Origin of the sequence: Bradyrhizobium sp. S3.3.6, from assembly GCF_040546905.1 — a bacterium.
GTDB lineage: Bacteria > Pseudomonadota > Alphaproteobacteria > Rhizobiales > Xanthobacteraceae > Bradyrhizobium > Bradyrhizobium cytisi.
In genome coordinates, this window is record NZ_JBEPOT010000007.1 from 346029 (window position 1) to 403412 (window position 57384).

The 57384-nt window shown below is 61.9% G+C and carries 49 protein-coding genes, 1 other RNA gene and 7 pseudogenes (1 of these 57 cut by a window edge); 31 read left to right on the forward strand and 26 right to left on the reverse strand.

Features of this window, described 5'->3' with window-relative positions:
• The 5 genes and pseudogenes from ABID59_RS22270 to ABID59_RS22290 form a co-directional block, all read right to left on the reverse strand.
• Window positions 1–49, reverse strand: partial view of a cbb3-type cytochrome oxidase subunit 3 gene (locus tag ABID59_RS22270; protein WP_148752192.1) — the 5' portion only. It extends 116 nt beyond the left edge of the window; only the first 49 of its 165 coding nucleotides appear in the window; it begins with the start codon at window positions 47–49; its stop codon lies beyond the left edge, outside the window.
• A 13-nt stretch (window positions 50–62) separates the two neighbouring features.
• On the reverse strand, window positions 63–797 hold the full coding sequence (gene ccoO, locus ABID59_RS22275; RefSeq protein ID WP_354084757.1) for a cytochrome-c oxidase, cbb3-type subunit II: 735 nt from the start codon (window positions 795–797) through the stop codon (window positions 63–65).
• Between the two features lie 10 nt (window positions 798–807).
• Window positions 808–2457, reverse strand: coding sequence for a cytochrome-c oxidase, cbb3-type subunit I (gene ccoN / locus ABID59_RS22280; RefSeq protein WP_354084758.1), 1650 nt, complete (start codon window positions 2455–2457; stop codon window positions 808–810).
• 211 nt (window positions 2458–2668) lie between these two features.
• Window positions 2669–3094, reverse strand: a complete 426-nt coding sequence (locus ABID59_RS22285) for a CBS domain-containing protein (RefSeq protein ID WP_354084759.1) — start codon at window positions 3092–3094, stop codon at window positions 2669–2671.
• 66 nt (window positions 3095–3160) lie between these two features.
• Window positions 3161–3348: pseudogene (locus ABID59_RS22290) on the reverse strand (putative universal stress family protein); the annotation flags it as partial.
• Between the two features lie 263 nt (window positions 3349–3611).
• Between ABID59_RS22290 and fixL the strand changes: the two are divergent.
• The 5 genes and pseudogenes from fixL (at window position 3612) to ABID59_RS22315 (ending at window position 8488) form a co-directional block, all read left to right on the forward strand.
• Window positions 3612–5129, forward strand: a complete 1518-nt coding sequence (fixL, locus tag ABID59_RS22295) for a sensor protein FixL (protein WP_354084760.1) — start codon at window positions 3612–3614, stop codon at window positions 5127–5129.
• 3 nt (window positions 5130–5132) lie between these two features.
• Window positions 5133–5750, forward strand: coding sequence for a response regulator FixJ (fixJ, locus tag ABID59_RS22300; RefSeq protein WP_354084761.1), 618 nt, complete (start codon window positions 5133–5135; stop codon window positions 5748–5750).
• A gap of 44 nt (window positions 5751–5794) precedes the next feature.
• Complete coding sequence (locus ABID59_RS22305; protein ID WP_354084762.1) at window positions 5795–6250, forward strand: response regulator; 456 nt, start codon at window positions 5795–5797, stop codon at window positions 6248–6250.
• 70 nt (window positions 6251–6320) lie between these two features.
• On the forward strand, window positions 6321–7019 hold the full coding sequence (locus ABID59_RS22310; RefSeq protein WP_354084763.1) for a helix-turn-helix domain-containing protein: 699 nt from the start codon (window positions 6321–6323) through the stop codon (window positions 7017–7019).
• A 186-nt stretch (window positions 7020–7205) separates the two neighbouring features.
• Window positions 7206–8488: pseudogene (locus ABID59_RS22315) on the forward strand (NAD(P)/FAD-dependent oxidoreductase).
• 452 nt (window positions 8489–8940) lie between these two features.
• Here the strand turns inward: ABID59_RS22315 and ABID59_RS22320 are convergent.
• The 3 genes and pseudogenes from ABID59_RS22320 to ABID59_RS22330 form a co-directional block, all read right to left on the reverse strand.
• Window positions 8941–9342, reverse strand: coding sequence for a hypothetical protein (locus ABID59_RS22320; protein ID WP_354084764.1), 402 nt, complete (start codon window positions 9340–9342; stop codon window positions 8941–8943).
• A gap of 16 nt (window positions 9343–9358) precedes the next feature.
• The gene (locus ABID59_RS22325) at window positions 9359–9559 is read right to left on the reverse strand and encodes a hypothetical protein (RefSeq protein WP_354084765.1); all 201 of its coding nucleotides are present in this window, start codon (window positions 9557–9559) and stop codon (window positions 9359–9361) included.
• A 140-nt stretch (window positions 9560–9699) separates the two neighbouring features.
• Window positions 9700–9999: pseudogene (locus ABID59_RS22330) on the reverse strand (DinB/UmuC family translesion DNA polymerase); the annotation flags it as partial.
• A 747-nt stretch (window positions 10000–10746) separates the two neighbouring features.
• On the opposite strand from ABID59_RS22330, the gene ABID59_RS22335 reads away from it, so the two are divergent.
• A complete protein-coding gene (locus ABID59_RS22335; protein ID WP_502916821.1) occupies window positions 10747–11028 on the forward strand; it encodes an AAA family ATPase in 282 nt (93 codons plus the stop codon).
• 191 nt (window positions 11029–11219) lie between these two features.
• On the opposite strand, the gene ABID59_RS22340 is transcribed toward ABID59_RS22335, so the two are convergent.
• Window positions 11220–12338, reverse strand: coding sequence for a GSU2403 family nucleotidyltransferase fold protein (locus ABID59_RS22340; RefSeq protein WP_354084767.1), 1119 nt, complete (start codon window positions 12336–12338; stop codon window positions 11220–11222).
• Window positions 12339–12790: 452 nt separating this feature from the next.
• Here ABID59_RS22340 and ABID59_RS22345 point away from each other — a divergent pair, with 452 nt between their 5' ends.
• The 6 genes from ABID59_RS22345 to ABID59_RS22370 are packed head-to-tail and all read left to right on the forward strand — an operon-like array spanning window position 12791 to window position 17923.
• Window positions 12791–13687, forward strand: a complete 897-nt coding sequence (locus ABID59_RS22345) for a BrxR family helix-turn-helix transcriptional regulator (RefSeq protein WP_354084768.1) — start codon at window positions 12791–12793, stop codon at window positions 13685–13687.
• A 35-nt stretch (window positions 13688–13722) separates the two neighbouring features.
• Window positions 13723–13974 (forward strand): multiubiquitin domain-containing protein, encoded by a 252-nt coding sequence (locus ABID59_RS22350; RefSeq protein ID WP_354084769.1) that lies wholly within the window; start codon window positions 13723–13725, stop codon window positions 13972–13974.
• Window positions 13974–14372, forward strand: a complete 399-nt coding sequence (locus ABID59_RS22355) for an E2/UBC family protein (protein WP_354084770.1) — start codon at window positions 13974–13976, stop codon at window positions 14370–14372. The genes ABID59_RS22350 and ABID59_RS22355 overlap by 1 nt, the downstream gene beginning before the upstream one ends.
• Window positions 14369–15700, forward strand: a complete 1332-nt coding sequence (locus tag ABID59_RS22360) for a HesA/MoeB/ThiF family protein (RefSeq protein ID WP_354084771.1) — start codon at window positions 14369–14371, stop codon at window positions 15698–15700. The genes ABID59_RS22355 and ABID59_RS22360 overlap by 4 nt, the downstream gene beginning before the upstream one ends.
• A 1-nt stretch (window position 15701) precedes the next feature.
• Window positions 15702–17405, forward strand: coding sequence for a hypothetical protein (locus ABID59_RS22365; RefSeq protein ID WP_354084772.1), 1704 nt, complete (start codon window positions 15702–15704; stop codon window positions 17403–17405).
• A 2-nt stretch (window positions 17406–17407) separates the two neighbouring features.
• Complete coding sequence (locus tag ABID59_RS22370; protein WP_354084773.1) at window positions 17408–17923, forward strand: ubiquitination-like system serine protease family protein; 516 nt, start codon at window positions 17408–17410, stop codon at window positions 17921–17923.
• Window positions 17924–18885: 962 nt separating this feature from the next.
• On the opposite strand, the pseudogene ABID59_RS22375 reads toward ABID59_RS22370, so the two are convergent.
• A pseudogene (locus ABID59_RS22375) lies at window positions 18886–19050 on the reverse strand (IS3 family transposase); the annotation flags it as partial.
• A 443-nt stretch (window positions 19051–19493) separates the two neighbouring features.
• On the opposite strand from ABID59_RS22375, the gene ABID59_RS22380 reads away from it, so the two are divergent.
• A complete protein-coding gene (locus ABID59_RS22380) occupies window positions 19494–20984 on the forward strand; it encodes a S10 family peptidase (RefSeq protein WP_502916822.1) in 1491 nt (496 codons plus the stop codon).
• Window positions 20985–21463: 479 nt separating this feature from the next.
• Here the strand turns inward: ABID59_RS22380 and ABID59_RS22385 are convergent.
• Window positions 21464–21748: pseudogene (locus ABID59_RS22385) on the reverse strand (tyrosine-type recombinase/integrase); the annotation flags it as partial.
• A 438-nt stretch (window positions 21749–22186) separates the two neighbouring features.
• On the opposite strand from ABID59_RS22385, the gene ABID59_RS22390 reads away from it, so the two are divergent.
• From ABID59_RS22390 to tnpC, 4 genes and pseudogenes are all read left to right on the forward strand, one after another.
• Window positions 22187–22687 carry a hypothetical protein gene (locus ABID59_RS22390; RefSeq protein WP_354084775.1) on the forward strand — a complete coding sequence of 167 codons (501 nt, stop codon included), beginning with the start codon at window positions 22187–22189 and terminating at the stop codon, window positions 22685–22687.
• 188 nt (window positions 22688–22875) lie between these two features.
• Window positions 22876–23112 carry a hypothetical protein gene (locus ABID59_RS22395; RefSeq protein ID WP_354084776.1) on the forward strand — a complete coding sequence of 79 codons (237 nt, stop codon included), beginning with the start codon at window positions 22876–22878 and terminating at the stop codon, window positions 23110–23112.
• A gap of 42 nt (window positions 23113–23154) precedes the next feature.
• Window positions 23155–24135 carry a tetratricopeptide repeat protein gene (locus ABID59_RS22400; RefSeq protein WP_354084777.1) on the forward strand — a complete coding sequence of 327 codons (981 nt, stop codon included), beginning with the start codon at window positions 23155–23157 and terminating at the stop codon, window positions 24133–24135.
• Window positions 24135–25480, forward strand: a pseudogene (tnpC, locus tag ABID59_RS22405) (IS66 family transposase); the annotation flags it as partial. The gene ABID59_RS22400 and the pseudogene tnpC, both read left to right, overlap by 1 nt.
• A 536-nt stretch (window positions 25481–26016) precedes the next feature.
• Here the strand turns inward: tnpC and ybgC are convergent.
• Window positions 26017–26460, reverse strand: coding sequence for a tol-pal system-associated acyl-CoA thioesterase (gene ybgC, locus ABID59_RS22410; protein ID WP_354084778.1), 444 nt, complete (start codon window positions 26458–26460; stop codon window positions 26017–26019).
• 1029 nt (window positions 26461–27489) lie between these two features.
• Between ybgC and ABID59_RS22415 the strand changes: the two genes are divergently transcribed.
• Complete coding sequence (locus tag ABID59_RS22415; RefSeq protein WP_354084779.1) at window positions 27490–29193, forward strand: recombinase family protein; 1704 nt, start codon at window positions 27490–27492, stop codon at window positions 29191–29193.
• Here the strand turns inward: ABID59_RS22415 and ABID59_RS22420 are convergent.
• From ABID59_RS22420 to ABID59_RS22450, 6 genes and pseudogenes are all read right to left on the reverse strand, one after another.
• Window positions 29172–29252: pseudogene (locus ABID59_RS22420) on the reverse strand (acyl-CoA thioester hydrolase); the annotation flags it as partial. The gene ABID59_RS22415 and the pseudogene ABID59_RS22420 overlap by 22 nt on opposite strands.
• 223 nt (window positions 29253–29475) lie before the next feature.
• Window positions 29476–30393: a metallophosphoesterase gene (locus ABID59_RS22430; protein ID WP_354032351.1), complete on the reverse strand. Its 918-nt coding sequence runs from the start codon at window positions 30391–30393 to the stop codon at window positions 29476–29478.
• A 129-nt stretch (window positions 30394–30522) separates the two neighbouring features.
• Window positions 30523–31557: a Holliday junction branch migration DNA helicase RuvB gene (gene ruvB / locus ABID59_RS22435; RefSeq protein ID WP_354084819.1), complete on the reverse strand. Its 1035-nt coding sequence runs from the start codon at window positions 31555–31557 to the stop codon at window positions 30523–30525.
• Window positions 31558–31577: 20 nt separating this feature from the next.
• The gene (gene ruvA / locus ABID59_RS22440; protein WP_148756432.1) at window positions 31578–32195 is read right to left on the reverse strand and encodes a Holliday junction branch migration protein RuvA; all 618 of its coding nucleotides are present in this window, start codon (window positions 32193–32195) and stop codon (window positions 31578–31580) included.
• The gene (gene ruvC / locus ABID59_RS22445) at window positions 32192–32719 is read right to left on the reverse strand and encodes a crossover junction endodeoxyribonuclease RuvC (RefSeq protein ID WP_354084781.1); all 528 of its coding nucleotides are present in this window, start codon (window positions 32717–32719) and stop codon (window positions 32192–32194) included. Before ruvC ends, ruvA begins: the two co-directional genes overlap by 4 nt.
• A 98-nt stretch (window positions 32720–32817) precedes the next feature.
• Window positions 32818–33564 (reverse strand): YebC/PmpR family DNA-binding transcriptional regulator, encoded by a 747-nt coding sequence (locus ABID59_RS22450; protein ID WP_354032354.1) that lies wholly within the window; start codon window positions 33562–33564, stop codon window positions 32818–32820.
• 208 nt (window positions 33565–33772) lie between these two features.
• Here ABID59_RS22450 and ABID59_RS22455 point away from each other — a divergent pair, with 208 nt between their 5' ends.
• From ABID59_RS22455 to ABID59_RS22475, 5 genes are all read left to right on the forward strand, one after another.
• Complete coding sequence (locus tag ABID59_RS22455) at window positions 33773–35515, forward strand: methyl-accepting chemotaxis protein (protein WP_354084782.1); 1743 nt, start codon at window positions 33773–33775, stop codon at window positions 35513–35515.
• Window positions 35516–35622: 107 nt separating this feature from the next.
• Window positions 35623–37047 (forward strand): methyl-accepting chemotaxis protein, encoded by a 1425-nt coding sequence (locus tag ABID59_RS22460; RefSeq protein ID WP_354084783.1) that lies wholly within the window; start codon window positions 35623–35625, stop codon window positions 37045–37047.
• 564 nt (window positions 37048–37611) lie between these two features.
• A complete protein-coding gene (locus tag ABID59_RS22465; protein ID WP_354084784.1) occupies window positions 37612–38076 on the forward strand; it encodes a (2Fe-2S)-binding protein in 465 nt (154 codons plus the stop codon).
• Window positions 38077–38084: 8 nt separating this feature from the next.
• Window positions 38085–40259 carry a xanthine dehydrogenase family protein molybdopterin-binding subunit gene (locus ABID59_RS22470; protein ID WP_354084785.1) on the forward strand — a complete coding sequence of 725 codons (2175 nt, stop codon included), beginning with the start codon at window positions 38085–38087 and terminating at the stop codon, window positions 40257–40259.
• On the forward strand, window positions 40256–41599 hold the full coding sequence (locus ABID59_RS22475) for a c-type cytochrome (protein WP_354084786.1): 1344 nt from the start codon (window positions 40256–40258) through the stop codon (window positions 41597–41599). Before ABID59_RS22470 ends, ABID59_RS22475 begins: the two co-directional genes overlap by 4 nt.
• Window positions 41600–41987: 388 nt before the next feature.
• Here the strand turns inward: ABID59_RS22475 and ABID59_RS22480 are convergent, their stop codons facing one another.
• The 8 genes from ABID59_RS22480 to ABID59_RS22515 all read right to left on the reverse strand — a co-directional run bounded on the left by ABID59_RS22480 (window position 41988) and on the right by ABID59_RS22515 (window position 47062).
• Complete coding sequence (locus ABID59_RS22480) at window positions 41988–42566, reverse strand: hypothetical protein (protein ID WP_354084787.1); 579 nt, start codon at window positions 42564–42566, stop codon at window positions 41988–41990.
• Between the two features lie 411 nt (window positions 42567–42977).
• Window positions 42978–43433: a type II toxin-antitoxin system VapC family toxin gene (locus tag ABID59_RS22485; RefSeq protein ID WP_354084788.1), complete on the reverse strand. Its 456-nt coding sequence runs from the start codon at window positions 43431–43433 to the stop codon at window positions 42978–42980.
• Window position 43434: 1 nt separating this feature from the next.
• The gene (locus ABID59_RS22490; RefSeq protein WP_354084789.1) at window positions 43435–44181 is read right to left on the reverse strand and encodes an OB-fold nucleic acid binding domain-containing protein; all 747 of its coding nucleotides are present in this window, start codon (window positions 44179–44181) and stop codon (window positions 43435–43437) included.
• A gap of 261 nt (window positions 44182–44442) precedes the next feature.
• Window positions 44443–45267: a TIGR00282 family metallophosphoesterase gene (locus ABID59_RS22495; RefSeq protein WP_354084790.1), complete on the reverse strand. Its 825-nt coding sequence runs from the start codon at window positions 45265–45267 to the stop codon at window positions 44443–44445.
• Window positions 45245–45841 carry a 5-formyltetrahydrofolate cyclo-ligase gene (locus tag ABID59_RS22500; protein ID WP_354084791.1) on the reverse strand — a complete coding sequence of 199 codons (597 nt, stop codon included), beginning with the start codon at window positions 45839–45841 and terminating at the stop codon, window positions 45245–45247. Before ABID59_RS22500 ends, ABID59_RS22495 begins: the two co-directional genes overlap by 23 nt.
• A 192-nt stretch (window positions 45842–46033) precedes the next feature.
• Window positions 46034–46194, reverse strand: a non-coding RNA gene (gene ssrS, locus ABID59_RS22505) — 6S RNA.
• A 167-nt stretch (window positions 46195–46361) separates the two neighbouring features.
• On the reverse strand, window positions 46362–46745 hold the full coding sequence (locus ABID59_RS22510; RefSeq protein ID WP_148756420.1) for a cell division protein ZapA: 384 nt from the start codon (window positions 46743–46745) through the stop codon (window positions 46362–46364).
• On the reverse strand, window positions 46742–47062 hold the full coding sequence (locus ABID59_RS22515) for a DUF4164 domain-containing protein (protein ID WP_187435489.1): 321 nt from the start codon (window positions 47060–47062) through the stop codon (window positions 46742–46744). Before ABID59_RS22515 ends, ABID59_RS22510 begins: the two co-directional genes overlap by 4 nt.
• 289 nt (window positions 47063–47351) lie before the next feature.
• On the opposite strand from ABID59_RS22515, the gene tkt reads away from it, so the two are divergent.
• The 8 genes from tkt to ABID59_RS22555 all read left to right on the forward strand — a co-directional run bounded on the left by tkt (window position 47352) and on the right by ABID59_RS22555 (window position 57057).
• Window positions 47352–49346 (forward strand): transketolase, encoded by a 1995-nt coding sequence (gene tkt, locus ABID59_RS22520; RefSeq protein ID WP_354084820.1) that lies wholly within the window; start codon window positions 47352–47354, stop codon window positions 49344–49346.
• Window positions 49347–49515: 169 nt separating this feature from the next.
• Entirely contained in the window at window positions 49516–50523 is a 1008-nt protein-coding gene (gene gap, locus ABID59_RS22525; RefSeq protein ID WP_354084792.1) for a type I glyceraldehyde-3-phosphate dehydrogenase, read from the forward strand.
• Between the two features lie 172 nt (window positions 50524–50695).
• On the forward strand, window positions 50696–51892 hold the full coding sequence (locus ABID59_RS22530) for a phosphoglycerate kinase (protein WP_354084793.1): 1197 nt from the start codon (window positions 50696–50698) through the stop codon (window positions 51890–51892).
• A gap of 62 nt (window positions 51893–51954) precedes the next feature.
• A complete protein-coding gene (fba, locus tag ABID59_RS22535; protein ID WP_354084794.1) occupies window positions 51955–53022 on the forward strand; it encodes a class II fructose-bisphosphate aldolase in 1068 nt (355 codons plus the stop codon).
• A 309-nt stretch (window positions 53023–53331) separates the two neighbouring features.
• On the forward strand, window positions 53332–54357 hold the full coding sequence (locus tag ABID59_RS22540; protein WP_354084795.1) for a class I fructose-bisphosphate aldolase: 1026 nt from the start codon (window positions 53332–53334) through the stop codon (window positions 54355–54357).
• Between the two features lie 3 nt (window positions 54358–54360).
• Window positions 54361–55029, forward strand: a complete 669-nt coding sequence (locus ABID59_RS22545; protein WP_354032367.1) for a thiamine phosphate synthase — start codon at window positions 54361–54363, stop codon at window positions 55027–55029.
• A 9-nt stretch (window positions 55030–55038) separates the two neighbouring features.
• Window positions 55039–56145 (forward strand): tetratricopeptide repeat protein, encoded by a 1107-nt coding sequence (locus tag ABID59_RS22550; RefSeq protein ID WP_354084796.1) that lies wholly within the window; start codon window positions 55039–55041, stop codon window positions 56143–56145.
• A gap of 120 nt (window positions 56146–56265) precedes the next feature.
• The gene (locus ABID59_RS22555) at window positions 56266–57057 is read left to right on the forward strand and encodes an inositol monophosphatase family protein (protein ID WP_148756412.1); all 792 of its coding nucleotides are present in this window, start codon (window positions 56266–56268) and stop codon (window positions 57055–57057) included.
• Window positions 57058–57384 lie beyond the last annotated feature (327 nt).

Sequence of the window (57384 nt, forward strand, 5' to 3'; positions counted from 1 at the left end):
TGGTCACGAGACCGGACGCGAGATTGTCGAGTGTCAGGATGGCTTTCATCGTTGATGCCTTCTCAGCGAAGATTGGCTTTCTCGTTGTAGATCTTGAAGTCGACCAGCGTGCCGAGCATCTGCAAGTACGCGATCAGCGCGTCCATCTCGGTCGGGGTGCCGGTCTTGCCGTCGAAATTGCGCACGACGGCCTTGGCGTAGCGCTTGGTGAAAGCGTCGGAGCCGGCGTTGTCAGGATCGGCCTGGGCCTTCAGGTCGGCGCTTGCGCTGGCGATCTGGTCGTCGGTGTAGGGCACGCCAACCGTCTTCAGCGTGCGCATGTGGTCGGCGATCGTATCAGGATCGACTTCGGTCTGGCTGAGGAACGGATAGCCCGGCATCACCGACTGCGGCACGATCGCGCGCGGGTTGGTCAGGTGGGTGACGTGCCAGTCGTCGGAATATTTGGCGCCGACGCGGGCAAGATCGGGGCCGGTGCGCTTCGAGCCCCACTGGAACGGGTGGTCGTACATGCTCTCGGCGGCGAGCGAGAAATGGCCGTAGCGCTCGACCTCGTCGCGCAAGGGGCGGATCATCTGCGAGTGGCAGAGATAGCAGCCCTCGCGGACATAGACGTTGCGGCCGGCGAGCTCCAGCGGAGTGTAGGGCCTGACGCCGTCGACCGCCTCGATCGTGCTCTTGAGGTAGAACAGCGGCGTGATCTCGACGAGACCGCCGATCGCGATCACCAGCAGGATGCCGACGATCAGGATGATCGAGTTCTTTTCGAAGATTTGGTGGCGTGTCCAGAACGACATGGAAAACTCCTCATTCCGCCGGCTGAAGAGCGACGGGCATCTGGACTTCCGCCTCGCCGACGCGAACGGTCATCCAGAGATTGTAGGCCATGATCAGCGCGCCGATCAGGAACAGCCCGCCGCCGGCGGCGCGGATGATGTAGAAGGGATGCATCGCCTCGACGCTCTCGATGAAGGAATATTCGAGGAAGCCGAGCGAGGTGTAGGCGCGCCACATCAGTCCCTGGAGGATGCCGGACACCCACATCGCCGAAATGTAGAGAACGATGCCGAGGGTCGCGATCCAGAAGTGCCAGTTGACGAGCTTCAGACTGTAGAGGCCCTTGCGATTCCACACCCACGGCACCAGGCAGTAGAGCGCGCCGAAGGAGACGAAGCCGACCCAGCCGAGCGCGCCGGAATGCACGTGGCCGATGGTCCAGTCGGTGTAGTGGCTGAGCGAGTTCACCACCTTGATCGACATCATCGGGCCTTCGAAGGTCGACATGCCGTAGAAGGCGACGGAGACCACCAGCATGCGCAGCACGGGATCGGTGCGCAGCTTGTCCCAGGCGCCCGACAGCGTCATCAGGCCGTTGATCATGCCGCCCCAGGAGGGCATCCACAGCATGATCGAGAAGGTCATGCCCAGCGTCTGCGTCCAGTCCGGCAGCGCCGTGTAATGCAGATGGTGCGGGCCGGCCCAGATGTAGAGGAAGATCAGCGCCCAGAAGTGGATGATCGACAGCCGGTAGGAATAGATCGGCCGCTCCGCGCGCTTCGGGATGAAGTAGTACATGATGGCGAGGAAGCCGGCGGTCAGGAAGAAGCCGACCGCGTTGTGGCCGTACCACCACTGGAACATGGCGTCCTGGATGCCACCCCACGCGACGTACGACTTCGAGCCGAACACCGAGACAGGAAGCGCGGAATTGTTCCCGAGATGCAGCACCGCAATCGTCACGATGAAGGCGAGATAGAACCAATTCGCGACGAAGATATGCGGTTCCTTGCGCTTGATGACCGTGCCCAGGAAGACGAGCAGATAGGTCACCCAGACGATGGTGAGCCAGAGATCGGCGTACCATTCCGGCTCGGCATATTCCTTGGACTGGGTGACGCCGAGCAGATAGCCCGTGCCGGCGATGAGGATGAAGTAGTTGTAGCCGAGCACGACGAACCAGGGCGCGAGATCGCCGGCAAGTCGCGCGCGGCAGGACTTCTGCACGACGTAGAAGGACGTCGCGATCAGAACGTTGCCGCCGAAGGCGAAGATCACGGCGGAGGTGTGCAGCGGCCGCAGCCGGCCGAAGCTGGTCCAGGGCAGATCGAAATTCAGCGCGGGCCAGGCCAGCTGCGAGGCGATGATGAGCCCGACCATGAAGCCCGCGATGCCCCAGAACATCGCCATGACGGAGGAGAACTTGATCGGGCCCATATTGTAGTTCGGACGGCCGTTGATCTCCGCGGGCGGCAGCGCCGCCGGGCGATCGAGATAGCGGTTGATGATGAAGAACACCGCGGCCAGGCTCGCCGCTGCACTCAGCCCGGCGTGGAAGGCGAAGGGCGCGTCCAGCGCCTTGGCCGAGGCGATCAGGCACAGGAAGGCGGAGACCGCAAAGACGAGCGCCAGGCCGCTTTCGCCTGTTGTCATGGTTTTGGAGATAGATGGCTGGCTCATGCGGATTCTCTTTCGAAAGAAACACGGCGCCAGAAACCACATTCGACCTCGCGGGGACTTGATTGAAATCAAGGTCAGTGAATTTCTGTTGATGTGAAGCAGCCGCTGGCCGGAGAGCGATATCAACCGCTCGCGCTCCGCGCAGCGCGCGCGGTAACCACCGCTTGCGTGAAATCACGGAGCTCAAGTCGACGGATTTGCGGACGGCCTGTCAGTTGCGCGCGGTCGCCTTGAGTGCGGCGATGACATCCTCACGGGCGATGATTCCGACCAGCTTCTGGCGGCTGTTGAGCACGATGACGCTCCTGATGCGGTGCTCAACCATGATCTGGAGCACGCGCGTCAGCCGCGTGTCGGGACTGACATAGATGAACTCCGGCGCCATGACGTCGCCGACCTTGCGGCTCATCAGGTCGTGATAGCGCGGCAGCATCTGGCTCGGCGCGAAGGCGAAACACTTCAAGATATCGAACTTTGTGATGATGCCGACAACCTGCCCGTCATCCTCGACCGGATAGGAGTTGAAGTCGTCCTGTTCGAACATCTCGCTGAGTTCGAGCAGGTCGAGATCGCGCTTCACCATCCGGACGTCGCGCGTCATGTAGCCGTCGACGGTCTGCTCAAGAAACTTGTACACGGCGCGTCCTCCTCGTTCATCTGGGTTCGCCGGCCGTCAGTGCGACAGCAACACGCAGCGGGCGGATTACGTCACCAGGTACTGCATGACGCCGCTGAGGATCAGCTCGCGGAAGCGCGAATGACCGTAGGCGCCGGCGACGATCAGGCCGGCACCGACGTCATCGGCGATCTTCTCCAATTGCACGGCGGCGGTTTCGTTCTCCTGACTTCCGCGACGCGCGTGCTAGCAGCGATGCCGTGGCGGGCGAGCCAGAAGACGGCCGTTTTTGGGCTGATCGAGCGCCAGGCTGACCATCCTGTCGCATATGTCATCGGGAGCCTCCGGGCAGCGAGATGCGGTGGAATCTAGCCGCGCCGACGCAAGGCGGGATGAGGTAGATCAAATTTCGTCGCGCCAGCTGGAAGAAATCCGCCAATAAAATCAGACATCCGAACTTGCCTCCGGCCCGGCCTTGGGCGAAATTGCAGCCATCTTCACGGCACGGAACCCGCCGCAGGAGAATGGGAGCAATAGCTTGTCGCCGAGCCGCGTCACGCATCCACAAGACGACGCTCGCGGCGAGCATTTCCGGGTCCGGATCGAAGGGTTCGGCGTCGGCACCTGGGATCTCGACCTCAACACGCGGGAGCTGGACTGGTCGGAAACCGCCGGTAACTTGCTCGGCGTCGCGCGGGGCCAGCCGGGGAGCTACGACCTGTTTATGTCCCGCCTCGAGCCCGGGGACCGCGAGCGGGTCGAGACGGCGATCAAGCGCGTCTCCGAGCGGGGCGGCGGGTTCGACCTGTCTTTCCGGGTCGTAGGCGAATCAGAGAGTGGGCAATGGATCCGCGCCCGGGCGGGAGTCATTCGCGATGAAGCCGGCGCCGCCCGTCATCTCAGCGGTATCTTTCTGGACATCGACGAGGAGAAGCAGGTCGAGGAGGCGCTGCGCACCCGCGAGACTCACCTCCGCTCGATCCTCCACACCATTCCCGATGCGATGATCGTCATCGGCGGCAACAGCATCATCCAGCTGTTCAGCACGGCCGCGGAGCGGCTGTTCGGCTGGTCCGAGCACGAGGCGATCGGACAGAACGTCAGCATTTTGATGCCGGAGCCCGACCGCGCCCGCCATGACAGCTACATCGCCCGCTATCGCTCCACCCACGATCCGCACATCATCGGCATCGGTCGCATCGTCACCGGCAGACGCCGCGACGGGACCACCTTCCCGATGCACCTGTCGATCGGCGAGATGCAGTCGGGCGGCGAGCCTTATTTCACCGGCTTCGTCCGCGACCTCACCGAGCATCAGCAGACCCAGGCGCGGCTCCAGGAATTGCAGTCCGAGCTCGTCCATGTCTCGCGGCTGAGCGCGATGGGCGAGATGGCGTCCGCGCTCGCGCATGAGCTGAACCAACCGCTGGCGGCGATCAGCAATTACATGAAGGGCTCGCGGCGACTGCTCGCCGGCAGTACCGATCCGAACACGCCGAAGATCGAGAGCGCGCTGGATCGCGCCTCGGAGCAGGCTGTGCGTGCAGGCCAGATCATCCGGCGCTTGCGCGACTTCGTTTCCCGCGGCGAGTCCGAAAAGCGTGTCGAAACCCTGTCCAAACTGATCGAGGAAGCCGGCGCGCTGGGGCTAGCCGGCGCACGCGAGCAGAACGTGCAGCTCCGTTTCAGCCTCGATCCGGACGCCGATCTCGTCCTTGCCGACCGCGTGCAGATCCAGCAGGTGCTGGTCAACCTGTTCCGCAACGCGCTGGAAGCGATGGCGCAGTCGTCACGGCGTGAGCTAGCCGTCACCAACGCCCGCGTCAGCGACGACATGATCGAGGTGGAGGTGTCCGACACCGGCTCCGGCTTTCAGGACGACGTCATTCCAAATCTGTTCCAGACCTTCTTCACCACCAAAGAGACCGGCATGGGCGTCGGACTGTCGATCAGCCGCTCGATCATCGAGGCTCACGGCGGCCGCATGGTGGCCGAAAGCAACGCATCGGGCGGCGCGACATTCCGCTTCACCCTCCCGGCAGCCGATGAGACCTGATTCATGACGACCAAGGGACATGTCTACGTCATCGACGACGACGAGGCGATGCGGGACTCGCTGAACTTCCTGCTGGACTCCTCAGGCTTTGGCGTCACGCTGTTCGACAACGCGCTAAGTTTCCTCGACGCCCTGCCCGGCCTCGCCTTCGGCTGCGTCGTCTCGGACATCCGCATGCCGGGCCTCGACGGAATCGAGCTTCTCAAGCGCACGAAGGCGCAGAACAGTCCGTTTCCGATCCTGATCATGACTGGTCACGGCGACGTGCCGCTCGCAGTCGAGGCGATGAAGCTTGGTGCGGTCGACTTTCTCGAGAAGCCATTCGAGGACGACCGCCTCGTCACCATGATCGATGCCGCTATCCGCCAGGCAGAGCCGGCGGCCAAGAGCGAAGCCATCGCCCAGGATGTCGCCGCCCGCGTCACCTCCTTGAGCCCGCGCGAACGGCAGGTCATGGAGGGGCTGATCGCAGGCCTCTCCAACAAGTTGATCGCCCGCGAATACGATATCAGCCCGCGCACGATCGAGGTGTACCGGGCCAATGTGATGACCAAGATGCAGGCCAACAGCCTCTCGGAGCTGGTGCGGCTGGCGATGCGCGCCGGCCTGATCAAGGATTGAGACAGGTCAAAGCCCTTGCGCTGGCCCTGTGCTAGCCAATCAGCATGATCGAGATCGGCTCGCACCATCAGCGGCTCCCAATGGCGTCATCGGCGAAGCTCACCGTCTATGTTGTCGATGACGATGCCGCCGTGCTGGGCTCCCTGCGGTTCCTGTTGGAAACTGACGGTTTTGCTGTACGGACCTTCAGGAATGCCACGGCGCTGCTCAATGCGACGAGCCCGCCCCGCGCAGACTGTTATGTCATCGACTATAAGATGCCTGACATCAATGGCATCGAGCTGGCCGGGCGGCTGCGCCAATCCGACGTCGACACGCCCGTGATCCTGATCACGGGTTATCCGGACGGACATATCTCAGCACGGGCGGCGGCGGCAGGGATCAAGGACGTGATTTTGAAGCCGCTCCTCGATAAAAGCCTCGCGAAATGCATCTACCACGCCATCCAGGACAGGCGCGGCCACGGACCTACGGGATTCTCCGTAGGTAAACCTCCTTAAGATATCGCTCGAAATTTCCGGACCGTACGATCCCGCATACCAATGCACCATCACAACGGAGATGGCGCAGATGCTGACCCAGACGCTCAAGACCGAGGCGATTAACACCCAAATCGGCGGTAAGAGCGCTCCCGCGCGTCCTGTTTCCGACCAGTTCGGCGCGATCGCGGGACAAGCCGGCCTCGTTGCCACCGAGTTCTCCTATTGCAAGGACGAGGAGATCCACGGCGAAGACGAGCCCGCCGAATATGTCTATCAGGTGGTCTCCGGCGCGGTGCGCAGCTACAAGCTGCTCTCCGACGGCCGCCGTCAGATCGGCGCGTTCCACCTTCCCGGTGACGTGTTCGGCCTCGAACCGGGCCGGACGCATCGCCTTGCGGCCGAAGCGATTATCGCCACAAGCGTGCGCCTCGTGGAGCGGGCCAGCCTCGAAAGGGTCGCCGGCATCGACGTACAGGTCGCGCGCAAGCTCTGGGTCATGACGGCGGGCGAGCTGCGTCACGCCGAAGATCACATGTTGCTGCTGGGGCGCAAGACGGCGATGGAGCGTGTTGCAACCTTCCTGCTCGAAATGGATCGCCGCCTCGCCGTCGCCAACATGATGGCGCTGCCGATGTGTCGGCGCGATATCGGCGACTATCTCGGCCTCACGCTCGAGACCGTGTCGCGCGCGCTCTCGCAGCTTCACGCAACGGGCATACTCGGCTTGTCGGGCGCTCGCCAGATCGTGCTGCGCAACCGCCAGCACCTGCACAATCTCGACGCCTGATCGCTTTCAACCGGCCGATGTTTCTCGTCCGCGACTTGGCCTGATGGCGGCTATTCACTGCGCCCGAGCATGATGAAATGAGAAACAAGCGACTGGCCGGCGTCAATTATTCATACTAGAGAGGTCCGCCAGAGTTTACCGGTATTCACGATAGCTGCTGGACCTCGGGTCGATCAAGATTGGCGGATGCGAAACAATCGACGATCACACGGACTGTGGGCGCTGACTGCGCCACCAGCGCCTGAAACTGCTCCCCTTACCGGTGAAACAGGAGTGGATATCGTCGTGATTGTCGGTGGGTACACCGGGTTCTCGGCGGCCCTTCATCTTGCTGAAGGAGGAGCGCGTGTCGCGCTTTTGGAGGCGTCTGAAATAGGATTCGGCGGCTCCGGGCGGAATGTCGGCTCGTGAATGCGGGCATGTGGCTCGTGCCTGACGCGCTTCCGGACGCGCTCCGCGCGCCGTTTGGAGAACGGTTGCTTGAACAACTCGGCCGCGGACCGCAGAAGGTGTTCGAACTCATCGAAAAGCACGACATCGAATGTGAAGTGGAACGTGCCGGCACCTTGCATTGTGCGGTCGGACGTAGGGGCCTGGAGGAGATTGAGGCTCGTGCCGAACAGTGGCAGAAGCGTGGAGCGCCCGTCTTGGTGCTAAATGCGGAGGCGACACACAGGAAAGTAGGCGGTGGCGACTACACCGGCGCGCTGCTCGATAACCGCGCCGGCACCATACAGCCATTGGCCTATGTGCGAGGGTTAGCGCGGGCCGCGCTTGCGATGGGAGCCAGAATATTTACGCAAAGCGAGGCCGTCACGGCGCAACACAACGGTTTGCGTTGGAGAGTCGGCACCGAAAGCGGATCTGTAGAGGCTGACTGGGTGGTCGTCGCGACGGATGCTTATAGCAAAGGACTTTGGTCGGAGGTACGGCAGGAACAGATTCAACTGCCCTATTTCAACTTTGCCACGCCTTCTCTGCCCGACGATCTGAGAAAGTCGATCCTGCCTGAGCGGCAGGGTGTGTGGGACACTCGAGAGGTTCTCTCTTCATTTCGCCTCGATCGCTCCGGGCGACTCGTGTTTGGCAGTGTTGGTGCGCTTGAGGGGATGGGGCAATCTATTCACCGGGCCTGGGCCCAAAGATCGTTGCGTAAGCTTTTTCCAGGACTTCGGGGCGTCCAGTTTGAAGCCGGCTGGTTCGGCATGATTGGAATGACGTCGGACAACTTGCCCCGGCTTCACAAGCTGGACCGCAACGTCATCGGTTTCAGTGGCTATAACGGCCGCGGAATCGCACCAGGCACAGTGTTTGGCAGTGTTTTGGCTTCGTACGTATTGGGGCAGATCGCGGAGAACGATTTGCCGTTGCCGGTCACTGCCGTTGAACGCCAGCGTTTTCGTGTAGCTCAGGAAGCCTTTTATACGGCGGGCTCCCAGCTTTTTCACCTGATGGATTCCTGGTTCTGATCGCCTGGGCAACTCGGTTGGCACTCTTTCTTCGCAGCAGTATGGAACGATGCCGCGATCTGAGTACCGATGCCATCGACTACACGTATGTTTGACCGAACGAACGAGGGAATTATGTGGCGGTCCTTCACGGAGGTTGACGTCGGCAATCGACTATCCCAAGCGGATCGATGCCCTGAGCGAGCCATTCCGGTGCGGCGGAGAAGCGATGCCAGTTCGGCAGAGCTACAACGTCGGTACAGTTGCAAGCCCGGGTCACCTCTTGACCATGTCGGCCTGGCAGCGGGGCAAGGCACTCGGCGTGAAGCTGGTCACCCTTTTCCTGAGAACGGCGTGAGGAATCCTGCCATTTCCTCACTTTACATGCTGTTCGACGGCGCAACTGGCCGGCCGCGCGCAATGATTGATGGCGAAGCGCTCACTAGCCGGCGTAAGGCCGCCGCCTCTGTTCCTCAAGATGCATGCGCTCGCGCGCGTTCGCCGGCTTCGCGGCGACGCTGGCGACGCTCGCGTCGGCGGTTCGCTCGCTCGGTGGGCTGTGGCAACGGTGGCACCGGCCCGGCCGTTTCGACTGGGACCTTGTCCGTCGGCTCGTCTTGGCCTCGGCGCGCTTCCATGGACTCGAGCACGGCTTGCCCTTTGACCGTGATTTTCCAACCGCCGTTTTGGCGTTCAACGAGGCCGTGCGAAAAAATGTCGAGCCCGGGCACGTGCGCGGCCAGGCGCTTGGTACGCTCGGCCCATTCCGGGCCGCTGGTCGCGAGGATCGCCATGTCGCGTTTGAGGTCCGCCATCACAGCGAATCCGTCCGGGTAACTGACCAGGATCTTCAAGACCGTGACCTGGAAATTCACCTCGCACCTCGCCCGATCAACGCCACATCGTCGGCGCCTGTGTCAGGGCTTTCCGGCCGATCTGCCGCAGCACCTCCGGTGTCGTTTCGCCGGTCTTTGCGGCTTCGAGTAACTTGGAGGCCACATGGGTGCGAGCGCCGGTCTCGTCGCTGGGTACCTTTTCGCAGACCTCGTCGAGTACCGCTCGCAATAGAGCGGTTGTCGCTTGTTCAAACATGGATACGCCCCTCGGAAAGCCCCGATCCTACCGCAAGTCTTTCCATTTTGGGATTCACGAATGTTAACTAATGAACTCTGCCGCACTGCACACGATCTGCGCCTGCGCCGCTCCTGAAATCCTGCTCGATAGTGCGGCTGTCAAATCGGCAGGCCGAGTTGCGGCTCAGCCTGCCCCTCACCGTGGAGCGAAGACAAGGAGACTCCAAGAAGGCGGACCGGCTTTGGAGCGGGCATCTCGTTTTGAAGCAAGACGATCGACAAGCGTTCGAGCTCGCTGCCGCTCGAAATCGCGACGGGTGTGGACCTGATCCGCGTGATGATCTTGAAATCGTTGAACTTGACCTTCAGCGTGACCGTCCGGCACCGCGAACCTTTCTCCTCGCAGTGCCTCCAGACCTTGTCGACGAGCGGCTGTGCCTTCCTGACAACGGGAGCGAACGCCGAGGTCTTCGCCATCCACCCGAGGCGATGCCGGTGATCTTGACGATGCCGGGCCGCGTGCAACAGTCCGCAACTGCCTGGAAAGCGGCACACCGCAAATTTCAGTCTCCTCACACTGTGGTCAGGCGCGAACGCGACGCAGACGTTAGCAGGCGGAATTTCTCCGTGGCCAGCCCGCCGCAACGAGGTGACGAATTCATTTGCATATCCGTCACGAGCCGGTACGCGGCCTCCATCAGCCGAGCGATTTGGTCGTAAGGTCGCCGTTGGAGCGGATGTTCGACTTCGGCATGAGAGGCCGCCATCATCATTCAACATTCCGCGTTGTCGTGTTCAGCCGTGTCCGGCTGAAGACGTTAATGTCCGGGACCAGACAGTGAGGCGGGAGTATTCCGTCGGTGGACGACAAGCATATAGTTTTGCCCTCTTCAAGCGAGGCTCGCAAATGGCTTTGGTGGCACGTGGATTGCTGGGACACCGTAAAGAATCCGCACCACCATGACAGCCTCGCAGTTGCCTGCCCAGGAGTTCAAATGAAACTTGCTCGATTGATCGAAATCAATGCCATGGACGCTGCGCTATTGCGTGCGGTCCGGCGCAAAGCTTTGCCGCGTGCCTCGCGGGTGCCGCTGTCTCGGAGGTGGAGCACCATTTTCTCGAGCATCATTCGCCCCCCTCGGCGCCTGAAGTCTTCCTCGGTGCCGTTTCGCAACGCCCGAAGGACATTCGCCTGAGCCACGGCATCTGTCTTCCTCGCCGAGCCATAATCATTCCGCGCGTGTAGCCGAGCGGATCTCCGAGGGATACCGTAACAGCCTCGGTCTTTGCATCTTTTTGGCGCTTGCCAAGCGCGAGGCCGGCAACGACCGTCCGCTGATTCTCGACGACGTGGTGGTCAGCCTCGACCGCAACCATCGCGGCATGATCGTCGATCTTCTCAAAGAACAATTTGCTGACCGCCAGGTGATCATCTTCACCCATGACCGCGATTGGTACGCCGAATTGCGACACGAACTCGATGGCTAACGATGGGGCTTTAAGGCTCTCCTGCCCTAGGAGACTCCGGAACTCGGAATTCGTTGGTCGCACAGAACGAACTCGTTTGACGAGGCGCGTGCGAATTTAAAGGACCGGCCAGATTCTGCCGGGAACGACGCGCGCAAGATCATGGACGTTGAACTCGCGCTGATTGCCGAGAGATTGCAGGTCCGATTGCCCTAGGCTCGCGCCCCTGTGTCTTTCTTAACGAAGAGCGGCGCCGCGTTGTCTAGCACTTCCTTCGGAAGCATCTTCAGCTGCTCTGGTTCGAACGGCAGGTGAGTGAGATAGTTCGCAACCAGAGCACCCACAGCTTCCGCCTGTGCTGCATCTCGTTGGCGCTTGAGCGGTTCTCTGTCCGCACGACGGGACAACCAAAGCTTATGGGCGCCCCAAACCCGAGGATCAGGCGCGACGATACGCACGGGTTCACCCTTTTCGTCGATCGCAATCGCCTCGAAAGCCGGAGAATTCTGCAGCCAATCGAGTCCTTCGATTTGAACGGCAGTCAGGTCTTCCGGGTCCGAGCCAATCTTGTCCGGAGCCTTCTTCCAAGGAGGACTCTGCATAGGCTTGATCAGATCGACGAGATAACCGTCTCGGTTTACAGCGCGGAAAGTCTGCTTGGCGCGTTCGAAGCTGGTGTCGACACGTTGGAGTATCTTGAGGAGCGAAGAGTCAGAGACGTCGTCGTCCGCCACGAACGTGAGCCCGCCGCGCGCGTCGAACAGAAGATCGATGTCCTCCGTCGTGGCGAGGCCCGGATCGATTCTGACGCCGGAAGAGGCTTCATAACCGTAGATCGCGTTCGTTCCGATAATCCGAATTCCTGAACCCAGCATCCCGAAACCATCGAGAGCGCGCATGATCCGGGCTCCGATAAGCGGTACACGACCCAAGCCGAGCACACGATTGACCGCAGCTTGCCGGTCCATCGTGTCGCGCAAGTTTTTCAATCGGTCCTCTGCCGCAGTACGCTTGGCCTCAAAGTCGGCCTTCATCTTTTCCGTTTCGGGAGAGCGCGCGCCGAGCGAGCTTTGCTTCCGGAGGCCCGCTTTGTCGTAGTAGCTCCGGACTAGGTATTCATGGCCCTTGGACTCAACCCAGGTCAGGGAACCGCGATGAGCGTCGCACGCCTCCTTTGCGTCGCGCAAGGCCTGAAAGCGCTGCTGGCTATTGACCACCTCGCGGCGCTGATCGTTGTTAAGCTCTTGAAAATCCATGGTTTCAACACTTCCGGTCAGTTTAAGGCCCATACTGTTGAAACCGTATTTATCATTGAAAATCAAAGGTTTCAACAGTTCCGTCGTGTATCAAGCCAAACTGTTGAAACAAGGAACTTGGTCTCCATCCGCGGGCCGCCATCGGCCTTCTGCTATCCGCCTCCATCGAACCACCGATCCCGCGCCCGGCTGTCGGTCTCCCTCTTCCGCGCACGCAACATCGCGATCCAATTGATAAATGAGATCTGTCGATCGTCCAGCGAAGGCACCAGTTCGACCGCTTCGTTTTCGATCACCCGCAGGGGGACGCCTTCTTCGTGATGCTTGAAAGCTTCTCTCAGATGCTTCGGCAGCCATCGTTCGTAGTTGGCAGGCTCGACCCGGAGAGCACTGTCGTACCGGCTCCTCCCCCAACAGCTTAGAGACCTCGGCTGATTTAGGGGCGTCAGAGGCCAGTCGCGGTCGCATTTAGCGGCATGAAACCCAAGGTTCCTTGACATGAAACGCGTCGTGTTTTATGATGGATCATGTTACACGATGTACCAGACATAGGCGCCACGCCTGATGGGGCCATAGAAATTGCGCCCCGGCCTCGCCCGTGGGGACAAGACCGGCGACTTGAATTCATCGAATTTCGTCTGTTGTGGGACGGCAAAATCAATCGCGGCGAGGTCGCGGCATATTTCAACATCTCGGTTCAGCAAGCATCGCTGGATTTCGCCAAGTACCTTGGTTTGGCCAAAGACAACATGGAGTACGACCGTCACGAAAAGGTCTATCGGGCGAGCGAGCATTTCAAGCCGCTGTTTCTCGCGCCCGATACCCAGACTTATTTGAACGAGATTCAGGGGCTCGCCACCGGTACGATTTCCCGATCGGTAAGTTTTGTGGGAGCCCGGCCGCCCTGTGATGTCGTGACGCTCCCGGTCCGCCGTGTGCGCATTGAGATGCTGTTGCCAATTCTCTGGGCAATCCGCGATGGCACGGAGATCGATGTCACGTATCAATCGATGCGCACTCCCGGTCCAACTCGTCAGTGGATTGCTCCTCATTCTCTGGCCTTTGACGGTTCTCGCTGGCACGCCCGCGCATGGTGTCATGGAACTTCTCGATTTCGAGATTTCGTCTTGACTAGATTCCAACAAATTCACGGGCGCCGTATTAGCAGCGTGAATCCTCATGACGATACGGATTGGCAAACCTTTGTCGTGATCGACATTGAGCCCAATCCGAATCTGACGCCCAGTCAGCGAGATTCAGTCATTGCCGACTTCGGCATGCAGGACGGACGGTTATCGAAGACGATCCGCCGCTCGCTTGTTTCATATTTCGTGCGCCACCTGCGGATTGAATCACCGCAGGAGTCTCAGCCAATCGTGTGGGCCAACCGCGCACAGTTTGAAGATTCAAAGGACGACCAATGACGCATCGCAAGCACAAATCCTAGAAGGAGCACAACATGTCTGAAGCAGAGAAATCCGAAAAAAAACTGCACGCATTTTATGTGGACGCAATTCGTCACGAAAGTGCCAAGACCGCCCTGACTGGCGCGGAGATAAAGGCGATTGCTAATGTCGCCCCCAATTATCAGCTCTTTCTCGAAGAAGAAGGTGACAAACCCGACAAGGGCCTAGGCGATGGAGAAGCTGTGGGAATCACTGAACGCGTGAAACACTTTTTCGCTGTCCCGCCAGCGACATTTGGGCTCTGATGATCGGCGAGCAATTCCAGCAACTGAAGGAATACCTTCGGGAATTCAGGCATCAAGATGCTGAAATTCAGCGCCGAGCCGATGCCTCGTACCTCATTACGGTTAAAGGGATCGATCTGCCTGACGGCTGGAGTTCTAAAAAGGCCGACATTCTCTTCATCGCACCTCCGGGGTATCCCGCCGCAAGACCCGACTGCTTCTGGGTTTCGCCGCCTGTACGCCTTCCCAATGGCGCAATTCCGCAGAATGCGAATGAAGGAACACCCTTGCCCTACGATACCAATCCGGGTCGTCCACTGACGTGGTTTTCCTGGCACCTGCAGACATGGGACCCCAATCGCGACCGGCTTGAACAGTTCTATCGGGTAATCCTTCAGCGACTGGACCCGCCCCGATGATGGAGCTCAGGTTTCAGGATGGAGACGCCAGCCGAATTATCGGTGAGCTTGTGGGCCGAGAGACGGAACGCTGCGCTGTCATGCTGGCATCCCGCGTTGCCCTGCCCGAGATGGACCGTCTTGTCGTATCCACCCTCGACTTTCCTGCCGATGAAAATTATTCGGATCGTTCGCTCATCAGTGCGCAGCTCAAACCGGACTATATTGCGCAGATCGGCAAAAGAGCCGCACGCCAAAATCTCTCGGCCATTTTTGTGCACTCGCATCCCGGGGCCGCTCCACCGGAATTCTCTAAGATAGACGATGATGGTGAGGCACATCTGGCCCGTTTCTTGTCCGTGCGCGCGCCCGATACGGTGCATGGCGCAGTGGTTGTCAGTGCTGGCGGCTGGTGTGCACGCCGCCTAGGCAAAACGGCTCCAATGCGCGTCGTGTCGGTCGGCCCCCAATTGCAAGTGCTGTTCGATGCCGGAGACGGGTCAGGTCCGCCTTCGCTACAATTCGACCGGCAGGTCAGGGCACTGGGCGCCACCGGCCAAAAATATCTTCAATCACTGACCGTCGCCATAGTGGGGCTGGGCGGCACCGGCTCCATTGCCGCAGAACAGTTGGCACATCTCGGCGTGCGCAAGTTCATCCTTATCGATCCCGATCGCATTGAAACAACCAATCTTAACCGCGTGGTTGGCGCTCATCTAAGCGATGTCAACCGTTTCAAGACGGAGGTGGCTGCTGAAATGGTTGCAGAAATCACGCCGGGTGCGGTGTGTAAGAGCATCGTGGGCGACGTGACCCGAACGGCGATTGCTCGTGAGTTGCGGGCTGCAGATTTTATCTTCTCGTGCACCGATTCCCATGGGAGCCGCGCGGTAATTCAACAGATCGCATATCAATACCTCATCCCCTGCGTTGATATGGGCTCGATTATTACTGCCAGAGCTGGTCAGATTGCAGGCATACATGGCCGAGTCCAAGCGCTCGCTCCGAGGCTGGCGTGCTTTACATGCTGCGGACTGCTAGATTCTGAAGAAGTCAGGCGAGACATGATGAACGCCGAGGAGCGAAGTCGGGACCAATATGTTCAGGGAGCACATGAGCCAGCGCCTGCGGTCATCTCGATCAACGGCACCGTGACCTCAATGGCGATGACGATGTTTTTGGCCATGATGGTCGGCGTTCCAAGCGCGGCCAGGCATCTTATTTACGACGCGCGCCCACCCTCGTTGCGAGCCGTTTCATTCACCAGCAATCCGAATTGCTATGTTTGCTCCTCGCGAGGTGTTCTAGCGCGCGGGGATTCGCAAGATTTGTTTACTCGGGACGACTGACATGGCGATACACGAATTTTCGCCGGAGGGCAGGCCGCGCGCGAAAATCGCTTTCGTCGGTGAGGTGCCATCCGCTGCAGATTTAGACAGATTCCGCGAACGTGGCTTCCAATGCGAGCCCTCGGCTCCCGACATGCTTGCCGATCCAGCGTATGCGGCTCAATTAGATGCTGTAATCTGGACCCAGGATGGCAACAAGCCTAACAGTTTGCCTCGACAGTTAGGTTCGGTTGTCCCTTGCCTGCTGGACTACGATGCGAGGGTCTACATTCGGCTCGCGACCGATAAGGCTCAAACCGATACCCCGCGTAAGCTCGTCGTGAACGCGCTGCTTCAAAACAAAATTCCAGTCGCCAATCTTCGCCCGGATGAGTGGCAGAGCATACCTCAGAATGATCGCGAGAGGGAACGAGGCTTTCTCCTTCCGTGCGTTTATCTTTTCGACACGGCATCATCTTGGATCGACATTGCGGCCTTAGTGTGTGATCGCCCGGCCAGTTCCTCACCCAAAACTAGTTTGATCCTTGACGAAAACGTTCTTCAAGACCGGTTTGGCCCTGATGGCCATGCTGAACGCGTCATCTTGCTCAAACGAGCGTTCTGGAATTGCTCGGAGCTTCGGCTGACATTGCTTGACGGTGGTATGTCGGGAGCTCCGGTCTTCAAGGCTTATGCATCAGCGGATGCCGGGTTAGTGCAACGCGGAGCGACCGGTGCATATCCCCATCTCTTCTTCGTGAAAATCGGCCCGCGCAAGAAGATCATTGACGAGTATGACAAATATTGCGGTCACATATTTGAATATGTGCCTTTCCACCTTGGACCCCGTTTACGGCGGGATCGCTGCAATCTCGGATCGACTTTAGGAATCCTAGTGGGCGATTTTGTCGAAGGCTCGGAGTCCCTGATCGCGTGCGCGCGCGGCGGCCGTTGTGGGCATGCCATTGCGAATCTGTTCGACAAGACTTTAGGAGGATGGCGGAAGCAAGACTATGTCGACGACAAACGGACCCTCAGCGGCTTTTTACAGGAGAAGTGGCAGGTTGAGGGGCAAAACCAACTAATAGAATTGCCTGCCCAGCGTATACCACTCGTTCAAAAACTCGGCGCGGATATCAGCATCGAGCCCTTGAAAAAGATTTTCGATGACCTTGGCAAGACCGCGCCCAAGGTTGCGCCGGCACATGGCGATATGCACGCCACCAACGTTCTCATCCGACACGGTGACGCGATCCTCATTGATTTCGAGAAGTTGGAACAGCACTACCCTCTGACGTATGACCCCGCCTCGCTGGAAGGAGGTCTTCTGGTCGAAGGATTCATCGAAGACCTGAAGAAAGGGAAGCTTGCGTTTACGGACCTTGTGCAGTTGATTCAGCCTCTCTACGAGGAACGCGCCCTGAAAAGTGGTCAGACGACTTTCTGTAGGCCCGGCGATCCCGCGGAGTGGTTTTATAATGCGGTGAATCAAATCCGGACCTTGAGCTGGTCGGCGGAAGAACAGCCCGGACAATACGCACTCACCCTCGCCCTATGCCTGATCCGTAAAGGCTGCAACCCGCACGTCGATCTCAATGCAAGCGAACCGAACATATCGCGAGCAATAGCATTTCTTTTTGGTCAAAAAATTCTGCGGGCGATGGCCAAGACTGCTGCGTCGCCAGCCGGCAAGCACAAGCATCAATCGGGGGATGCGGGACAGTGATCATGAATTTCAACATCAAAGTCAGAGTGCCTTCCCGCGCCGACGCTGGCACGCATCTCAAGCAACCGGGAGATGCTGTCATCGTGGATCGCAAAGGTCCACGTTGGCTGATCATGTTGTGCCCATGCGGATGCGGTTCTGAACTGCCGGTGAATCTCGATCGGCGCGCAGGTCCAGCTTGGCGTCTTTACGACTCTCCGAAGGGAGCAAGCGTTTATCCGTCCGTATGGCGCGATACCGACTGCAAGAGCCACTTCATAATATTGCGCAATAAAATCCTCTTGTTTGGACCGCGAGGAGACGACTGGTGGCTGGACGAGGAAGAAATCAGCGAGGCCGAACTGCTCGACCGGGTACTCGAAACGCTCTCCGCTCGTGAACAACCAATCGAAGAGATATCCGATCAAATCGCCGGCAGCGTGCCGTGGGATGTTTTGCGCTGTTGCCGAAAGCTTTGCCGAAAGGGCAAAGCCATCGAAGGATCGGGTCAGTCAAATGGCCGCTTTCGGCGACTTTAGACGACGAAAGAGCTTTTGAAACCATGCACCAACGCTACGACGATATTCTTTCACGCATCGCCGAACCGCCGCGCTGGTTCGACGAGTAGGGCGTGCCGCGCTACTGCGATTTCGCGTCACGCCGCATCGCGAACATTTACGCTCGCGAATGCGCGCTCCTCGCCATCGAGTGCCAGAATTGCGGGCATCCCTTCGTTGTCGCGCTCGATGATCGAGCAGCAAATCATAACGTCATCCGCAGGCCCCGGGCAGGAGCGGGAGTGGCGCACGATCGCCGATATCATCCGCAGGCACCAAATCGGATATAGGGACCCCTCCCAATGTCGAGTGCTGTCCTGTCCGAGCGACCATGACCAGCACAACACGTCGCGTGTCCAGCTGAGATCGAGATCGCGCTTGGCGGGCCCGTTCGTAGATTGCTCGCCTAGCTGCGCGAAGTGCATCCAACTCCGCCGCCGCTGTGTTGCTGGCGAACGCGAATTCTCCGTCTGAGGTTCGAGCCAGGAAACCCCGCTTCTCTGTCAGGCGCCCCTGGGTAACCTTCTCTGATCGTGCAAGCCTGCCAAACGTCGACTACGGTACGCGACGACAACCCGCGAAGAACCTGCGACGGTAAGGTGGCTCGCATATCCCCGACGTCCTTCGCCAGCCAGGAACTCGAAGAGATGGCTATCCTACTGGGGGCCCAATCAACATCGCATTAGCAAGCAAGATACGATCAGCTCTCCGGCACCACTCTTACTAACGTTGTCGTCAACAGCGTGTCCGGCCTCAGTGCTTCTTACATTCCAGATATTTCCTCAAAGTATTTGGAGCGAATTAAGCTTCGAGATGGATGGGCCCAACAATTGAATGCTCAGTTGAAGCCTCATCGAAAGAACAGGTCTGTTCCGGCAGGAAGAAAATGATTAAAACAACTCAATTGCGGCCAATCACGGCAGCTTGGTGACGGTCGAAGGTGTTTTCCGATTTACTAGAGAGCCCTCCCGCTTGAGCAGAACGTGTAGGCGTCGGTAGCCGTAGCGGCGGCGCTCCTGGGCGATTGCCCGCATGCGCTGGCGAAGACCGATACCGTCGGCCCGGGTCGTCCGGTATCTCATCGTCATGCGGCAACAGCCGATGGCTTTATCGACGGGAGCTTCCACGGGTCTTCGAACTTCGCGACTTGGTCCAGCATTCATCATCGCGAGACGCGTATTTCCAGAATTTTGAGAAATCGCTGTCGGAGATCCCTGAAAAACTGAAGCAGTTCCTGCGACATCGAGCGGGACTTCCGATGTCGACGAAGGCCTTGGCCATGCCGTGAAGGCCGAGCGCGTTGAGCTGATCAGCGGTCAAGCCGCCAATCGGGGCGATTGGCGATGGTGGGGGCATATGATCTGCACCCGCCGACGGTGACAACTGCTGACTCTAGTAGGTTTGTTGTTCCCACGCATGAGCTAATGACTAGGTCGTTTTGACAGACACGCCTCGCGCATCAACAGTGCAAGCCCTGCACAGGAGAACCTCTATGTCGTCGACCGCACTGTGCAGCACCTCTCTTGCGTTGATCCTTTTTGCCAGCGGGATCATGGGGAGCGCGCAGGCAGACAATCCGCCGCCGCGCGCCAATGCCACGACGCCGGCCGGCCAGAACGGCGGCCCCGGCGAACGCGCCGGCCAAGCGCCGAGTACGCCGTCGGCCGCCGAGCAGCATCGCCTGCCGCCGGACTCCAGCACCAGGCAAACGCTTGATCTCCCTGGGCGGACGCTCTCTTTCATCGCGACGGCCGGCTCCATCCGCCTGTTCGACGAGAAGGGCGAGCCGGAGGCCGACATCGTCTATACCTCCTATCAGCTTGACGGCACCGATCGCGGCACGCGCCCGGTAACGTTCTTCTTCAACGGAGGACCGGGCTCATCATCGGCCTGGCTGCAGCTCGGCAATGCCGGACCGTGGCGGCTGCCGATCAATGCAGACGAGGTCACGCCATCCACTTTTCCGGAGGTGAGGCCAAACGCGGAGACTTGGCTCGACTTCACCGATTTGGTGTTTATCGACCCCGTAGGCACAGGCTATAGCCGTTTCGTGGGAACCGGCGATGATGTGCGCAAGCGGCTCTTTTCAGTTGACGGCGACGTCAACGCGCTCGCGCTGGTGGTCCGTCGCTGGCTCGAAGAGCATGACCGGCTGTTGTCGCCGAAATACATCGTGGGTGAAAGCTATGGGGGCATTCGCGGGCCAAAGGTTGTGCACCAGTTGCAGATGCGGCAGGGCATAGGAGTCAAGGGTCTGATAATGGTCTCGCCACTCTTCGACTATGGCCAATTTGCCCGCACTGGCCTGCTGCAATACATCGCAACACTGCCGAGCTATGTCGCGACCCTGCGTGAAGCCGAGGGTCCGGTAAAGCGAGCCGATCTCGCCGACGTGGAAGCTTATGCACGCGGAGAGTTTCTGATCGACCTCATCAAAGGTCAGGCGGACAGGGAAGCGACCATGCGTCTGGCCGACAAGGTCGCGGCGCTGACCGGCATCGATCAGGCGGTGAGTCGCAGGCTCGCGGGCCGCTTCGACCTCGCCGCGTTTCGCCGTGAGTTCGATCGTAAGAACGGCATGTTAATCGGCAGATATGACGCCTCAGTGCGTGGCCTCGATCCGTTTCCGGACTCGGATTTCCATCTTTCCGGCGATCCGTCGAGCGACACGCTGCTCGCACCTTTGACCAGCGCCACTGTCGATCTCCTTACGCGCAAGCTAAACTGGCGTCCGGACGGCTCCTATGAGCTAGTCAACCGCGCGGTCGGGCAGGCTTGGGATTACGGCCGCGGCCTTCCGGAGTCGCTGTCGGAGCTGCGCCAGATTCTCGCAACCGACCCGAAGATGAAATTGCTGGTCGGGCACGGCCTGTTTGACCTCGCCACGCCTTATCTCGGATCACAGATCGTGCTCGACCAATTGCCGCCATTTGCATCAGCACCGCGCGTCAAACTCGTAGTCTTGCCAGGCGGCCACATGTTCTATTCACGAGATGGCTCGCGCCAGGCGTTTCGTGCGGAGGCCGAAGCGATTATGAAGTAACCCGCACCGCGAACTAGGTCACAAGCATGCTCGTGTTCGCACGAGCATGCTCATGGCGCCGGCTTCGAGGCAAACTCCCTGGATGGCCGTGAGATCGATCTCTTTGCCGACCAGCCAGCCATGGATATCGCTTGGCAGGGTTAAGCTGTTGCCTTCGGCAATGATCTTTCCCTTGCCGTTGACTACGCAGATGGCGGTTTTGCGCTGAGAAATATCAAGCCCGACGTGTAAGTTCCTGGTCCCCTGGTTTTGGTTGTGGATCAGGGGAGCCTACTCCTTGTCGTTGTGCCGCATCATTGTTGCCGACTCGGCTGAGGTTTGCTTTGCGGACTCTGCGGGCGCTTGAAAACGGCTTCTTGAGTGTTCCTATCTGCCCTTGCATTGCGTCAATCTCGCTGACGTACAACCACCATTTTCTACCGTCGTGGGAAATATCCTCAGAGAGCAGTTCTGCACAACTGGCATCTTAGGAGCGTCAACCCCTCGCTGACGCACCATTCGAGGAAAGTGTGGGTGTGCTTGCGCAGGTCCTTGGCCGCCCCACGCTTGCCGGTCTTGGCAATCTTGTCGACGGCCGCCATGATCTGTCGCCGCGTCAGGTCTCCGACGGCGCTCTCGGAGTGTTCCTTGAGCCCGCGCCGCAGCGCCGACATTGCTGGCTTCCAGTTGACGACTTGGCGTCCGGTCAAGGACGCCTGATAGGGACCATCTTCAACAATGAGTGTGGTTAGCGTGGTGCGCTGCTTCTCGGCTGCCCGTCGGCGAGACCGGGGGTAGCAAGTGCAAGGAGGCTCCGGACGCGGAGCGCCGAGGGTCCGCAAGAGGGCCCCGCCCTTGCGGGAAACGTGTGGAGGCGGCGCGGAGCGTTTGGATGCCTTGCGCGCGCGAGGGCTGGAGGCCCTTAGCAACTTCAAGATGAAAGCGAGCGGCGTGCCGCTCTCCGTCTATACTTGCGCGAAGGATTGAAGCCGGATGGCCGGGACGCCTTGCGGCGCGGTTCACGAAAGCCTGCTCCGCGATAGCGGACGCGCGCGCAATCGCGCAGCCTTCGATTGCGTCAAATCGATGCCGTCAACTGGCTTACGGCAATTTAATCTGGGCTGCCAAGTTGTCGCACCGGTGCTTCGTTCATCTCCCGTTTAGGTTGGAAGGACGAGGTTCTCGCCGTTTCGACAACCAGAGGACGGACGTTCCGAAAATCCATGAGCACCAAACGCAGTCTGACTGCTGGCGTGTTTATCTTGAGTTCTTCTCTCCTGTTTTCTCAGAGTCCTGCCGACGCCGGCGGATGGGGCCACGGCCCGAATTTGGGCGGCTACCACCCGTTCTATCGCCCTGTTCCCGACAAGCCCCTCGATGGCCTGAAGCAGGGCGTCAACGATACCGGCAAGGCCATCGAGAAGGCCGGGCCTATGATTGCCCGTCCGTTCGAGCAGACCGCGCAGTCCATCAAGGATCCGTGGGGCTGGCAGAAACGCACGGAGCGTTGGAAGAATGAAGGCTTGGCGGCAGCCGAGAAAGCGAAGAACGACGCACTCGATTTTGCCAGCCGCGCCCTGGACGCGACGACCAAGGAGGTGCGCCTGGCGATCGGCTCGTTCACGCTGGTTTCCGTGCTGGCGATTGCGGCGTCCTTCTTCCGCCGCCGCAAGGCGACGCGAGCAACCAAGCGCGTGCCTCTCGTCCATCCGCTTCACGCGTAAGAAGCGCGCCTACCCATTGGCGCGTTGAGCGATAACAGCCACCTGTTTGTCCAACGCGCATTCAACCCAATTTTTCGAGATCCATCATGGTCAAGTTCTTTGAGCAGTTTGGCGCGGTCGCAGGTCTTGCGGGTTTGTGTGTCGCCGTTGTCCTCGCCCTGAACACGAAACTGGTCCGGCGGAGCTTAATGAAGAAGCTCAATGCCACGCAAGCGTACAAGGTCATCCGCCTTGCTGCGATCGCGACCGCTGCGATCGCAGCGGTCGGGATCGGGAGCTGGACGGTCACCTCGTCCATGAGCAGCAGCGGCGGCAAGGGCGGCAACATCGTCATTCAGACTGACGAGACAACCGGCCCTCCTTCAAGATCGGCAGCGATGGCGGAAACGGCGCGCATGCCGGCGCGGCAGGCGACATCAGCATGAAGCTCGGAAAGACGGCGAATACCTTCGTCGAGACCTCTGCCCGTGGTGGTTCAACAACCGGTCCGGCTGCGCATTAGCGGAAGGGATCACCCCCATGACCAAGCCCATTTCAATGCGTCACCTGGTTTGCGCCAGCTCCTGCTGGGTTCGGTCTTCGCGAGCGCCGCGCTTGCCAGCGTGCTGCCACCGAGCGCGGTGCGCGCGCGAGACTTTCCCGAACGATTCAGCATCAATTCGCTCGAGCAGTTCACCAAAGCCGGTGACACCTGGGCCATGTTCAATCTTGCGATGAAGTATACCTTCGGCGACGGCGCGGAACGGGACGTGCAAAAGGCGCGTGAATGGATGGAACGCGCCGCCGACGGCGGATACCAGCCCGCGATGGTAGAACTGGGTGTGGGCTACCTTATCGAGGGCACTGGCAAGGACGATCGGGAGACGGGCATTGCGTGGCTTAAGAAGGCGGCCGATCTGCATTTTGGTCCAGCCATGTTCAACCTCGGGATCGTCGCCATCCATGAGAAGGATTTTGACGGGGCCAAGTCGTGGTTTGAGAAGGGGAAAGACGAGGGGCATCTGGGAAGCCTGCGGATGCTCGCCTATCTCTATGGACGGGGCGAAGGCGGGAAGAAGGACTGCGCGGAGGCCGCACGCTTGCTGAAGACCGCCGCCAACGCGGGCGATAGCCTCGCGCCGGACATGTTTCACTTTCTTTTCCGGAATGGACGCGGCGGCGGCGGCATCACGTTCCAATCTCGCGCCATAGTCGGCGCTGCAAAGGAAGGCCGAGGCTCGGTGTTCAACCTCGCCGGAGAATCGTCGTTCTGCGGGACGCCCGGCAAGGGCGCCGATGTCGTCGTCGACACCAAATCCATTTCGAATTGGAACGTGGAGATCCACACTCCTCGACGGCATCGATATCGATGCGATGGTCCGCCATCCGTTGCGGCAATATCAGCTTGCCGGCTGAGCTCTCGAGCTGAGCGGTTGACGCGTCGGTACGGTTCAGATTCAAGAATCTGATGAATCGAACCGGCGATCCGAGTGTTGAAGTGCTGTTGGCGCGCATTGCTGCGCTGCAGGCGGAGAACCATCAACTCGCCGACCGCGTCGTCAAACTCGAGGAAGAACTGGCGCTGGCACGCCTGCATCGTTTTGCGCCACGCAGCGAAAAGCACGTCGATCGTCTCATCAATGAAGCTGAGAAGGTCGCGGACGAAGATGACACCGGCAGTGATACGGACAATATCGCCGAACTTCCGGACACGGGCTTGCCACCCGTCGAAAACACAACAGGAAAGAAGCGCGGCCGCAGGCCGCTGCCAGCGCGAACCTGCCGCGTGAGCGCGTCGAGTATGACCTGCCCGACGATCAGAAGGCGTGTCCGTGTTGCCGTGGCCAGATGCATCGCATGGGCGAGGCTGTCACCGAGCAACTTCATATCGAGGTGAAGGCGAAGGTTTTACAGAACGTACGCTTCAAATATGGGTGCCGCCATTGCGATCGCACCGGGATCAACGCACCTGTCGTGACGGCGCCGATGCCGACGCAGCCCTTGCCGGGCAGCGTTGCCACGGCCTGAACGCTGGCGTTCGCGCTGGTTCATAAATATGTCGATGGCACGCCGCTCTACCGCCTGGCGCAGGCATTCGAACGCGCCGGTGTTGCTGTCAGCCGCGGCGCTCTGGGCCACTGGGTGATCGGCTCAAGCGAGAAGCATCTCTCCCGCATCTATGACGCCCTGAAGCTGCGGCTCAGATCGCAGCCCCTCATCCATGGCGACGAGACGACGGTTCAGGTCCTCAAGGAAAAGGACAGAGAGGCCACCAGTACATCGTATATGTGGGCCTATCGCAGCGGCGAGGACAGCGACCACCCCATCGTGCTTCTCGATTATCAGCCAGGCCGTGGCCAAATCCACCCGCAGGCCTTTCTCGGCGATTACCGTGGCATCGTGATGAGTGACGGCTATACCGCCTGGCGCACGCTGGAAGGGGCAACCCACATTGGATGCATGGCCCACTCCAGGCGACGCTTTGTCGATGCCCTCAAGGCGAGGAAGAAAGGCGGCGGTCCGCCCGAGCAGGCGCTGCGGTTCTTCGAACAGCTTTACCGGGTTGAAAGGCAGGCGCGGGACGAAAAACCAGACAGAGGCGAAACGCCAGATCAATGCATTCGCCGCTTCCGCCAGCAACACAGCATTCCCGTCCTGAACGCCCTCAAGGAATGGCTCGATCAAATCGCCCCGAAGGTCTTGCCGGACAGCAAGCTTGGCGACGCCATATCCTACACCCGAAACCAATGGGAATATCTGACGCGCTACGCCGAGGACGGCAGGATGCCGATCGACAACAATCTCCTGGAGCGCGGAGATTCGACAGCACGGCCATATTTCTAGCCGTCGCAATAGGTTCGCCACCGAGGATGGATGCCACCGCCCGCCCCGTGGCGTGATCATCTCGCGTTCGTTCAACTCGTTAGCAATCGCTAAGAGCGTCTTTGCACCACCATCCTGAATAGCCTTGAGCACCATCGCAAGGTCCGACGCACGCTGATTTGCTCCGGCCCTCACCCTCGCCACTGCTGCACTGTTGCCCTTCCCCGCGCGAAGCACGCATTAATGCGCTGCTGGCAGCGGGTATGACCACAGGTGCTGCCAAATTCATCCACGACGAGCGCGGCATCCAGACGTTTGGAAAGCCCCGGGCCGGGCGCTGGCGCGCCTTCACGCCCACCTTCGTCTTTTCTTTGCACACGGGGCCAAGTGAGCCCGACTTGCCAACAGCGCATCTGGTCTGTCCGATTTGCACGCTACAGCGCACAGGAGTTATGCGCCTCCGATCCGCGGCGCGACGCACCTCTTCGTTTGTCGCCGGACGGCCAAGGCTTGAATGGGGAGCAGATTCATTTATGCCCTTCCATAGCAAGCCGCAGCGCTTTCGGAATACGCTGCGCTTTTCCGCCTGAGATAAACGCCACACGTACACGCGCCGTGACCAAGAGATCCTCTGCGCGCCTGCATTCCTGCAGTAAGGTAATTGACGCGCCTCTCACCTCTTGCGGTAGAGTAACGACGTCCAGCACGTCGTCCAAGACCGCCGGCCTTAGAAAATCGATTGTCATCGACCGGACGACAAAGGTAAAGCCGGGCGCATCGTTCTGCGCCTCTTGGAGCAGCGCGTGCTGACTCGTTCCGAGCAGGCGCAAGTAATTCGTCCTGCCGCGTTCCATGAAGCGCAAAAAATTCGCGTGATACACAATTTGGCCGGAATCCGTATCTTCGAAATAGACGCGGACCTGCATCTGATGGCATCCATCGCGAATTTCGCCGTCAAGAGAGGCTGTCACAGTGCGATTCCCCTTGTTGGGTTTTCGAGAACTCGTTCTCTTGCACGGACACGCTTTTCCAAGCAATCGTCAAAATCTTGGGCATTGCAGCGCCCTCTCGTTCGCGCTGTGCGCATCGGGCGGGCAAGCACCGAAGGGGTTCTCGCCCGCAGTGCTGGTACGTTGTTCGATATGATATCTGGAAGGTAGGGCAAGTCCAATAACCAGTCAGCTGCTTTGGCGTCGTCTCCCGCAGGGCGGCAGATGGCGGCTCCGATGGTTGCCAGGAGTTGGCAGAGGATTCGCGTCGCAGGTGCGCGCAAGCAGTTAGATCCATCCGGTCGCGGAGTCGCACGCCAGTGGGTCGGTGCGACTCCGACGTGTCTTTCTTCCGGTTCAATGACGTTCGTCGTGTGATGACGCGAAAACCGCGTTGTCAAGCTATGAACGGGATCAATCGGATGTCTCGCACCCTCGGACACAAGTGTTTCTACTCCGCTTTGCTTAGCAAATTCCCTCGGGCCTACGATTATCTTCGCAGCGACACGCTCGCGCCCGACATTCGAAGAATCTCATTTTCATTCACGACCGCAACAGCCAACATGAATAGACTCGCCATTGCCGATTGAGACTTCCATGAGCGCTGCAGGAGCAAAAGTCATCTGTCGCCCTGTCGTGACTCTTGTCAGGTCATGGTGCTTGCCGACTGAGGCTGCTGCTAGATGGCGATCCGCATCGGGCGAAAGCCTAATGCAGGGGCTTCGATCGAGCCTACGAACGGAGCATGCGAACGCCGCACGTGATCCCTGTCGCCTATTCATAGCGCGCGCTGGAAATTTACGGTAGCTTGTGAAGGCTTTGCTGTAATGCGTACCCGAATCCGATCGCCTCGGGGCCAAAAGGCGATCATCCGACCGCTTGATCCTTCTCACCTGCAAAGTTGGGACAATCCCAACAATGAGGAAATTTGGCTTGAGCTGGCGCGTGCCATTGGACGGCAGCTTGCGCGGGATGAACAAGGCGTTTCGGGGCAGTCGATAGGGGAACGGGATGGCGACACCATCACAAAAAAAGAGGGCCGCGATATACGCCCGCTACTCGAGCGACATGCAAAAAGTGACCTCGATTGATGGTCAGCTATTACTCTGCCGGAAGGTCGCCGCACGCAATAGCCTTGACGTCGTTAGTGAATTTGTCGACGCTGCAAAGTCTGGCCTTACCGAAGACAAGCGCGATGGCTATCAGCGTTTGCTCGAAGGTGTGCGTAAGCAAGACTTCGACGTGATCATCGTCGAGCATTTCGACCGCTTGTCGCGCGACCCCGCCACAATCCAGCGGCTCAAGCAGGTGTTTGAGTTCAACCGCGTTGAGCTGATGGATCAGAAAGGCGTTTATGCGACGGCGACTGACATCAGCATCGCAAGTCTCTACAATACGATCTACAAGCCACAGCTCGCCGACAAGGTTCGGCGCGGGCACGATAACGCTGTCAGCAACGGAAGAATTCCCGGCTCATACGCCTATGGTTATCGGCCGAGGCCGGGCGCGCCTGGCGAGCGGATGATCGATGAGAGCGAAGCGAAGATCGTGCGCCGCATCTTCATCGAGTATACGTCGGGCCGTTCAACGCGAGATATCGCCGCCGATCTCACCCGCGAAGGCGTGCCCTCGCCTGGGGCCACTCGTCATAAGAACAAGGCTGGTCGTACCACCTGGAATCATCAGTGCATCACTGGCGGCCGCCATGGTCGCGGCATTATCGGCAACGAACTGTATATCGGCGAAATACATTGGAATGTTCGCTCAACAATTCTCAATCCGGAAACGCAGCAGAAGCAGAAGCGCCGCAATCCGGAAGAACGCCACATCATCGTCAAAAACGCCGAGCTGCGGATCGTTCCCCAAGCGCTCTGGGATAGAGCGCAGAAGGTTCGCAGTGAGCGCGCTATCCACATGTTCGGACCGACCGGCAAGCCGCGGCGCCGACCCGTAGTCCCGCGCAACAACGAGCATCCGCTTGCAGGAGTCCTTCGGTGCGGCGTTTGCAATGGCCATATGCGAATCGCTCAATCCTCCCGGAATGGCGGACCACGCGCCGCATGCGCTAACGCGCATCAGCGAAGCACCTGCGAGCATACCCGCAGCTTTGATATGGACGTTCTACTGAAGGATGTTGCGGAGAAAATGGAAGTAAGATTGCTTTCTCCGAAAGCCATTGAAGAGGCGATGCGTGCCTGGAAGGAGGAGCGGAAGCGCGATCAGCAAAAGAACAGCGAACGCTCTAACCTAGAGCGTCGGCGCCATGTGCTGAACACTGAGATCGAGCGCTTGTCATATGCGATCGCAAACAGCCGTCGCAAGCCGGATGAGTTGGTCAAGCGGATAGATGAATGTGACGCGGAGCGGGAAACTGTCGAGGAGCGCCTGCGGTTGCTCGGCAACGGTGGCGAAAACGTGTTCCCGTTCGATCATCCGGGGTTTGGTGACCGATATTGTTCGGAGGCAAAGAGACTGGTCACTGCGCTCAAGACAAATCCGAAGGCGATCGAGACTCGTGTCGCTTTCCGTAACTTGGTCGACTGCATTATAGTGCATCCGGTGCGCAAGCGGATGCCCTACGAATACACCCCGTACTTGAACGCCGCAGCCCTTTTCAGCACGCAGCTTTTCCCAGAAAACTATCCCAAAGCAGGGAACATCAGCACGTTTATCTATTACGACAACGTCCAGTCAGAGAAATCCGTATCTTCGTAATAGACGCGGACCTGCATGTGGTGGCGGCCGTTGCGGATCTCGCCGTCGAGATGAGACATCAAGCTACAACTCGCTGAATATCAGGGACGGCGCCGTGGCGAAGCATGGGCATCAGACTGGGTCCCCCCGGCGCGCGCAAGACGACAACGGCAGATGTCTCTGCAACGCCGACAAACTGTCGTGCCTGTGCGAAAAGCTCATCGTCAATTGAAATCGTGGCTATCATGAGCGCTCCTCTACATCAGATGTAGCATTATCTGATGTAGGTTTCACGCCCCGTCGTCACGCCACCACCGGCGCCCGCCCCAGCGTCACCTCGACGATCTCCGGCGGCACGCCGACGCGGACCGGCATGATGCTGCAACCGAGGCCGCCGGAGATGATGACGTCGCACTTCAGCCGCAGATGGCCGTAGGCGAGCGGAATGCCGTGTTGCGGCGGAAGCGCAGGCGACCAGCCGAACAGGCGGACCTGACCGCCATGGGTGTGGCCGGAAAGCTGGAGCGCGACACGCGCGGGCACGCGCGTCGCGATATACGGCTCATGCGCGAGCAGGACGATTGGAGCGTCGTCCGTAACCTTTGCGAGCGTCGCGGTCAGATCGTCGACACCGAAGCGCTGAGCGCGGCCGTAGCGCTGCGACGGCGCATAGGCGAGCTGATCGCCGAGGCCGGCGAGCCAGAACGGGCGACCATCCTTGGTGAGACGCACGACGTCGTTCTCGTAGACGGGAATGCCAGCCGCCTCCAGCGCACGATGGGCGACCGTCGGCCCGCGCCCGGCCCGCTGCACGACCTTGTCGTCCCAATAGTCGTGGTTGCCCATGACGGCATGAACGCCGAGTGGCGCCTTGAGGCCAGTCAGCACCCCCGCCCATTCATCGGCCGGGATGATGCGCGTGACATGGTGATGACCGGCGACATAATCCCCGAGCAGCACGATGAGATCGGGACTGAGAGCGTTGGTGCGATCGACGATGGCCTCGATCCGATCCAGCGACATCCAGGGATCGCAGGCATGGATGTCGGCGACGACGGCGATCTTCAGCGGAAAATCCGCTGGCCATTGCCGCGGCATTGGATGATAGCGAGTAACGCGCAGCCGCAACACCGGCTCGACACCAACGCCGTAAGCCGCGGTCGAGACGCCGAGGGCGGAGAGACCGCCGATGGAACGGATGAGATGACGCCGATTGATCATGGAAGTCCGATAGTGATGCGGCCTCTTGATGCGATCCGATTGGAGCGGAATTGGGGTGCGTTCGTGCAGAGTGTCTGCACAGAGATTACCGGAAGTTCATGACACCAGGGCAATGCGCGCCGGCGCAAATCAGTCGTCGCTCTCGTCCGTACCGAACAGGCCGAACTGGGCCGCCGCATCGCGCGAAGGCTCTGCGATGCCGAGATGGCGGAAGGCGTGCGAGGTGAGCAGGCGGCCGCGCGGGGTGCGCTGGAGATAGCCGCACTGAATGAGATACGGCTCGATGATGTCCTCGATCGCATCGCGCGGCTCCGACAGCGCGGCGGCCATCGTCTCGACGCCGACCGGGCCACCACCATAGTTCGTCGCGATGGTCGTGAGGTAGCGGCGGTCCATGGCGTCAAGGCCGGCGGCATCGACCTCGAGCGCGCTCAGCGCGTGATCGGCGATCTTGCGGTCGATCCGGTCGGCATCGGCGGCCGAGGCGAAATCACGCACGCGACGCAACAGGCGGCCGGCGATGCGCGGCGTGCCGCGGGCGCGCCGCGCGATCTCGTTGGCGCCATCCGCGCTCATGCCGACATTGAGCACGCGCGCACCGCGAGTGACGATGCTCTCCAGCTCCTCGATCGTATAGAAATTGAGCCGGATCGGAATGCCGAAGCGATCGCGCAGGGGATTGGTGAGCAGGCCGGCGCGCGTGGTGGCGCCGACGAGAGTGAATTTCGACAGCTCGATCTTGACCGAACGCGCTGCCGGGCCTTCGCCGATGATGAGGTCTAGCTGAAAATCCTCCATCGCGGGATAGAGCACCTCTTCCACCGCCGGGCTGAGGCGATGGATTTCATCAATGAAGAGCACGTCCCGCTCTTCGAGATTGGTGAGGAGTGCCGCGAGATCGCCGGCCTTGGCGATCACCGGGCCTGACGTGGCGCGAAAACCGACGCCGAGCTCCTTGGCGACGATCTGCGCCAGCGTGGTCTTGCCGAGCCCCGGAGGACCTACGAACAGCACGTGATCCAGCGCCTCGCCGCGCTTGCGTGCCGCCTCGATGAAGATCGAGAGATTCTTGCGCGCCTGCTGCTGGCCGACGAAGTCGGACAGCGACTGCGGACGCAGCGCGGTGTCGCCGACATCGTCGCTGCGGCGCTCGGGCGTGACCATGCGGTTGGCCTTGGGATCGCTCACTTCGCGAGCTCCTTCAACCCAAGCCGGATGAGCTGCGCCGTTTCGGCGTTCTCACCCGCGCTGCGCGAGGCCGAGGCGATGGCCGCGGCGGCCTGCGGCTGGCCGTAGCCGAGATTGACCAGCGCGGAGATCGCGTCCGCCACAGGTCGCGGCGCGCGCTGCTCGTCGACGGCACCGGCGAGATGCACGACGGCGGGGTCGACATTGGCGAAGGCCGGCGCCTTGTCCTTCAACTCGGTGACGATGCGCTCGGCCACCTTGGGCCCGACGCCGGGGGTGCGCGCCACGGCAGCCTTGTCGCGCAGAGCAATCGCATTGGCGAGATCGGCCGGCGCGAGCGTGCCGAGCACGGCGAGCGCGACCTTGGCACCGACACCCTGTACGGTCTGGAGCAGGCGAAACCATTCGCGCTCCTGGTCGGTGCGGAAGCCGAACAGTTTTATTTGATCCTCACGGACATAGGTTTCGATCGAGAGCACCGCTGCGTCGCCGGGCGAGGGAAGATGCTGCAGCGTCCGCGCCGAGCAATGCACCTGATAGCCGACGCCGCCGACGTCGAGGAGCACATAATCCTCGCCGTAGGAATCGATCAGGCCCTTGAGCTTGCCGATCATAGTCCCACCACCTTCAGCCTGAGCGCCGTGGTCTGGCGGTGATGGGCGTGGGTGATGGCGATGGCGAGCGCGTCGGCGGCGTCGGCCGACGGCGGCTCGGCCTTGGGCAGCAATATCTTCAGCATCATCGCGATCTGCTGCTTGTCGGCGTGACCGGCGCCGACCACCGTCTTCTTCACCTGGTTCGGCGCGTATTCGGCGACAGGGATGCCGAACATTGCGGGCGCCAGCATGGCGACGCCGCGGGCCTGGCCGAGCTTCAGCGTCGCGACCCCGTCCTTGTTCACGAAGGTCTGCTCGACCGCCGCTTCCATCGGATTGTGATTGGAGAGAACCGCCGTGAGCCCCTCATGGATCGCGAGCAGCCGGCTCGACAGCGGCAAATCGTCCGGCGGTTCCACCGAACCGCAGGCGAGATAGATCAGGCGATTGCCGTCGGCCTCAATCACGCCCCAGCCTGTGCGGCGCAGGCCGGGGTCGATGCCGATGATGCGGACGGGTTGGCGAATCGGGAGCGCGGTCATGGGCCAGTGATAGCGGTTGGCCCATGATAGCGAAACAGAAACAGAACAGAAGTCCCCGGAGAAAGGCGGTCTCGTGAGGTGAGCGCCGCTCTGAGGCCTCAGCCGCCCATCTTCGCGACCAGCGCGTCCGAAATCTCGAAATTGGCGTAGACGTGCTGGACGTCGTCGTGCTCGTTGAGCAGGTCCATCAGCTTCAACAGCTTCTCGCCGGTCTCGTCGTCGACCGCGACCGTATTCTGCGGCTTCCAGATCAGCGCGGCCTTGCGCGGCTCGCCGAACTTGGCCTCCAGCGCCTTTGCGACGTCGCGATAGCTTTCGGTCGAGGCATAGATTTCGTGGCCGCCCTCGCCCGAGACCACGTCGTCGGCGCCGGCCTCGATCGCGGCATCGAGCACCGCGTCGTCATCGGCGACGCCGCGGTCGTATTCGATGATGCCGGTGCGGTCGAACATGAAGGACACCGAGCCGGTTTCGCCGAGATTGCCGCCGGATTTGGTGAAGAAGGAGCGGATGTCGGAGGCGGCGCGGTTGCGGTTGTCGGTCAGCGCCTCGACGATGACGGCGACGCCGCCGGGGCCATAGCCCTCGTAGCGAATCTCGTCATAGTTCTCGCCATCGCTGCCGAGCGCCTTCTTGATGGCACGCTCAATATTGTCCTTCGGCATGTTCTCCTGGCGCGCCGCGATGATGGCCGCGCGCAGGCGCGGGTTCATGTTGGGATCGGGCGTCCCCAGCTTGGCGGCAACGGTGATTTCCCGCGCCAGCTTGCCGAACAGCTTCGACTTCTGGGCATCCTGCCGCCCCTTGCGGTGCATGATGTTCTTGAATTGGGAATGTCCGGCCATGCGTGATCTTCTCTAGAGAATCGTGCGCCAAAGGTGAGCGTGGGGAAGCGCGGCCTTATAGGCCGCCAACCCACCGGAATGAAAGAGCCTCTCATACTTTAAGGTAATAGCGTAGGGACCCGTGCCCAGAAGTCAGGCACCGTTAACCCTGATTTCATTCCGGCCTGAGAAAATAGCGTCCGCCCATCTCCCGACAAGAGTAGACCCAATGGCGTTCGCATTATTTCGGAAGCGCCGGCCGGACATGGCCGCACCAGCGGCAGCCGCGCAGGCCGCGCAGCCGGCGGCAGCGCCCGCTCCGGCCGTCGAGGTCGATTCGGCCCGGGAAATCCTGGAACTGCTGGAACTCGAGCTCGGCGCCATGATCCGCCAGCTTGAGCGCGCCGCCAATTCGGTGGCGGGCGGCGCCGAGGCCACCGCGGCGACACTTGCCGACATCCGTCAGCGCACCGACGCACTGACCGGGCGGACCAATGCCGCCCAGTCGAACGCCTCGGGCTTTGCCCATGCCGCCGACAAGTTCACCCAGTCCGCGCAAGGCATCGGCGCGCAGGTCCGCGAGGCCGGCAAGCTCGCCGACGAGGCCAGCGCCGCCGCGCAGGAGGCGCGCGCCAATGTCGACCGCCTGCGTGAATCCTCCGCCGCGATCGGCAATGTCGTCAATCTGATCGCGCAGATCGCGCGGCAGACCACCCTGCTCGCGCTCAACTCCACCATCGAGGCCGCGCGCGCCGGCGCCGCCGGCAAAGGCTTTGCGGTCGTCGCCACCGAGGTCAAGGCGCTTGCGGTACAGACCCAGGGCGCCACCGAGGAGATCTCCAAAAAGATCGACGCGCTCCAGCGCGACGCCGCCGGCTCCGCGGACGCGGTGCACCGGATCTCGCAGGCGATCGAGGCGATCCGCCCGGTGTTCGACACCGTCAATGGCGCGGTTGCCGAGCAGAACGCCACCACCAGCGAGGTCTCCGGCAACGCGGCCAGCGCGTCGCAGTTCATCATCTCGGTCGGCGAAAGCGCGGCCGAGATCGACGCCGCCACCAAGGCAGCCGAGACCCATGGCGAGAACGTCGCCAGCGCCGGCAAGGCCGTGACGACCTTCGCCCGGAAGCTGAAATCGCGCTGCGCAGTGTTGCTCCGTCAGAGCGAGCACGACGATCGCCGCAAGACCGAGCGGCTGCCCTGCCACCTCAAATTCGAGAGCGCGCGCGGCGTGCTGCCGGTCTATGAGATCGCGATGGACGGTGTCTTGATCGGTGGTGCGGAAGCAAGCCGGCTCGCGCCGCAGGCGATCATCGACGGCACCCTCGAGGACGTCGGGACCTGCCGGCTGCGCGTGGTCGAGCAGTCCAAGGCCGGCGCCCGCACCCAATTCGTCAACCCCAATGCCGCGCAGCGCGAGAAGGTCGAAGACAAGCTCTGGTCGATCCACGAGGAGAACACCGAGTTCGTCACCCGCGCGATGGAGGCCGGCACCGCGCTGACCCGGATTTTCGAGCAAGCGGTCGCACGCGGCGAGGTCAAGATCGATGATCTCTTCGACACCGACTACGCCGAGGTCGCCGGCACCAATCCGCAGCAATACCGCACAAAATACCTGGACTGGGCCGACCGCGCGCTGCCGCCGTTCCAGGAAGCTTTTCTCGCCAAGGAACCGCGCATGGCGTTCTGCGCCATGGTCGACCGCAACGGCTTCCTGCCGGTCCACAACAAGATCTATTCGCATCCGCAGCGGCCGGGCGATGCCGCCTGGAACACGGCCAATTGCCGCAACCGCCGCATCTTCAACGATCCGGCGGGGCTGGCTGCCGCGCACAATTTGCGTTCGTACCTGATCCAGAGCTATGCGCGCGACATGGGCAACGGCAACACGGTGATGATGCGCGAGATCGACGTCCCGATCCGCGTGCAGGGCCGGCACTGGGGCGGGTTCAGGACGGCTTACAAGCTGTAGTGCACGCTCAGGCAAGACGCCGGGCGCGAATCATCCTTTAACGTCGAAGTTGGAATGGGAATGCCGCGGAGGGCCGGCGAACGGCTCCGATTGGAGAAAGCCCGTAAATGTCCCTCGCCCAACTTGCAGTCATGGACACTGGATCCAGCCGGACGCTCGCCGAGCGGCTGATCGATCAGCTCGCCGACCGCATCGGCGGCCTCGGTGTCGAGCTTGCCGACATCGCCGGGAACGTCCAGGAGGTCGCCAACCGCGTCGCCAACCAGTCGGAGCGGTTCCATCACCTCCAGAAGACGGCTGAGACCATGGTCTCGGCCAACCACGACATCGCCAACGCATCACAGGCGGTGCAATCGACCGCATCGGCGGCGGTCGGCGAGATCGCGCAGTCGCGCGGTGCGGTCGACACCGCGGTCAGCCATATCTCCGAGCTCGTTGCTGCCGTGGAGCGGATCGAGGCGCGGCTGAGCGCCGTCGGCTCGGCGCTGGCGCAGGTCGCAAAAGTCTCCGGCTCGATCGAGGCGATCGCCAAGCAGACCAATCTGCTTGCGTTGAACGCGACGATCGAGGCCGCGCGGGCCGGCAATGCCGGACGCGGGTTTGCGGTGGTCGCAAGCGAGGTCAAGAACCTCGCGGAGGCCACCCGGCAGGCCACGCACCAGATCGCCGACACCGTGCGCGATCTCGACGGCCAGATCGAAGGCCTGATCGGCGAGAGCAGCGATGCGTCCCGGCGCGCCAAGACCGCGGGCGAAGGCGCCCAGCAGATCTCCGGCATCATCTCGCGCGTCCAGCAGGGCTTCGCCTCCGTGGAAGCCGAGATCGACAGCGTCACGCGTGCGGCGACCTCCAATCTCGGCCACTGCGACACCGTCATCAACGAGCTCAACGAGCTCGCCAAGGGCGTCGACCTGTCCTCGCGCGATCTCAGGAGCGCCGATCAGCGGGTGACAAAGCTGCTCGACACCTCCGAAGGCCTGATCGCGCTGATCGCCGACAGTGGCGTGGAGACATCCGATGCGCCGCTGATCCGCGCCGTCGTCGACACCGCCAAACGCATCTCGGCCGAGTTCGAGGCCGCGATCGATCGCGGCGAGATCACGCTCGACCAGCTCATGGACGAGAGCTACCGGGAGATCGCCGGCACCGACCCCAAGCAGTATCTCACCAAATACGTCGAGTTCACCGATCGCGTGCTGCCTGCGATCCAGGACCCGATCCAGAAGTCCGATCCCCGCATCGTGTTCTGCGTCGCCTGGGCGAGGAGCGGCTATCTGCCGACGCACAATCCGAACTACCGGCTGCCGCAGGGCAAGGACCCGGTCTGGAACAACGCCAATTGCCGCAACCGCCGCCTGTTCACCGATCGCGCCGTGAAGAAGGTCGCGGCCAACACAAAACCCTTCCTGCTGCAGACCTATCGCCGCGACATGGGCGGCGGGCAGTTCGTGCTGATGAAGGACCTGTCCTCGCCGATCATGGTCCGCGGCAAGCACTGGGGCGCGTTCCGCATGGGGTTTCGTCAGGGCTGAATCAAAAACCTCGAAAACAACCCCATGCACAGTAGCGGGGCTGCGCGGAATCAATGGCTTAGCGGGATGAAATGAGGCTTGGCTGCTTGCCAAGGAGAAGGTGCGCGACCTCTCCCGCTTGCGGGGGACGTTGAGCAAATTCCGAATGTCCCAGTTGACCCGTCGGGCAAAACAGGAGCACGATGCCATCATCGGGCACGTCGGCTTTTGCGCCATTGGAACTGATTCCTTCAGACGCGCACCGTGCCCGCCCTCACCCGACTTTCACAATCGCACGACTTTCGTCTTGGCATGGTTTTGCGCATTCGCACGCTGATGCGCGGAGGTCGACACCGCATAGGATGCAAAAGCGTCAGAAAATGACGCTTATCATATCAATTAGCCCAAAAGCGCCGCAGCGATCGCCGCACAAATTCGTGAACGTCATGGCCTGATGCTCGAGCCACGCAAATATGCATCGCCAGAAATTTCGACGCTTCATCGTTTCACATCGGTATGATTATTGTCGCGCACGAGTTCGCCAACTAGATCGCCGTAAGCAATCTGGCGAAGAAGGGAATGCATATGGCAACTGTTCTCACCATCAACGGCGAAACGAAATCGTTCGACGCGCCACCCGAAATGCCGCTGCTGTGGGTGCTGCGCGACATTCTCGGCGTGACCGGCACCAAATTCGGCTGCGGCATCGCGCAATGCGGCGCCTGTACCGTGCATGTCGACGGCAAGGCGGTGCGCTCCTGCGTGCTGCCGGTCAGCGCGGTCGCGAATCGCGCCGTCACCACCATCGAACATGTCGGCGGCACGCCGTCAGGCGCGAAGGTGCAGAAGGCCTGGCTCGATGCCGAGGTTATTCAGTGCGGCTATTGCCAGTCCGGCCAGATCATGTCGGCTGCGGCCCTTCTGGCGGCAACGCCCAATCCCGACGATGCCGACATCGATGCGGCAATGGCCGGCAACATCTGCCGCTGCGGCACCTATGTGCGCATCCGCGAGGCCATCAAGCAGGCCGCCAACGGCCGTCAGTCGTGAGGTCCGCCATGATCACAGACAAGACCCTTCCTGACGTCTCCCGCCGCGCGCTTCTGACCGGCGGTCTCGCCGCCGGCGTCCTTCTCGCCTTCCATCTGCCGCTGCGCGCCGCCGCGAACGAGCCGGTGCAGAAGGATGCGACCGACGGCAAGTTCGCGCCCAACGCCTTCATCCGCATCGACGAGACCGGCCGCACCGTGCTGATGATGCCGCAGGTCGAGATGGGCCAGGGCGTCTATACCTCGATTGCGATGATCCTGGCTGAGGAGCTCGATGCCGACTGGGCCAAGGTCGAGGTCCAGCACGCGCCGCCCAACGACAAGCTCTACGCCAATCCCGTGTTCGGCTTGCAGGCAACCGGTGGCTCGACCTCGATCCGCGCCTGGTGGAAACCGCTGCGCGCCGCCGGCGCCAGCGCGCGGGCCATGCTGGTGCAGGCCGCAGCGGCGCAATGGCAGGTCGATCCTGCCAGCTGCACGGCGTCGAAAGGCGAGGTCGTGCACGCCGCGAGCAGCCGCAAGATCGGTTATGGCGAACTGGCATTGGCCGCACAGGGCCAAACGCCGCCGAAGGACGTTGCGGTCAAGGACCCCAAGGACTTCGTCATCATCGGGCAGCCGCTGAAGCGGCTCGACACGCCGGACAAGGTCAACGGCAAGGTCGTCTACGGCATCGATGCGATCCTGCCGAACATGAAGATCGCGGTGATCGCCAATTGTCCGGTGTTCGGCGGCAAGGTCGGCAAGGTCGACGACACTGGGGCGATGAAAGTCGCCGGCGTGCGCAAGATCGTGGTGCTCGAGGATACGGTCGCGGTGATCGGCGACCACACATGGGCCGCCAAAAAAGGTCTCGAAGCGCTCAAGATCGAATGGAACGAGGGACCGAACGCAAAAATCAGCACCAAGGACATCTGGCAGGACCTGCGCGCCGCCAGCGAGAAGGACGGCGCGATCGCAAAATCAGTCGGCGACATCGCCAAGGGGCTGGCGAGCGGCGACAGATTCGAGGCGAACTTCGAATTGCCGTTCCTGGCGCATGCCTCGATGGAGCCGATCAACGCCACTGTCCACGTCCGACCGGACGCCTGCGAGATCTGGACCGGCACGCAGATCATGACGCGCGTGCAGGCGGAGGCGGCGAAGGCCGCCGGCGTTCCCGTCGACAAGGTGATCGTCAACCAGCATCTGCTCGGCGGCGGCTTCGGCCGAAAGCTCGAGCCGGACATGGTGGTTGCGGCAGTGAAGATCGCAAAGCAGGTCGATTATCCCGTCAAGGTGATCTGGACCCGCGAGGAGGACATCCAGCACGACGTCTACCGCCCGGTCTATCGCGACCAGGTCACCGCGACACTGGTCGATGGCAAGGTGTCGGCCTGGAAATACAAGATCGCCGGCTCGGCGGTGATTGCACGCTGGCTGCCGCCGGCGTTCCAGAAAGGCATCGATATCGACGCGGTCGATGCCGCGGCGGACATGCCCTACGACTTTCCCAACTTCCAGGTCGAATATGTCCGCGCCGAACCGCCTGCTGTGCCGACCGGCTTCTGGCGCGGCGTCGGCCCGAACAACAACGTGTTCGCGTTCGAATGCGCGATGGACGAACTGGCGCGCAAGGCCGGCAAGGACCCGGTCGAGTTTCGCCGCGCCCATCTGACAAAGAACCCGCGCGCGCTGGCTGTGCTGAATCTGGTCGCGGAAAAATCCGGCTGGGGTGAGAGGCTGCCGCCACGCGTCGGCCGCGGCGTCTGCGTGCAGCCGTCGTTTGCCAGCTACCTCGCGACCGTGGTGGAAGCCGAGATCGACGACATCGGCGAGATCATTGTCCGCCGCGTCACGTCAGTGGTCGACACCGGCATCGCCGTGAATCCCGATACGGTGAAGGCGCAGATCGAGGGCGGGCTGATCTTCGGCCTCACCGCCGCGCTCTACGGCGAGATCACCATCGAGAAGGGGCGCGTGCAGCAATCGAACTTCCACGACTACCGCATGATGCGCATCAACGAGACGCCGAAGATCGAGGTCATCGTGGTCAAGAGCGGCGAGGCGCCCGGCGGCATCGGCGAAGCCGGCGTCAATGCCGGACCGCCGGCGCTGTGCAACGCAATTTACGCCGCAACCGGCGTGGCGCTGCGGCGCCTGCCGATCGATCGGAAACTGCTGGCTGCCGGGAGGAAGGCATGAGCCGGACAATGCGTATCCTTGCGAGCCTCGTCGTGATCGCCATCGTCGCGGTGGCGCTCGGCGTCTTCATCATCCGCGGACCCGGTCCGCTCGATTTCGCCGGCGGCACCAAGGTGGCGCTCGCGGATTACCGCGCCGGCAAGCCGACGGGCGTGCCGGCCAAGCTCGAAAAAGCGGGCCTAGTCGAGCGCGGCGAATATCTGGCGAAGGCGGCCGACTGCATGGTCTGCCACACCAGTCCCGGCGGGACGGAATATTCCGGCGGGCTCGGCTTCAAGCTGCCGTTCGGCACGCTCTACTCGACCAACATCACGCCGGACAAGGACACCGGCATCGGCAATTACAGCGACCAGGACTTCCTCGACGCGGTCCAGCGCGGCAAGCGGCATGACGGCGCCCGGCTCTATCCGGCGATGCCCTACACGTCCTACACGTTCATGACCGACGAGGACGTGCTGGCGGTGAAGGCCTATCTGTTCAGCCTGCCGGCGGTACGCGCCAAGCCGCCTGAGAACACGCTGTCGTTCCCGTTCAACCAGCGCTGGGCGATGATGTTCTGGTCGGCCGTGTTCAACCCGGACACCCGCTTTGCGCCGGATACCTCGAAGAGCCCGGAGTGGAATCGTGGTGCGTATCTGGCGGAAGCACTGGCGCATTGCGGCGAGTGCCACACGCCGCGCAATCTCGGCTTTGCGCTGGACAACCGCAAGAAGTTCGCGGGCGCGATCACCGCCGGCTGGCACGCCTTCAACATCTCCTCCGACAAGGCCACCGGCCTCGGCAACTGGCGTGACGAGGATCTGATCTCGTATCTGTCGCTCGGCCACGCGCCGGGCCATGGCGCGGCCTCGGGTCCGATGGGCGAAGCGGTCGACCACAGTTTTAGCCAGTTCGCGCCGGAGGACATCCGCTCCATCGTTGCTTACTTGCGCAGCGTGCCGCCGGTGCCCTCGCCCGATCTTCCCGCCACCACGGCGCCGGTCGCACCCACTTCTCACAAGGACGGCGTGACGGCAGACGCGCGCGGCAAGAAGGTGTTCGCCAGCGCCTGCGCCAGCTGCCATGGCTGGAGCGGCGAGAGCCCGGTGTCGCCGATGGCGACGCTGACCGGCACCTGGGCCGTCAACGACCCCGCCGCCACCAACGTCGCGCAGATCGTGCTGTCAGGCACCAGGCGCCACACCCCGGATGGTGCGCTGTCGATGCCGGCGTTCGGCAATGCGTATAGCGACGACGAGATCGCGGCGGTGGCGAACTACGTCACGGCGCGGTTCGGGACGAAGGGCTCGAAGCTGACGGCGAAGGATGTGGCGGAGTTAAGGGAGCAGACGGCGGAGTAGGTGTCGTCCCGCCTGACGTTGCACCCTCTCCCCTTGTGGGATGGATAGGTGGCTTCGCGAAGCGAAGCCGGGCGAGGGGTTCTCTCCGCGAGTCCAACTCATACTTGAATTCGCGGAGCAACCCCTCATCACGCGAGGTGATGCGTTCATTGTTAACGTCGGTCGCCTGCAGCGCAAGTACCTCAATGGCCCCCGTGATCTGAGTGGCGTCGGCGAGAAGAAATTCTTCTCGTCGGGATCGGCTTCGCGACGGGGCTATGTGGCTGATGTCGAAGATCGAGTCCGTGCTGTTCGTCGCCATCGTCGCGATCATGGGGGGGTTGGCGGTGGCGGAATGAGCCTAATTTACACATCGAGAGTAAATCAAAACCAGCCGCGCTGGCAGTCCTTACCGGTTGAGCCATTGCAAGGGTATGGGTTCTTTCAATTTTCTATGCGCGTTCACCACAAATATCTTGGCGCACTCCTCTTGGAATCGTGCGATGGCCGGAGCCAAATCAACTGCGCCCACCGAAACGGTACCCGACGGGGTGCTGTACGAGAACCGCGTTCTGGCGGCTTTCAGCATCGCCCAAAGACGAGTGTTTTGGTCGTTGAACTCCGGATTCAAAACAACGATCCCGGTGGCCAAGGTGTCGCTCTGATCGGCCACCAGCAGCTTAAAATCAGAAGGCGGTCCGTCGTCGGCCCAAGCTGTGAAGTGAAAATAAAAAGCCTTTACGTCGGGGTTCCAGACGACAGCGGAATGGTCGATTATTTTCACCAACGTCATATAGGTCATCGTGCCGTCGCTACAGCCCGCGCCGATGTTTCCAGAATCAGACGAAAGTGAAATCAATTCTCCGGACCTGACAACAGCCCAACTGCTGAAACGGCTCAGAATCTGAGGGGCCTGTCCCATTGAAGCAGTGCCGGTTAAGCAAGCTATGGACGTAAGCGTTATTAGCAGAGTGCTGAGTGTGGTCATCGTCGGAATCCTGCGGCAACCCAACGCACGACACGGGCAACGCCCCACGCGGCAAACCACAGCAGCCCCAGTGGAATGAGGATAAAGCCCCAAGCGCCGGCACCCAATTTCCAGGCTCCCGCGGCGATCATGGCACCGAGCATCTCCGGCATGCCGACGAGACCCCGGACCAATGTCGCCGAACATTTCGCTTCCTCTGCCCGGTACCGATCCATGTCGAGCTAACTTGAACTGCTAGATCCGTAGAGGTGATACGCGGCGTCACTGCACAGGCTGAACAGCCTCTCTGCGGGTTTATTGTTCTCGGCTATTAACAGAAACGGCGCGACAAGCGCCCACACAACGACAGCAACTACAAACAGTCTGTTCCAGCCGTTCATGTCTGCACGGCCAACGCCAGTATCGGCCCCGTCACAACAGCTTCCTTTGGGCGGGCGCTATCGGCTTCCTAATCAACAGCGGTGGCGCTCCGATTATCCCAGATTTTTTGAGCAGCCCGTCGTCGAATGTCTCTAGCGCCTGAACCTTCGCTTCGAGCGCGGTCGCAACGTGGATGGCGTCTTTAGGCCTTACTCCGTGATCCCAAACCAATTCTTGAGCGCTCTCGGACACGACCCTCGTGACGTTGCGAAGCCGCATCGATGATCGGCGAAAGAACTTGCGAACAATATCGGCCCTGTCCTTTGGAATCGGAGGTGCGTTTCGCATCCAAAGCACTTCCGCGATTGTGAGCGTGGACGTGACGATAAGCACTTCCCCTGCATCGGCGCGCTGTAGCGTGCCCTCACATAGCTCCGCCTTGCCCGATTCCGACTGGAGCCATCCGAGAAAGGCGTCACTGTCCCAATAGATCAATTCAACTGGCAAATTAATTACGGAGAATGCCTCTCACGTCCCCTGCTGTTGGTAGTTCACTGTCATCGGGCAGGCTGACAACGCTTACGGCCTCGATGCTGATCGGCATTCCGTTCTTCCGGTAGTGGATCACGCCGGACACCTCGACGCGCTTCCGGAATTTGTCAAAAACGTCGGCGAGCAGGTTCTCGGGAAAAAAGCAGCGGACCTTTTGCTTCAACATTGCATCGCGGATTTGAAATTGAAGAGAGCCGCTGCTGCCTTCAGTGATCGTTTCCAAGCGGCCTTCAATTGTCCCGTAATCATTGTAGTCCGCCCGAAAATCTTCGCGGATGATCCTCGCAATGCTCGGGTCTAAATCGACCGGCTTTTTGTGGACCCAAAGACGCACCGGAATCCGATGACCGCGCGCGCCTTCGGATATCTCCGCCAATGTCTTCAAGTGCTTTACTGCCGCTTCCGGCAAACCGGACTCGTCAATGTCGCCTTCGGCAATGCGCCTGATGCCCTTCTCAGCACGCGCGAGGACGGCGTTCACCACTTCAATCGGCGTGGCTGGCATCGGATCAACGCCGAGCAACGTGCTGCCCTCACGAACGCGCACAACCCATCGCGCGGGCTCTCCCTCCGGAGCAAAGTTCGCGCTCAATTCCTGTATGTATCCGAAGAACGCGCGGGCAGCCGTCATGAAGCGCTCGGGAGATAGATCGGCACCTATCTCCAGCGTGAGTTCACTCGGTATCTGGTCGGCAGTGGCCATGACCCATCAACCATCCGCGTTCGCGTCCCAATGCAAAGTACGCGCATTATCCATCGCTGGCGTCAATCATACGTTACGCCGTTCGTTGTAGTCTGTGTCAGAATGGCCTAGCGTCCGACTGTCGTTGCTACGGCTTGGCGCTGCGCACAGGAACCCCCTGCAAGGGACGCTGGACGACGCAAGATTAGATTTCCACCGTTATCTCAATGGGTTACACAGAACCCCCAGGGAGAAGGTGCACCGACAATGCCGCACGAGAAATCAGCTCAACCAGAACTTCGGCGTCGCCGGCTCCAGCCGGCCGCCCGCACGCACCGGGGCGATCCGCAGCGCCAGGCCAGTCGCGTCATCGGTCTCCACCGCGACGCCGCTGAGCGTCGCGACGCCCGCGGCCGGCTCGAACCGGCCTGACGGAATCCCCGACGTGAACCGGCGCAGCGGCTCTTCCTTCTGCATGCCGATGATGGAATCGTAATCGCCGGTCATGCCGGCGTCGGTCATGTAGGCGGTGCCGCCTGATAGAATCTGGTGGTCGGCGGTCGGCACATGGGTGTGGGTGCCGACGACGAGGCTGGCGCGGCCGTCGCAGAAGAAGCCGATGCCCTGCTTCTCGCTGCTCGCCTCGCAATGGAAGTCGACCACGATGGCATCGGCGGCAACGCCGAGCGGACAGGCGCCGAGCTCGCGCTCGAGCGCTGCAAAGGGATCGTCGAACGGCGTCATGAAGACGCGACCAAGCGCGTTGACGACGAGCGCATGCCTGCCGTTCTTGGTCTCGACCAGGGCGGCGCCGCGGCCGGGCGTGCCGCGCGGATAGTTCGCCGGCCGCACCAGTCGCTCGGCGCGCTCGATGAAGACGAGCGCCTCGCGCTGGTCCCAGGAGTGATTGCCGAGCGTCACCGCATCGGCACCGGCATCGAGAAATTCCTGATAGATCGCTTCCGTGATGCCGAAGCCTCCCGCCGAATTCTCGCCGTTGACGACGACGAAATCGAGCGACCAGTCCTTGATCATGCCGGGCAGATATTCGGCGATGGCGTTGCGGCCGCTACGGCCGACGACATCACCCACGAACAGAATGCGCAACTTCAGAACTCCGGAAATCGAAAACGTCCGATTCCGTTAGCACATAATCCAGCGCCACGTCGTGGGCTAGTGCCGGAACCGCCTTGATCTCCTGCGCTGCAAAAGCGAGCCCGATGCCGACGATCTGCTTGGTCTTGCGGAGGTGCGCGAAGGTGTGGTCGTAGTGCCCCGCGCCATAGCCGATGCGATGGCCGAGACGGTCGAAGGCGGCGAGTGGCGTCAGCATGATGTCGGGGATGACTTCGGCGGCCGCCGGCGACGGCTCGGGAATGCCGAGCGGGCCGAGCATCAGGCGGTCGTTCGGATGGAAGATGCGGAAGACCAGCGACTGGCCGCGCGCCGTGACGCAGGGCAGCGCGAGCCTGGCGCCCTCTTCAGTGAGCTTCTTCAGCAGCGGCATCGGATCGATCTCGCTGCGGATCGGCGAGTAGCCGGAGACGATGCTGCCGGGCAGCAGCTTGAACGGCAGCCCGCGCTCGGCAAGCTTGGCGGCGGCTGCGATGCGCTTCTTCTCACTCAGAGCATCACGCGCCGCGAGGGCTTTGGCACGGAGCTCGGATTTGGTGTTGGTCATGTGCTTCGGTCCCCACGTCATCACCCGCCTTGTGCGCCCTTGCGCACTGGGGCGGGTGATCCAGTATTCCAGAGCCGGTGGTGATTCACACAAAGGCAGCGGCGTACTGGATGCCCCGGTCAAGCCGGGGCATGACACCTACTGAATTGGCCGCAGTCGTTTCGACAAGCACAAACCAGGCAAACACAAAAGTGCGAAGCCGCAAACGCCGTTGAAGCACTCGATCCCGGAGTTCCCTACGAAAGTAGGTGGGCACCATATGTCCGGGCCCACGGGCCCGGCCAGGGACAGTTCCCTAAAGGATCGATAAGGCCCCGGGGATATATGGCTCCGGACGCGCGTCGCAGCCTCGCCTGCGCAATGTAACAACGATACTGACGAATCACCAGAGCGATCGCACGTGCCACGCGCCGGCTCCTCGCCATGAGGGTCTAGGATCTGACCGCGAGGCAGGACCTCATCCCGAGGAGCCTGCCGTAGCGGGCGTCTCGAAGAATGGCCACAAGGGGAAACGCCAAAATCAACCGATCGCGATGCCGTTGCCGACGGTGCGGTTCAGGACCTGGGTCGACTTCTCGATGCGCTCGGCGGCAGAGTTCAGCGCGTTGACCACGGCGGTCTGGGTCATCCGGGCACGCTCGACGGCGGCGTTGCGGAAATCCCGCAGTTCGGTCAGCTCCTGCTCCATGGTGCGGATGCGGTTGCCGGCGTCGACCAACTCGTCGCAGACGGTCAGCGCCGCCATCACGGTGAGCCTGGCATCGCCGATCTCGCCGAATTTTCCGCGCAGCGACTGAATCCGCGTCTCCAGGCCTTCGGCAAGCTTCAACAGCCGCACCTCCTGGCCCTCCTCGCAGGCCATGCGGTATTGCCGGGCGTTGATGGTGACGTTGATGTGGCTCATCCGTCCTCTCCGGTATCAAGTACCGAACGTATCGTGACGATTGCGGACTCCAGCCGATCGGAGATCTCGCGATTGGTGCGCTCGAGCTTGCGCGCCTTCACCAGTGCACCGTCGAGCTCGTCGGCAAGCCGCGAACGATCGGCGCCTAGCGCCTGGATTCGCGTCGCAAGCTCATTCTCGTCGCGGTCAGCATCGCGCCTTCGCTCGACCGCGCTTTCAAGCGCGTCGAGCGCCGCCGTGAGCCTGCGGGTCGCGATCTCGATCTCGACGGCGGAGGACTCCGTCATGGCAGCGCTGTTGGATACGCGATCGTTCATGCAGTCAGCGGCGGAACCTGTGGGCTTGACCCGTGGCCTTTACCTGGGAGCTTGCCGTCCGGCAAAAGACTCGGTTCGGCAAGCGGTTAGAAGCAGAAATTTACGTGGCAAGCTAGCCAAGCGCAACGCCGCCGCGAAACTATGCACTGCTAAGCAACTTTTACGGCCAAACCGGCGTTTGACTGCCTTGGCCTGCCGGAACCGAGATGCTATCCCAGCCGCGCCCCCAGCGGCCGAAAGGCTCTTTCCGGCGCGGCGAATTCTGCCACAAGCGCCTCATTTCAGACGGATTTCAGACATGACGCAGGTCGATCCCAACCGTATGGCCAACGCGATCCGCGGCCTCTCGATGGATGCCGTCGAGAAGGCAAAGTCGGGTCATCCGGGCCTACCGATGGGCGCCGCCGACATGGCCACGGTGCTGTTCACGCAGTTCCTCAAATACGATGCTACCGCAATCGACTGGCCGGACCGCGACCGCTTCGTGCTCTCCGCCGGTCACGGCTCGATGCTGCTCTATTCGCTGCTGCACCTGACCGGCAACGCCGACATGACGCTGGACCAGCTCAAGCAATTCCGCCAGCTCGGCGGATTGACGCCGGGTCACCCCGAGAACTTCCACACCAAGGGCATCGAGACCACCACCGGCCCGCTCGGCCAGGGCATCTCGACCGCGGTCGGCATGGCGCTCGCCGAGAAGATGCTCGCCGCCGAGTTCGGCAAGAAGATCGTCGACCACCACACCTACGTGCTCGCCTCCGACGGCGACCTGATGGAAGGCGTCTCGCAGGAAGCGATCGCGATGGCCGGGCACTGGAAGCTCGGCAAGCTGATCGTGCTCTACGACGACAACGGCATCTCGATCGACGGCCCGACCTCGATCTCCGATTCGGTCGACCAGGTGAAGCGCTTCAAGGCGTGCGGCTGGGCCGCCGAGAAAATCGACGGCCATGACCAGGCCGCGATCGCTGCCGCGATCACCCGTGCGCAAAAATCCAACAAGCCGACACTGATCGCCTGCCGCACCACCATCGGCTTCGGCGCGCCGCACAAGGCCGGCACCGCCAAGGCGCATGGCGAGGCGCTCGGCGCCGACGAGCTCAAGGCCGCCAAGGAAAATCTCGGCATCTCGCTCGAGCCGTTCTCGGTGCCGGATGACGTGCTGAAGGCCTGGCGCGCAGCCGGCTCGCGCGGCGCTGCGGCACGACAGGAATGGGAGGGACGGCTCGGCGAGCTCGGCAGCCGCAAGCGCGCCGAGTTCGAGCGCCGCGTGCGCCACGAGCGTCCGGCTTCGCTGGCGAAGGCCGTGCGCACGTACAAGAAGGAGCTGCTGGAGAAGCCGATGACCGCGGCCACCCGCAAGTCGTCGGAAGCCGTGATCGAGGTGATTGCCGGCGCGATGCCGATGGAATTCCTCGCGGGCTCCGCCGACCTCACCGGCTCCAACAACAACAAGGCGAAGTCGGCAACCGCCTTCTCCGCCAAGACGCCGAAAGGCCGCTTCATCCATTACGGCATCCGCGAGCACGGCATGTGTGCCGCGATGAACGGCATCTTCCTGCACGGCGGCTTCGCACCGAACGGTGCGACCTTCCTCGTGTTCACCGACTATGCGCGTCCGGCGATGCGCCTGGCGGCGCTGATGGGCACCGGTGTGGTCTATGTGATGACGCACGATTCCATTGGCCTTGGCGAGGACGGCCCGACCCATCAGCCGGTCGAGCATCTCGCCGCGCTTCGCGCCATCCCGAACATGCGCGTGTTCCGCCCCTGCGATTCCGTCGAGGTCGCCGAGTGCTGGGAGCTGGCGCTGAATCGTATCGACGGCCCGACGGTGCTGGCGCTGACGCGGCAGAACCTGCCGCAGCTCCGCACCACCGCACCGAACGAGAATCCCTGCGCCCAGGGCGCCTACGAGCTGGTGGCCGCGCAAGGGGAAGCCAAGGCGACGCTGTTCGCATCCGGCTCCGAGGTCGAGATCGCGGTGGCCGCCCAGAAGCAGCTCGCCGAGCGCGGCATCCCGTCGCGGGTGGTCTCGGTGCCCTCGCTCGAGCTGTTGTTAGCGCAACCAGAGGCCAAGCGTGCCGCCATCATCGGCAACGCGCCGGTGAAGGTCGCGATCGAGGCCGCCGTGCGCTGGGGCTGGGATGCCGTGATCGGCCAGGATGGCGAATTTATCGGCATGCATTCCTTCGGCGCGAGCGCGCCGGCCAAGGATCTTTACAAGCATTTCGGCATTACCGCCGAGGCCGCGGTTAACGCCGTGCTGAAGCGCGTATCCTGAGAGTTGAGCTTGCCAAAAAAAAGGACTACGTAATCTCTCATATGATCAAGCACCGCCCGGCTGAACCGGGCGTCCGCCCCTAAAAACCCTCGCAGGCGCGTATAGCGCGTTGTGCGGGAAGACTAGGCGTTATCGAGCCCGTCATTGAACGGTCATAAGGAGATGAAACATGGCAGTCCGCGTCGGAATTAACGGTTTTGGCCGCATCGGCCGCAACATCCTGCGGGCTATCGCCGAGTCCGGCCGCAAGGACATCGAGGTCGTCGGCATCAACGACCTCGGCCCGGTCGAGACCAACGCCCACCTCCTCCGCTTCGACAGCGTCCATGGCCGCTTCCCCGGCACCGTCACCGTCGACGGCGACTCGATCAGCCTCGGCAACGGCAAGATCAAGGTGACCGCCGAGCGCGATCCCTCGAAGCTGCCCTGGAAAGATCTCGGCGTCGACATCGCGATGGAATGCACCGGCATCTTCACCGCGAAGGACAAGGCATCCGCGCATCTGACCGCCGGCGCCAAGCGCGTGCTGATCTCCGCGCCTGCCGACGGCGCCGACGCCACCATCGTCTACGGCGTCAACCACGACACGCTGACCAAGGACCACATGGTGGTCTCGAACGGCTCGTGCACCACCAACTGCCTCGCGCCGGTCGCCAAGGTGCTGAACGATCTCGTCGGCATCGAGACCGGCTTCATGACCACGATCCACGCCTATACCGGCGACCAGCCGACGCTGGACACGCTGCACAAGGATCTCTATCGCGGCCGTGCGGCTGCGATGTCGATGATCCCGACCTCGACCGGTGCCGCCAAGGCGATCGGCCTCGTGCTGCCCGAGCTGAAGGGCAAGCTCGACGGCGTCTCGATCCGCGTGCCGTCGCCGAACGTCTCGGTGATCGACCTCAAGATCGTCGCCAAGCGCGCCGCCGATCCGAAGGAAATCAACGAGGCGATGAAGCGCGCCTCCGAGCAGCAGCTCAAGGGCATCCTCGGCTACACCAACGCGCCGAATGTCTCGATCGACTTCAATCACGATCCGCACTCGGCGACCTTCCACATGGACCAGACCAAGGTGCAGAACGGCACCCTGGTGCGCGTGATGGCCTGGTACGACAACGAGTGGGGCTTCTCGAACCGCATGGCGGACACCGCCGTCGCGTTCGCGAAGGTGATCTAAGCGTTTACTCTCGTGTCCCGGACGCGGTGCAGCGCGCTTGCGCTGCTCCGCAGAGCCGGGACCCATTCAACTGCGGGACTCGCTGCAATGTGGGTCCCGGTTCTGCACAGCAGCGCTTCGCGCCGCTAGTTGCGCCCGGGACAAGAGCGCCCGGGACAAGAGAGAGTATCCGATGGCGAACAAATTCCGCACCCTCGACGACGTCGACGTGAAGGGCAAGCGCGTGCTGCTGCGCGTCGATCTCAACGTGCCCATGGACAATGGCCGCGTCAGTGACGCGACCCGGCTCGAGCGCGTCGCGCCGACCATCACCGAAATCTCGGACAAGGGCGGCAAGGTCATCCTGCTCGCGCATTTCGGCCGGCCGAAGGGCCGCGATGCCAAGGACTCACTGAGGCCGGTCGCCGAAGCGCTGTCGAAGGTCGTGAAGAAGCCCGTCGCCTTCGCTGACGATTGCATCGGCGAGCCCGCGGCCAAGGCCGTGGCGACGTTGCAGGATGGCGACATCCTCTGTCTGGAAAACACCCGCTTCCACAAAGAGGAAGAGAAGAACGATCCGGCCTTCGTCGCGGAGCTGGCAAAGCTCGGCGACATCTGGGTCAGCGACGCGTTCTCGGCGGCGCACCGCGCCCACGCCTCGACCGAAGGTCTCGGCCACAAGCTGCCGGCCTATGCCGGCCGCACCATGCAGGCCGAGCTCGACGCGCTGGAGAAGGCGCTGGGTTCGCCGACCAAGCCTGTCATCGCGATCATCGGCGGCGCAAAGGTCTCGACCAAGATCGACCTGCTCGAGAATCTCGTGGGCAAGGTCGACGCGCTCGTGATCGGCGGCGGCATGGCCAACACCTTCCTGCACGCCCAGGGCGTCGGCATCGGCAAGTCGCTGGCCGAGAAGGATCTCGCTGCCACTGCGTTGCGCATCGTGGAGAAGGCCTCGGCCGCCAACTGCGCCATCATCCTCCCGGTCGATGCCACCGTGGCCTATCATTTCGCCGCCAACGCGCCGTCGCACGCCTATGGGCTCGATGCGATCCCGGCCGACGGCATGATCCTCGACGTCGGCCCGCAATCGATCGCACGCATCCACGCCGCCATCGACGACGCCGCCACGCTGGTCTGGAACGGACCGCTTGGCGCGTTCGAGATGCAGCCGTTCGACCGTGGCACGATGGCAGCCGCCAAGCACGCCGCCGCGCGCACCAAGGCCAAGAAGCTGATCTCGATCGCGGGTGGCGGCGACACGGTCGCGGCCCTCAACCAGGCCCATGTGGCCGGTGATTTCACCTATGTCTCGACCGCCGGTGGCGCATTTCTTGAATGGATGGAGGGCAAGCCCCTGCCCGGCGTCGAAGTCCTTCGCATCAAGTAATCAGACGGCAAGAAACCGGCAAGAAACAAGCGGCCCTGAGGCCCGAACGGAGAAAAAGACAGATGGCTCGGATCACGTTGCGTCAATTGCTCGACCATGCGGCGGAACACGATTACGGCGTCCCGGCCTTCAACATCAACAACATGGAGCAGGCGCTGGCGATCATGGACGCGGCCAACCAGGTCGACGCGCCCGTCATCATCCAGGCCTCGCGCGGCGCGCGCTCCTACGCCAACGACGTCATGCTCAAGCACATGATGGACGCGGTCACCGAGATCTACCCGCACATTCCGGTCTGCGTGCATCTCGACCACGGCAACGAGGCCGCGACCTGCATGACCGCGATCCAGGCCGGCTTCACCTCGGTGATGATGGACGGCTCGCTCAAGGCCGACGGCAAGACCCCCGGCGACTGGACCTACAATGTCGGCGTCACCAAGACCGTGACCGACATGGCCCATCTCGGCGGCATCTCGGTCGAGGGCGAGCTCGGCGTGCTCGGCTCGCTCGAAACCGGCATGGGCGACAAGGAAGACGGCCACGGCGCCGAAGGCAAGCTGAGCCACGACCAGCTCCTGACCAATCCGGACGAGGCCGTGAAGTTCGTCCAGGAGACCAAGGTCGACGCGCTCGCGATCGCAATGGGGACGTCTCACGGTGCTTACAAATTTACCCGCAAGCCGGACGGCGACATCCTCGCCATGAACGTGATCGAGGAGATCCATCGCAAGCTGCCCAACACGCATCTCGTGATGCACGGCTCCTCGTCGGTGCCGCAGGACCTCCAGGACATCATCAACGCCCATGGCGGCAAGATGAAGCCGACCTGGGGCGTGCCGGTTACCGAGATTCAGCGCGGCATCAAGCACGGCGTGCGCAAGATCAACATCGACACCGACAACCGCATGGCCATGACCGGCCAGATCCGGAAAGTGCTCAAGGATAATCCGGAAGAGTTCGATCCGCGCAAGTATCTGAAGCCGGCGATGGAAGCCATGACCAAGCTGTGCAAGCAGCGGCTCCAGGAGTTCAACACCGCCGGCCAAGCCTCCAAGTTCAAGAAGATCCTGACCCCCGCCGACATGGCCAAGCGCTACGCCAAGGGCGAGCTCGACCCCAAGGTGGCGTAAGGGCCGCGCGAGGGCGTGAAGCCCCGGCACGCTCTATCGTCTCCCTCGCCCCGCCCTTCGCGGGGAGAGGGCGGGGTGAGGGGCTGCTTCCGCAAAGGCGGTGACAGACGGACTCGCGGAGGCCCCCCCTCACCCGGTCGCTTCGCGACCGACCTCTCCCCGCAAGCGGGGCGAGGTGAACCGTCGCCAGCCGCTCATTTGCGGCCCAGCTCTCCCCCCTTTACCCTGCGACGAACGTTAACTCGGCAATTGCCCGAGAACCGTCTATTTTCACAGGCAAGGGCAGAATCGTTTTGGGAGGACCTCTCGATGAATCTGACTGAGCTCAACGGAATCGCGACCGCCATGGTCGCACCCGGCAAGGGCATCCTTGCCGCCGACGAATCCTCCGGCACCATCAAGAAGCGCTTCGACGCGATCGGCGTGGAATCGACCGAAGCCAACCGCCGCGACTACCGCGAGATGCTGTTCCGCTCGAGAGAGGCCATGAGCCAGTACATCTCGGGCGTGATCCTCTATGACGAGACGATCTGGCAGGCGGCAGGTGACGGCACGCCACTGGTCAAGCTGATCGAGAGTAGCGGCGCCATTCCCGGCATCAAGGTCGACGAGGGCACGCAAGCCCTGCCGATGTGCCCGGGCGAAACAGTCACCGTCGGGCTGGACAAGCTTGCCGAGCGGCTGAAGAAATATTACGAGCGCGGCGCCCGCTTCGCCAAATGGCGCGCGGTGATCGATATCGGCAGCGGTATTCCCTCGATGACCGCGATCAGCGTCAATGCCCATGCGCTGGCGCGCTATGCCGCGCTGTGCCAGGCCGCGCAGATCGTGCCGATCGTCGAGCCGGAGGTGCTGATGGATGGTGATCACGACATCGACCGCTGCTATGAGGTCACGAGCCGCGTGCTCAACGAGACGTTCCAGGAATTGCGCGTGCAGCGCGTCGCGCTCGAAGGCATGGTATTGAAGCCGAACATGGCGATCTCGGGCAAAAAATGCGCGCAGCAGGCCTCCGTCGAGGAGGTCGCGGAGAAGACAATCCGGCTGCTGAAGGCCTGCGTGCCGGCGGCGGTGCCCGGCATCGCCTTCCTCTCCGGCGGCCAATCGGACGAAGAGGCGACTTCGCACCTCAACGCCATGCACAAGCTTGGCAGGCTACCCTGGGGCCTGACCTTCTCCTACGGCCGCGCGCTGCAGGCCGCGCCGCAGAAGGCCTGGTCGGGCAAGGCCGAGAACGTCGCGGCCGGACAAAATGCATTCAGTCATCGTGCACGCATGAATGGCCTCGCCTCCAAAGGCGAATGGCAAAGCAGCCTGGAAAAGAAGGCAGCCTAGATCTTGTCGAACAAATCGCCTCCGCCGCGCCCGGCGCCGCGTCTTTATCTCGCGACGCCTGTTGTCGACGATCCCGCCGCGCTCCTCGCCGAGTTGCCGGCGCTGCTCGCAGCCGTCGATGTCGCGGCCGTGCTGGTGCGGCTGAAGGAGACCGACCAGCGCACCATGATCTCGCGGATCAAGGCTTTGGCGCCGATGGTGCAGAACGCCGGCGCGGCCCTGCTCGTCGACGGCCATCCCGAGATCGTCGCACGCGGCGGCGCCGATGGCGCGCATCTCGCAGGCATCGCCGCGCTGGAAGAGGCGATGCCCTCGCTCAAGCCCGATCGCATCGCCGGTGTCGGCGGGCTCGAGACGCGGCACGAGTCGATGAACGCGGGCGAGATGGGTGCTGATTACGTGCTGTTCGGCGAGCCCGATGCGAAGGGCCAGCGCCCGTCGTCCCAGGCGATCGCCGAACGGCTGGACTGGTGGGCCGAGTTGTTCGAGCCGCCCTGCGTCGGCTTTGCGATGTCGTTCGAGGAAGCCCACGACTTCGCCGCCAGCGGCGCCGATTTCGTGCTGGTCGGCGATCTCGTCTGGGCGGATTCGCGCGGGCCGAAGGCCGCGCTGATCGAGGCCGATGCCGCGATCAAGAGGGCCTTCACGGCTGTTGCCGCGGGCCAGGGCTAGCGCCCCGCCATGACACTCCCGCGCATCACGCTTCTCACCACGCTGCTGCTGGCGGCGCCTGCGGCCGCGCAGCTCCAGATCACGCCGCCGGCGACGATTCCGAGCCCTGCGCCGGAAAAGCAGAAGCCCAAGGAAACGGCAAAGGAAACGGCAAAGGAAAAGCCAAAGGTCGCGCCGCACACGATCACCAGGAAGAAGGAGGCCGCACCGGCGCCAAAGCCGTCGGCCTCGCCGAGCCCGACGCTGCCGGCAACCGTGATCCCCGCGCCGCCGACCGACAATTCCAACGTCGACCTGGTGTTCGGCGCCTATCAGCGCGGCCAGTACAAGACCGCCTTCGACCTCGCCAGCGCGCGCGCCAAGACCGGCGATGCCAAGGCCATGACCATGCTGGGCGAGCTCTATTCCAACGCCATGGGCATCAGGCGCGACTACGCCAAGGCGATCGAATGGTACAAGCGCGCCTCCGACGCCGGCGACCGCGAGGCGATGTTTGCGCTCGCCATGCTGCGCATCGCCGGCCGCGGCAGCCCCGTCGACAAGGGCGAGGCGGTCAAGCTGATGGCCTCCGCTGCCAAGCTCGGCGAGCCCAGAGCGGCCTATAACCTTGCCCTGCTTTATCTGGACGGCCAGACCCTGCCGCAGGACGTCAACCGCTCCGCCGAGCTGTTGCGCCAGGCGGCCGATGCCGGGCTGCCCGAGGCGCAATACGCCCTCGCGACCTTCTACAAGGAAGGCACCGGCGTGCCGAAGGACCCCGATCGGTCGGTGCGGCTGCTGCAGGCAGCCTCGCTGGCCGACAATGTCGATGCCGAGGTTGAATATGCCATCGCCATGTTCAACGGCGCCGGCACGCCGAAGAACCAGCCCGCAGCCGTGGCGTTGCTGCGCAAGGCCTCCCGCCAGGGCAGCGCGATCGCGCAGAACCGCCTCGCCTGGGTCCTGATCAACGGCATGGGCACATCCGTGGACAAGGTCGAGGGGTTCAAATGGCATCTGGTGGCCAAAACCTCCGGCAAAGGCGACCCGGAACTCGACAAGCAGCTGGCCGATCTGCCCGCCGACGACCGCGCCAAGGCGGAGGCCGCCGCCAAAAAATGGCTCGGAAACAAATGACCTGGCGCCAAATGCCCTGCAAATGACCTGAACGACTTGACGTTTGGCCCCTCGCGGGGCACCCAATCCCCTCAAATGGCGCGGTTCTGCGCCCCTTCCCCCCGATCAAGACCAGAGCTCATGCTGTATTCCGCCACTATCAATGTCATGGTCAAAGCCGCGCGCCGCGCCGGCCGCAGCCTCAAGCGCGATCTCGGCGAGATCGAGCATTTGCAAGTCTCGCTGAAGGGGCCGGCCAATTTCGTCTCGCTCGCCGACAAGCGCGCCGAAGAAATCCTCTACCAGGACCTCGCCAAGGCGCGGCCGGGTTACGGCTTCATCGGCGAGGAAGGCGGCACCCGCGAGGGCTCCGACAAGAGCCACACCTGGATCGTCGACCCGCTCGACGGCACCACCAACTTCCTGCACGGCATCCCGCAATTCGCGATCTCGATCGGTCTGGTGCGCGAGGGCACCATCATCGCAGGCGTGATCTACAACCCCGCCAATGACGAGCTCTATATCGCCGAGCGCGGCAAGGGCGTCTTCCTCAACGACCAGCGCCTGCGCGTCGCCGGCCGCCGCCAGCTCAACGAATGCGTGGTGGCCTGCGGCCTGCCCCATATCGGCCGCGGCGACCACGAGGAATTCCGCCGCGAGATGACCGCGATCCAGGACCGCGTCGCCGGCCTGCGCCGCTTCGGCGCCGCCTCCCTCGACCTCGCCTTCGTCGCCGCCGGCCGCCTCGACGGCTACTGGGAACGCAATCTGCAATCCTGGGACATCGCCGCCGGCATGCTGATGGTGCGCGAAGCGGGCGGAACGGTGAGCGATATCAACACGCCGGGCGATGCGCTCGTCACGGGCGACGTCGTGTGCGGGAACGAGTTCGTGCACGGCGAGCTGGTGAAGATTTTGAGGAAGGCAGCGTAGGCCGAGGCCACACCTTACACACTGCGGTCATCGTCCGCGAAGGCGGACGATCCAGTACTCACCGGCATGCGCGGCGATTAGACTCATGAGGCGTCTTGAGCGCGCCACGTAGCGCTGCTCAAACCAGCTCATCAATGCGGTCCGCGACGCTGACGAATGTTGGCCGGTCATCCGATCCTGGGGGATGGTTGAAGGCCACGACCCGGCCAATGCTATCGTAGCATCCGCATTACTAGAGCGTTAGCCGATCAGGTTGCAAGTACCCTGCGGCCACGAAGTAGTTTGTGGATTCTGCGGGCGTGTAGGTGTCGACGATGCGACCAATAG

What these genes read in the sequence shown, in the direction of transcription:
- ABID59_RS22510 (WP_148756420.1), bottom strand. Translation starts at nt 46,745, where the DNA reads ATGAGCCACATCAACGTCACCATCAACGCCCGGCAATACCGCATGGCC.
- ABID59_RS22450 (WP_354032354.1), bottom strand. Translation starts at nt 33,564, where the DNA reads ATGGCCGGACATTCCCAATTCAAGAACATCATGCACCGCAAGGGGCGG.
- ccoO (WP_354084757.1), bottom strand. Translation starts at nt 797, where the DNA reads ATGTCGTTCTGGACACGCCACCAAATCTTCGAAAAGAACTCGATCATC.
- ABID59_RS22415 (WP_354084779.1), top strand. Translation starts at nt 27,490, where the DNA reads ATGGCGACACCATCACAAAAAAAGAGGGCCGCGATATACGCCCGCTAC.
- ABID59_RS22395 (WP_354084776.1), top strand. Translation starts at nt 22,876, where the DNA reads ATGAAGAAGCTCAATGCCACGCAAGCGTACAAGGTCATCCGCCTTGCT.
- ABID59_RS22460 (WP_354084783.1), top strand. Translation starts at nt 35,623, where the DNA reads ATGTCCCTCGCCCAACTTGCAGTCATGGACACTGGATCCAGCCGGACG.
- ccoN (WP_354084758.1), bottom strand. Translation starts at nt 2,457, where the DNA reads ATGAGCCAGCCATCTATCTCCAAAACCATGACAACAGGCGAAAGCGGC.
- ABID59_RS22355 (WP_354084770.1), top strand. Translation starts at nt 13,974, where the DNA reads ATGATCGGCGAGCAATTCCAGCAACTGAAGGAATACCTTCGGGAATTC.
- ABID59_RS22550 (WP_354084796.1), top strand. Translation starts at nt 55,039, where the DNA reads ATGACACTCCCGCGCATCACGCTTCTCACCACGCTGCTGCTGGCGGCG.
- ABID59_RS22480 (WP_354084787.1), bottom strand. Translation starts at nt 42,566, where the DNA reads ATGACCACACTCAGCACTCTGCTAATAACGCTTACGTCCATAGCTTGC.
- ABID59_RS22515 (WP_187435489.1), bottom strand. Translation starts at nt 47,062, where the DNA reads ATGAACGATCGCGTATCCAACAGCGCTGCCATGACGGAGTCCTCCGCC.
- fixJ (WP_354084761.1), top strand. Translation starts at nt 5,133, where the DNA reads ATGACGACCAAGGGACATGTCTACGTCATCGACGACGACGAGGCGATG.
- fba (WP_354084794.1), top strand. Translation starts at nt 51,955, where the DNA reads ATGGCTCGGATCACGTTGCGTCAATTGCTCGACCATGCGGCGGAACAC.
- ABID59_RS22490 (WP_354084789.1), bottom strand. Translation starts at nt 44,181, where the DNA reads ATGGCCACTGCCGACCAGATACCGAGTGAACTCACGCTGGAGATAGGT.
- ABID59_RS22530 (WP_354084793.1), top strand. Translation starts at nt 50,696, where the DNA reads ATGGCGAACAAATTCCGCACCCTCGACGACGTCGACGTGAAGGGCAAG.
- ABID59_RS22430 (WP_354032351.1), bottom strand. Translation starts at nt 30,393, where the DNA reads ATGATCAATCGGCGTCATCTCATCCGTTCCATCGGCGGTCTCTCCGCC.
- ABID59_RS22455 (WP_354084782.1), top strand. Translation starts at nt 33,773, where the DNA reads ATGGCGTTCGCATTATTTCGGAAGCGCCGGCCGGACATGGCCGCACCA.
- ruvA (WP_148756432.1), bottom strand. Translation starts at nt 32,195, where the DNA reads ATGATCGGCAAGCTCAAGGGCCTGATCGATTCCTACGGCGAGGATTAT.
- ABID59_RS22305 (WP_354084762.1), top strand. Translation starts at nt 5,795, where the DNA reads ATGATCGAGATCGGCTCGCACCATCAGCGGCTCCCAATGGCGTCATCG.
- ABID59_RS22540 (WP_354084795.1), top strand. Translation starts at nt 53,332, where the DNA reads ATGAATCTGACTGAGCTCAACGGAATCGCGACCGCCATGGTCGCACCC.
- ABID59_RS22470 (WP_354084785.1), top strand. Translation starts at nt 38,085, where the DNA reads ATGATCACAGACAAGACCCTTCCTGACGTCTCCCGCCGCGCGCTTCTG.
- ABID59_RS22360 (WP_354084771.1), top strand. Translation starts at nt 14,369, where the DNA reads ATGATGGAGCTCAGGTTTCAGGATGGAGACGCCAGCCGAATTATCGGT.
- ABID59_RS22325 (WP_354084765.1), bottom strand. Translation starts at nt 9,559, where the DNA reads ATGTTTGAACAAGCGACAACCGCTCTATTGCGAGCGGTACTCGACGAG.
- ABID59_RS22345 (WP_354084768.1), top strand. Translation starts at nt 12,791, where the DNA reads ATGTTACACGATGTACCAGACATAGGCGCCACGCCTGATGGGGCCATA.
- ABID59_RS22475 (WP_354084786.1), top strand. Translation starts at nt 40,256, where the DNA reads ATGAGCCGGACAATGCGTATCCTTGCGAGCCTCGTCGTGATCGCCATC.
- ABID59_RS22465 (WP_354084784.1), top strand. Translation starts at nt 37,612, where the DNA reads ATGGCAACTGTTCTCACCATCAACGGCGAAACGAAATCGTTCGACGCG.
- ABID59_RS22365 (WP_354084772.1), top strand. Translation starts at nt 15,702, where the DNA reads ATGGCGATACACGAATTTTCGCCGGAGGGCAGGCCGCGCGCGAAAATC.
- ABID59_RS22310 (WP_354084763.1), top strand. Translation starts at nt 6,321, where the DNA reads ATGCTGACCCAGACGCTCAAGACCGAGGCGATTAACACCCAAATCGGC.
- ruvB (WP_354084819.1), bottom strand. Translation starts at nt 31,557, where the DNA reads ATGGTCACGCCCGAGCGCCGCAGCGACGATGTCGGCGACACCGCGCTG.
- gap (WP_354084792.1), top strand. Translation starts at nt 49,516, where the DNA reads ATGGCAGTCCGCGTCGGAATTAACGGTTTTGGCCGCATCGGCCGCAAC.
- ABID59_RS22555 (WP_148756412.1), top strand. Translation starts at nt 56,266, where the DNA reads ATGCTGTATTCCGCCACTATCAATGTCATGGTCAAAGCCGCGCGCCGC.
- ABID59_RS22390 (WP_354084775.1), top strand. Translation starts at nt 22,187, where the DNA reads ATGAGCACCAAACGCAGTCTGACTGCTGGCGTGTTTATCTTGAGTTCT.
- ABID59_RS22500 (WP_354084791.1), bottom strand. Translation starts at nt 45,841, where the DNA reads ATGACCAACACCAAATCCGAGCTCCGTGCCAAAGCCCTCGCGGCGCGT.
- ABID59_RS22350 (WP_354084769.1), top strand. Translation starts at nt 13,723, where the DNA reads ATGTCTGAAGCAGAGAAATCCGAAAAAAAACTGCACGCATTTTATGTG.
- ruvC (WP_354084781.1), bottom strand. Translation starts at nt 32,719, where the DNA reads ATGACCGCGCTCCCGATTCGCCAACCCGTCCGCATCATCGGCATCGAC.
- ABID59_RS22370 (WP_354084773.1), top strand. Translation starts at nt 17,408, where the DNA reads ATGAATTTCAACATCAAAGTCAGAGTGCCTTCCCGCGCCGACGCTGGC.
- ABID59_RS22380 (WP_502916822.1), top strand. Translation starts at nt 19,494, where the DNA reads ATGGGGAGCGCGCAGGCAGACAATCCGCCGCCGCGCGCCAATGCCACG.